Raw genomic sequence first — 57,083 nt, forward strand, 5'->3', positions numbered from 1 at the left:
AAAGTCACGCTCGACCGCCTGCAGATCGCGCAGCTCCAGCGCCGCGCGGGTCGCCCCGGATTTACGCGGCAGAGGCACCTCATCCGGCCAGATAGTGAAAGCCACCGCCGGGCCCTTGATGTCCATCGCCTGCAACACACGCGGATGCAACTCGCCGAAAACGCCCAGTACCTTTTTCGGACCCAGACAAATTTTGCCGTGTCGGCCCGGATGCCACCAGGCGTCGCCCTCGCGTAGGATCTGAACCTTGGCGGGTGCGCCGATGGCGGCCAAAACGGCCTCGGCATCTGCCTTGGCGTCGAACACATCCGCCGGGCGTGTGGCGCTATGCACATCCTTGGGGCCGTCGCGACCGACCAGCAGGCCGGTAATCTGGATTTTCTGATCGCCTGGCTCGCCGTCGTGAAAAACTGGGCCAACTTCAAACAGCGCCACATCCGCATAGCCGCGCGCCTGATTGCGGGCGGCAGCTTGCAGCAGACCAGGCAACAGATCGGGGCGCATATGGCTCATCTCGGACGAAATCGGGTTTTCCAACTGCGTCGCCTCATCGCCACCGCCAAACAGCGCAGCGGCGGCCTGATCAATGAAGGTATAGCTGACGCATTCGTTATAACCCAAGGCGGCACAGGTGCGACGCGCCATCGATTGGCGGCGCTGCGTGGCCGTCATAACCGGTTTCGGAATACCATCGGTCACACGCGGCAGCGGCTTGCCTTGCAGCTTGGTCAGGGACGCAATCCGTGCGACCTCTTCCACCAGATCAGCCTCGCCCATGACATCGGGGCGCCAGCTGGGGACATGGGCCATCTCACCTTCAAGGCGGAAACCCAGACGGGTCAGGGTCTGGCGCTGCTCGCTTTCGGGAATGACCATCCCGACCAGCGATTGCACCCGGGCCGAGTCCAACTTGTAGGATCGCGCATGGTTCGGCGCTTTGCCCGCCTCAACCACTTTAGAGACCTCGCCACCGCAGATATCCAGGATCATCTGCGTCGCTTGTTCCAGCCCTTCCAGCGTATATTCCGGATCAACACCCCGTTCGAACCGGTAGCGCGCATCCGAGTTGATTTTCAACGCCCGGCCTGTCAGTGCAATTTGCACATGATCCCAAAACGCGCTTTCGAGGAAGACGTTCACGGTACCCTCGGTACAGCCGGTTTCTTCGCCGCCCATGATCCCTGCAATGGATTCCGGGCCGTTGTCGTCCGAAATCACCATCATGCCGGGTTGCAGCGTGTATTCCTTTTCGTCCAGCGCCACCAGCTTTTCGCCGCCCTTGGCCCTATGTACGCGCAGGTTGCCCTGAACCTTGTCCGCATCAAAGACATGCAGCGGACGGTTCTGGTCGAAGGTCATATAGTTGGTGATATCCACCAAGGCCGAGATCGGACGCAGGCCGATCGCCTTCAACTGATCCTGCAGCCACTGCGGGCTGGGGCCGTTCTTGACACCCTTGATCAGACGCCCGGTGAAATGAGGTGCTCCGTCCAGCGTGTCATCATCAATCGTCACCTTGATCGGGCTGACGAAATCGCCCGGCACCGGCACATAGTCGCGCTCTTTCAGCGTGCCGACCCCGCGTGCCGCCAGATCGCGCGCGATCCCGGCGACGCCCAGCGCATCGGGACGGTTCGGGGTGATCGCAATCTCGATCATCGGATCGACCTTTGCGGGATCATTCTCGGCCAGCCAGTCAACGAACTGATCGCCGACCTCACCCGAGGGCAGCTCGATGATGCCGTCATGCTCTTCCGACAGCTCCAGCTCGCGCTCCGAGGCCATCATGCCAAAGCTTTCGACACCGCGGATCTTGCCGACGCTGATGGTGATGTCCAGGCCCGGAATATACATGCCCGGTTTGCAGACCACGACAGTGATACCTTCGCGCGCATTGGGCGCGCCGCAGATGATCTGCAGATCACCCTCATCCGTCGCAACCGTACAGACCCGCAGCTTGTCGGCATCAGGGTGCTGTTCGGCATGGGTCACTTTTCCCAGCGTAAAGCCCGCCAGTCGGTCCGCCGGATTGACGATCTCTTCGACTTCGAGCCCCAGATCGGTCAGCGTTTCGGCGATCTCATCGACCGACGCGTCAGTGTCCAGGTGATCCTTGAGCCAGGAAAGGGTGAATTTCATCGGTCGTATTCCGCATAATCTTGGGTCAGCCCGCGTGTAACGGATATTCAGACAAGGGGAAAGAGGCCGTGTGCCACATGATCACCTACTGTTCGGCAACTGTGTTGGCGACGCTATCCGATCCGGCAAACACCGCCAAAATCCGCGCGATGCTTTCGCCTGAATTCGCCCCCACATGCGGGGATCGGAACGCTTCGACAAAGGCATCACCGGTTTTGTAGGTCTTTACCCCCGCCGCGCCGTAATCGACAGTGATTTCCCCTTCCAGCACATAGGCCATCAGCGGAGCATTATGCCGGTGGCTTCCGGTCACCTGACCCGGCTGCATGGTGATGATGGCCATGGTGATCTGCGGCGTGCCGTCCGGGTATTCCAGCGGCTCGCCGATCACCGACTTGTCCGTTTGCAGCAAAACATCGACAGGCGGATAGGCGTCGCGCGCGAGGGCAGAGGTCGCAGTCAGGATCGCGGCGGTCACCAACAGGGGTTTCATCGGAAAGGGCTCCTTGCTCAGATGGCCTGCGCAGATGAACTCGGATGCAAAGGGCTGTCAAACAGCTCAGGGATAGACCGGCGCTCGTCCGGCCAGCTCATCCAACTGCCAGCCGATCCAGCCATGAGGGATGAAATGCCCGCCCGGATGCGTGTCCAACGTAACCTGCCCCTGCGCGCAATCGGTCCATTCCACACGGCTGAGGGTCAGGAAAGGCTTCACGCTCCAATCGCCACGCGGAGTCGCACCGTTGCAGTCGAACTTCGCCTTCCACAACGCCACCGGATAGGTCGTGTCCCCGCCCGAACCCAAGGGAAAATCCATCACCGTGTCGTCCAACCCATGCACATGGCGCACCTGGCGCGGGGCCTGCGGGCAATCTTCGGTCTGGCGAATGCTGCCAGCTACAGCCAGCAGGGCCGCAACGTCATCGCCGGACTGACAGACATAGCGCCACGCCATCGCGCCGCCATAGGAATAGCCCGAGACATAGATGCGATCCGGGTCGATGGGATAGCGCGCCGCCACATCCTCTAGCACCCGATCCGCAAAGGGGACGTCATCAGTGTCGGACGTCCAGAAATCCCAGCTTTTGCCGCGCCCGTTCGGGGCCACCAGCAGCACGCCGCGCAGTTTGGTGGCCCCTGCGATCCTTTCGTGGTTGACCACCACATCCCCCTGCCGCGCCCAACCATGGAAGTGCAGCAATACCGGCAGAAGGGTTTCGCCGTCCCAGCCATCGGGTTCAAGCACATGATAGGAACGGTCGCCCAGCGGGCAGGCTGTGTCGCCGTCGCAGCCATTTGCTACAGCTTGGAGCGGGATCAGGAAAAACAGGCAGGTCAGAATCCGGAACATAACTCGGAGCCTACCCGGCCAGCGCACGAAGTCACGTCACAACCCCGTGGGAGGCTGAAACAAGCCGCGCTATCGCCAGACCGTGGGGTGGCGATCCTTGGGCTGTGGAGGGCAGTTTATCTTAGCCAAATCCGTGCGCTGTTCGAGCGTTGCGCTAGCTGAGACAAATCGCCAGCCCGTGCGGGCGGTCTGGCGATGGCGCGGCGGCCTATCGGCCTTTGCTCCGCACCAGTTTTTTGCAATTCAAAGCCTGAACTAGACAGAGGAGACTACTTCGATTTTTGTTTTGCGTATTCATCAATGAGTTTTTTACCCATATCTTTTTGCCTTTGCGCCTCTTTCATTTGGTTCATTTTATTTGAAAAAATCGAAAAAGACGCCCAAAGGCCGGGCAGTAGAGCAAGCCCTACAATTGGTAATGCCCACGCAAAAACCGATCCGAAGAAACGGATAGCCAAATATTGAAGAAAGTTTCCCGCAACAATTATTCCAACCATCCACAAAAAAGGGAGCATTGGCTACACGGCGGCGCCACCATTCGATGTATCGAGCCAGATATACGCCTAGTGGATACACCTACCGGCTCAAACCACCATGCAGGTTCGGCATATCCAGCGCCGCAAACCCGTAGTGGCGCAGCCACCGAAGATCGCTATCAAAGAACGCCCTCAGATCCGGAATGCCGTATTTCAACATCGCCAGACGGTCGATGCCGATACCAAAGGCAAAGCCCTGATAGACCTCGGGATCAATGCCACCGGCGGCGATCACCTTGGGGTGGACCATGCCCGAGCCCAGAATCTCCATCCAGTCGTCGCCCTCGCCGATCTTCAGCTGGCCGTTATCCCAGGAACAGCGGATATCGACCTCTGCCGACGGTTCGGTAAAGGGGAAGTGCGAGGCGCGGAAACGAAGTTCGACATCGTCGACTTCGAAGAACGCTTTCACGAACTCTTCCAGAACCCATTTCAGGTTCGCCATCGAGATGTCTTTGTCGATGGCCAGCCCTTCGACCTGATGGAACATCGGCGTGTGGGTCTGATCATAATCAGCGCGATAAACGCCGCCCGGACAAATGATGCGGATCGGCGCGCCCTGCAGCTCCATCGAGCGGATCTGGACCGGCGAAGTATGGGTGCGCAGCACATGCGGCGGGCGCTCGTCGCCCTCGGCACGGTGCATATAGAACGTGTCCATCTCGGCCCGCGCGGGGTGGTGGCCGGGGATGTTTAGCGCGTCGAAATTGTGCCAATCGGTCTCAATCCGCGGCCCTTCGGCCACCGAGAATCCCAGTTCGGCAAAGATCGCGGTCAGCTCCTCGGTCGCCTGGCTGACCGGGTGGATCGAGCCTTGGCGGCGCGCGCGCGTCGGCAGGGTAACGTCCAGCCATTCGGTGCGCAGACGTTCATCCAGCGCGGCATCGGCAAGACCGGCTTTCTTGGCGGCCAGCGCCGAGTTGATCTCATCCTTCAGGGCGTTCAGCGCGGGGCCTGCGACCTGACGTTCCTCGGGGGTCATCTTGCCCAGCTCGCGCATCTTCAGCGCGACCTCGCCCTTTTTGCCCACGGCGGCGACGCGGATCGCCTCAAGCGCGTTCTCATCGCCCGCCTCGGCGATCTGCCCCAGATATTTTGCCTTAAGATCGTCCATGACGCCCTCTGAATTTGGTCGCCAACCTGCTATCGGCCCCGCCCCGGGAATGCAAGCGAGACGCGGTGGGTCAATAGCTGTATTCGGGATAAATTCGAGTCAGATCGCCGTTCCAGTCGCCATTGTAGTGTTCCAGCAACTCATCCGCTGGAACCTTGCCGGTATCGAGACTTTCCTTCAGCGCATTCAGGAAATGCGTCTCATCGGGAACCAGACCACCTGCGCCGGGATAGGCCCGGGCCTTGAGACCACTTTCCGAGATCGCAACCACTTCGCGGGCAAGATCATGCATGTTGATGTCGCCAACCTGCGCCTGCAGGCCATTGACGGCCGCCTGAACGCGCAGTTCCTCGCGCGTTTCGGCATCCCAGCCCTTGACCAGATCCCAGGCCGCATCCAGCGCGCCCTGATCATAGGTCAGGCCAACCCAGAAGGCAGGCAGCGCACACAGACGCCGCCAAGGGCCACCATCCGCGCCGCGCATCTCCATGAATTTCTTGATCCGCGCCTCGGGGAAGGCGGTGGTCAGGTGATCGGCCCAATCAGACAGGGTAGGTGTTTCACCAGGCAGCGCGGGCAGTTTGCCCTGCAGGAAATCGCGGAAGGACATGCCCAGCGCGTTGATATACTGGCCATCGCGATAGACAAAGTACATCGGCACATCCAACGCGTATTGCACGTAGCGCTCGAACCCAAAGCCTTCTTCGAACACAAAGGGCAACATACCGGTGCGTGCATCGTCCAGATGCCGCCAGATATGGCTGCGCCAGCTTTTCTGGCCGTTGGGCTTACCCTCAAAAAATGGCGAGTTGGCAAACAGCGCAGTCGCCACAGGCTGCAAAGCCAGCGCCACGCGCAGTTTCTGCACCATGTCTGCCTCGGACCCAAAGTCGATATTGACCTGAACCGTGCAAGTGCGCCGCATCATGGCGCGGCCCATGGAGCCTACTTTTTCCATGTAATCGTTCATCAGCCGATAACGGCCTTTGGGCATCAGAGGCATCTGCTCATGGGTCCAGATCGGGGCCGCGCCCAGACCGATAAAGCCCACGCCGATTTCATCAGCGATATCCTTAACCTCGCGCAGGTGGGTGTTCACCTCGTCGCAGGTCTCGTGGATCGTCTCCAACGGCGCACCAGACAGCTCTAGTGCACCGCCCGGTTCAAGGCTGACATTGGCGCCGTCTTTTTCCAGACCGATCAGGTGGCCCGCTTCGCGCACCTCGGCCCAGCCGTGCCGGTCGCGCAGCCCTTCAAGCACCGCCACAATCGACCGCGTGCCTTCGAATGGCAGCGGTTTCAGTGAGTCTTTACAATAGCCGAACTTTTCATGTTCGGTTCCGATACGCCAATCGGCTTTGGGCTTGCAGCCCGCTTCCAGATATTCGGCAAGTTGCTCGTGGCGTTCGATCGGTCCGCCGCCGGACTGGGGGATGGACATGAACCGTGCTCCGATCCTGATGTGTCTGTCTTGTTGGTCAGTCGTGGTCGCAAACGAGGGCGGTGTCAATGCAACCGCATATGCGCAGGGCGCATCGACTGACGCTCCCAAATTACTACGGGATGTACGGCCCCACCGTTCAATTCCGACAACATATGTTCTGTTTTCAACCCCGGCAGCGCCGAGAACACGTCAAACAGCGCTTCGGCCCCTTCGGCATTCACAGGAATGTGAAGCGTCGGCTGGCCAGGCTGTTCCAACACCCAATGCGCCGGATTCGAGGATGGATCCAACGCCAACCGTTCGATTTCCCGCGTCGCTACCATGCCACCGTCCAGCGGGCCAAAATAGGATATCTGGCCTTCGTCGATGGTCACAACTCCGGGGCCACCGACGCCGGTGCGAAACCTGGCGCGCTGAACCCCGATCACGGCCAGTGCAAGCGACACCGCCACCAAAACCCAGCCCAACCAGCCCAGCAACCCACCCGGGCCGCTGATCCAGCTGAGGCCAACCAACAGAATGACACCGGCAACCAGCACTTCGCGCCAGCGCCACAGGGCCAGTTTCGCTTCGGGTCGGATGAAACTCATGCGGTATCCTCTGGGTTTATGAACAGGATGAGCGAGTACTGCCCCGCGGATTGAAAACCGATACCGATATAAGCACGCGCAGCGGAATCGGAAGCCGCAAACAAAACCGCGCGTTTCGCACCTGTACGGCGCGCCTCCTCCAGATGCAGCGCGACGGCCAGACGCGCATATCCACGGCCGCGCATTTCACGAGGTGTAAAGACCCCACCAATCTGCACGACTTCTTGCAAGCGCGCGTTAAAACCAGTCATGGCGACAGGCTGATCGTCGACCAGCAACACACGATGAGAATCACGTGCGGTATAGGCGTCGCAATCCAAGCCAGCCTGTTTTTGCGCTCGTGACGAATTGAATTCCATTGCTTCGATCAGGTAGTCAGACCGCCACCTTTCGACGATTTCACGATCAAACGCACCCAAAGGCACCAATTCTGCGCTTGTAGCATCCGGAATAGTAAGCTGTTCCAAATCCAGCGTGAAACCCGGTTCATCGCTGTTCAGCGTTGCCGGCCGATCCTCCCACCCCGCAAGACGCATGATCCGGCGGGCCTGTGTTGCCTCAGCCGCCATTCCAAACAAGGCACGCCCCCGGATCAGATCAATCGCAGCGGCCAGTTCTTCATCTGTGCAATCGGGACATTGCGGTAAAACCATGCCCTCATTCGTGATGGAGAACGCCGCACGGGGATCGTCGCCCAACACCCATATATTAACGGCACGTCGGTCCGTGCCCCGCAATCCAAAATCACGCAGATTGGCCAAGGGGAACATCGACGTCTGAATGTGGCGCATTAGAAACTGGTCGATCTTCGGTACATCCGCCTCCTGCGCCAGACGCCAAATCATGACCAGTCCCCCAACGCCTGCTGCCACATGGTCAGAGCCGCAACGGCTGCAGTATCCGCGCGCAGGATACGCGGGCCAAGACTGACGACATGGGCATAGGGTAAGGCGGTCAGCCGGGCACGTTCACGTTGGGAAAAGCCGCCCTCGGGTCCGATAAGGATCGCCCATGGCAACCCCTTTTCATGCGCCGCCAGGCGCAGGGCCGAGCCGACCTCGGCCTCGTTACAAAACATCAGTTGACGCCCCTCGGGCCAGCCATCCAGAACTCGGTCCAGCCGCTGCAGATCGGCGACCTCGGGCACGAATGTACCGCCGCATTGCTCGGCGGCCTCGACCGCATGGGCTTGCAAGCGGTCCTGGCGGATACGTTCGGAATTGGTGAATTCTGTCTGCACCGGCATGATCCGCGCCGCACCCATTTCCGCCGCCTTTTCAACGATGAAATCGGTGCGTGCCTTTTTGATCGGGGCGAACAGGAACCACAGGTCAGGTGGCCGTTGCAGCGGTTTGGTCTGTTCGACACAGGTCAGTACACCGCCACGCTTTCCCGCTTCGGCCACTTCGGCCTGCCATTCTCCGTCCTGTCCGTTAAACAAGGCAACCTGCCCCCCCACAGCCAGGCGCATGACACCGAACAGGTAATGTGCCTGCTCGCGCGTCAATTCTACCGATTGCCCCGGACCCAAAGGGTGCTCTACATACAGTCTGATCTTTGCACTCATGAGACCTTACATATGCAAGGCAATGCGCCAACACCAGACGGTCAGGTCGCTGATGCGGTCAGCGGCAACTGGGTCGACACCTATGCGCCGGAATTCTCGCGCCCTTACCTGCGGCTGAGCCGGGCTGATCGGCCTATCGGCACATGGCTGCTGCTGATCCCCTGCTGGTGGGGACTGACGCTGGCCATCCTCAGCGACGGCACCCCGCGGTGGGAGGACCTCTGGATCGCCATCGGTTGTGCCATCGGTGCCTTTTTGATGCGCGGCGCGGGCTGCACTTGGAATGACATTTCGGACCGCGACTTTGATGCAAAAGTGGAACGGACCCGGTCGCGCCCGATCCCTTCTGGGCAGGTCAGTGTTCGGCAGGCCGCGATCTGGATGGTGCTGCAATGCCTGCTGGCATTGTTAGTTCTGCTGAGCTTCAACCAAGCCGCCATCGCCATGGGCGTGCTGTCCCTGTTGCCCGTCGCTGTCTACCCCTTCGCCAAAAGGTTCACCTGGTGGCCACAGGTATTTCTGGGACTGGCTTTCAACTGGGGCATCCTGCTGACCTGGGCCGCGCATACCGGAACGGTGGGCGGCCCGGCTATCACTCTGTACCTGGCCGGCATCGCCTGGACGCTGTTCTACGACACGATCTATGCGCATCAGGACGCCGAGGATGACGAGTTGATCGGTATCAAATCCACCGCCCGCCTGTTCGGGACAAATACTGCGCATTGGTTAAAGTATTTCCTGGTCGCCACTGTATCCCTAATGGCGCTGGCCATTATAGACGCCATGACGCGGCAGGCCCCAATTACAGCCATGTTCGTTGCACTTGCCGGACCTTGGGCGATGGGATGGCATATGACGTGGCAACTGCGTGGGCTGGACACTGAAGACAACACCAAATTGCTGCAGCTTTTCCGGGCCAACCGGGATACCGGCCTTATTCCGCTGATCTTCCTTTGCATTGCTGGGTTGCTCTGATTGCACCTCGGCGCGGGCCTCTGTAAGAGTCCTGCTCAATAACTTCAGGAGTCGTCTGCCCGCACATGCGCCTGCCCTATTTCCTAGCTGCCTCCCTGATATTCCTCGTTTCGGCCAGCCTATCGCTTGTGGCCGCAGGATATGCGGTAACCAAAGTTGAAGAAGCGTCGGAACTCGCCGTGCGGCGTGCGCTTGACCTAAAAGGGCATGACTGGGCCGAAGTCGAATCCGATGGCCTGCGCGTTGTCCTGACCGGCATAGCCATTGACGAAGCAACGCGGTTCAATGCGCTGACCGCAGCCGGGACCGAGGTTGATACCTCACGCGTTATTGACGACATGCAGGTCGCCCCCACCCGGCAACTGGCAGCACCGCGCTTTTCCGCTGAAATTTTGCGAAACGACAGCGGTATTTCGATTATTGGTCTGATACCCGCAAGCCAAGACCGCAGCGAGCTGATCGAAAGGTTGCGCCGGATGGACGGCGACACCGTTTCGGACCTGATGGAAACGGCGGATTACCCTATACCCGAAGGCTGGGACGACGCGTTGAACTATGCGCTCGAAGCGTTGACCCGCCTGCCGCGTGCCAAAATATCGGCCAGCCCCGGTTTGGTGAAAATCACCGCCATTGCAGACAGCCTGCGGGAAAAAGAACGACTGGAACAGAGCCTGACCCGCGCAGCACCTCCCAGTTTGCGAATCGGGTTGTCGATCTCGGCTCCGCGCCCCGTAATCACCCCCTTTACACTGCGCTACCTGATTGATGCCAACGGCGGCCAGTTCGATGCCTGCTCGGCCCAGAATGAAAAAGCGCGGGATGCCATCGTCGCTGCTGCCAAAGAAGCAGGCCTTGCTGGTCCGTTTAACTGTACAATCGGTTTGGGCGTGCCCTCACCCCGTTGGCCCGAAGCGGCAACGCTCAGCATTCGCGCCCTGTCCAAGATTGGTCAGGGTTCGGTCACGATTTCGGATGCGGATATCACGCTGGTGGCGGCGCAAGGAACAGAGGCTGGGGTCTTTGACCGTGTGGTGGGCGAGCTGGAAAATGCGCTGCCCGAGGTTTTCGCCCTGCACGCCGTCCTGCCCGAACCCGAAACCGCCGAATCCACCGGCCCCCCCGAGTTCTCGACCACGCGCAGCCCCGAAGGGCTGGTCCAAATGCGCGGTCGTCTGAGCAATGAGACATCGCGCGACATGGCCGACAGTTTTGCCCGCGCGGCATTTGGATCGGAACAGGTTTATACCGCCACCCGCATCGCCTCCGACTTACCCGCAGACTGGCCGGTTCGTGTTCTGGCGGGGCTGGAAGCGTTGTCTCTGCTGCATAACGGCGCTCTGACTGTTACCCCTGACGACGTTTCTCTCAGCGGGGTCAGCTACGACCCGGACGCCAAAGCCCGTATCGCCGGATTGCTGTCGGAAAAGCTTGGGGATGCAAAAGGTTTCACCCTTTCGATCACCTATCAAGAGCCGCCGAAACCCGCAGACAGCCTGCCCGACCCAGAGCTGTGCGAAGACCAGCTTGCCGAAGTTCAGGCCAGCAGCAAAATCGCATTCGAACCGGGATCGGCCACGGTTGCCGCGGATTCACGCGATACCGTCAATCAGATCGCCGAGATTCTGCGCGAATGCGGCCCCATCCGGATTGAAATTCAGGGCCATACAGATAGTCAGGGCCGCGAAGAGATGAACCAGCAACTCAGCCAGGCGCGGGCTCAGTCGATCCTGAATGAGTTGCGCGGACGCCGCATCCCAACGTCAAGCTACTCGGCCGTGGGATATGGTGAAACGCAACCGATCGCAGACAACGATACCGAGGCAGGCCGAGAAGAAAACCGTCGCATTGAATTTCGCCTGATCCGGCCTGAACCCATTGCCAATTCCGAGACTGGGCTTGAGGCGCTGGAGGCCGAGACAGAGACGTCAGAAGACGCCGCAGATACCGGCGCAGGGGATCAGTAAGTGAACAGAATCGAATTCATCATTGCCACCGCCATCATCCTGTTCGCAGCCTTCTGCATGGGGTGGTTCGCCAACTGGCTGGCCCATCGTCTGTCTCGTGTTCGCCAAAGCGACGTCGCCGATCTGGATCGCATGAGCCAGGAATTGCATGAGGCCGAAGAAACCCGCGATCAGGCCATCACCTATCTGCAACAGCGCGAGGCCGAGCTAACCAATCAGCTCACCCAGACCGAGGCGGAACTGGGCGCTGCCATGGACGGGTTGCGCGCCGCGCGGCAGGAGGCCGAAGAATTACGCGGCCGGATAAACAACGCGGACTAAGAGAACCAGAGGAATCGGCAACTTGCGACACCCGCAAATATAGGGCGCCGTTGTGTGTTTCAGCCACCTGCCAAACCGAGCCCGAAAATCTACTCAGCTTGATGAAGCTTGGGCACAGCTCAATTCATGATCATGTCTCAGAGGTTGTCTCTGCCTCGTCCAGAACCTTGCGCGCGACACGAAAGCATTCCAGCGCCTGCGGCACGCCACAATAGATGCCGATCACGTGAATAATGGCCCGGATTTCTTCTTTGCTGACGCCGTTGCTGATGGCGCCGCGACAGTGGAGTTCCCATTCGTGCATCTTGCCCAGGGCGCCGATCATGGACAGGTTCATCATTGACCGGGTCTTGGCGTCGATCACATCGTCGCCCCAGCCGAAACCCCAGCACCAAGCGGTCATTGCCTCTTGAAACGGCCGGGTAAAATCGTCGGCGGCGGCCAGGTTTTTCTCAACATATTCCGCGCCCAGGGTGCTTTTGCGTTGCTCCAGCCCTCTGAGGAACAGATCTTCGTCGAAAGTCTCGGCCATCTTGGTCTCCGGTAATCGTCACAATGAAGCGGTGTGCTGAAGCACTCTACGCCTCTTACAGGTACTATCAACGCTTGCACTTTACACCGGATAAGAAAATGCGACGGATTTTCTAGCCCCTTGGCACGAGGATCATTCCACTGCCCCGCGCATCCAGTCTTGAAGACAGGCAATTATATGTACTGACATCGCTTCACCAGCGGGCTGCGATTGTGCAAGCGGTTCAAGACGTCGCGGCTATTTGAGACACCCAAAAGTAAACGGGCCGCCGTCTTAATGAGACAGCGGCCCTTACTGACTGAATGTCGGGGTTTGGTCTCGCCCCCTCGAATACCACTTAAAAATGGACAGACTAACAAAAACTTTCGACTTCTTCGAGACCAACCCGATTTCTCAATCGGTGTGCATCCTTAATGCCTGATCTTTGAGAGCGCGACAGTGAACTAGTTCACATTAAATAAATTTATCTTCAATTCTTCCAATCAAAGAACCCGGGGCCGGCCTTTGTCAGTAGTTTTTCGGCCATTGCGCGCGCCATTTCTGCACCATCACCAATCACGCCAGTGGCGTCTTCGGCGATAGAATCAGACCCGTCCGGGCGCAGGACTTCTCCGCGCAGGCGCAGAATGCCACCGCTGATATCAGCAAGCCCGGCAATCGGAGTCTCGCAGGACCCGTCAAGCGCGGCCAGCAAGGCGCGCTCGGCCAAAAGTCGATACCCGGTTTCGCTATGATGAATTGCCTCCAACATCCCTGCAGCACGGGGATCGTCACTGCGGCGTTCGATACCGATTGTACCTTGTGCAATAGCGGGCAGCATATCCTCGGGCGAGATAGCAGTTGCGGGAACGTCGTCCATATTCAGGCGCCGGATACCTGCCATCGCCAGAAACGTGCAATCCGCTACACCATCGGTCAGTTTCTTCAGGCGCGTTTGCACGTTGCCACGGAACTCAACCACATTCAGGTCAGGGCGCCGGTTCAACAGCTGAGCCCGGCGGCGCAAAGACGAGGTGCCAACCACCGCGCCATTGGGCAGGTCATGAATAGAGTTCAGGCTGGGCGAAATAAAAGCGTCGCGCACATCTTCGCGCGGCAGGAACGTGTCCAACACAAGACCCGCGGGCTGTTCGACCGGCATGTCCTTGGTCGAATGCACAGCGATGTCGATATCACCTCGCAGCATCGCTTCTTCGATTTCCTTGGTGAACAGGCCTTTGTTGCCGATCTCTTTCAGCGGGCGGTCCGCGTCGATCATCGCGCGATTGTCGCCGGTGGTCTTGATCACCACGATTTCGAATGCATCTTCGGGCAGATCAAAGGCTGTGCCTAACCGCTGCCGGGTTTCATAGGCTTGCGCCAGCGCCAGGGGCGAACCACGGGTGCCGATTTTCAGCGGTGAGGCGGGTGAAGGCAGGGTCAATGTCATGGACACAGCTTTAGTCGCGTCACATTGCCCTGACAATGGGGGCAGAGCTTGACAAATTGCCGCCGAAGGAAGACCCGTTGCCACAAACCAGACGATTGGGGGCAGAGATGGCCGAAACAAAGAAACTGCTGCGGGCATTGGCAGGACAGGTGCAGGATGTGCCTCCGATCTGGATGATGCGCCAGGCCGGGCGGTATCTGCCAGAATATCGTGCAACGCGCGCGCAGGCCGGGGATTTCCTGTCGCTGTGCTACAATCCCGAGCTTGCGGCCGAAGTCACATTGCAGCCGATCCGTCGCTATGGGTTCGATGCAGCTATCCTGTTTGCGGATATCCTGCTGGTACCACAGGCGCTGGGTGCGGACCTTTGGTTTGTCACCGGTGAAGGCCCGCGTTTGTCGACTATCACGCAGCAATCCGAGTTTGATGCGCTGAAATCGGTCGAGGATATCCACGAAACACTCTCGCCAGTCTATGAGACAGTGCGCATCCTGTCACAGGAGTTGCCGTCCGAGACAACCTTGATCGGTTTTGCTGGCGCGCCGTGGACAGTGGCGACCTACATGATCGCCGGACGCGGCACCCCGGATCAAGGCCCCGCCCATGCGCTGCGCGAGGGGAATACTGCGCTGTTCGAAGCGCTGCTGGACCGGATCACGCTGGCCACGATCGAATATCTTTCAGCCCAGATCGAGGCAGGCGCCGAGGTAGTCAAGATATTCGACAGCTGGGCCGGATCGCTGAAGGGTGAGGCGTTCCGCAAATATGCGGTCGAGCCGTGCCGCGTAATCACCCAGGCCATCAAGGAACGTCACCCCGGCATCCCGGTGATCGGATTCCCGCGAGAGGCCGGAGATGGCTATATCGGGTTCGCCAAAACCACGGGGGTTGATTGCGTCGCGCTGGACAATTCGGTCTCGCCGGAATGGGGCGCCGAGCATGTCCAGGTGGATGGTTGCGTACAGGGCAATCTGGCGTCGTCGCATATGGTGACCGGCGGTCAAGCGCTGGTGGACGAGACCCGGCGGATTGTCGATGCATTCTCCAAAGGGCCGCATATCTTCAATCTGGGTCATGGCATCACGCCCGATGCCGATCCCGACAACGTTCAGCGTATGATCGACGCAGTGCGCAACCGCTAGGCTTTGGGTCGGGCGTCCAGCTCGGCCAATATGTCTTGTGTATGATCTCCGCGGCGCGGGCTGGGTCTGGGCTTCCACTCCCGCTCGGAAAACCGCGGCGCGGCGGCGGCCTGTAGCATACCGTCGGGGGCAAGCCAGATCTGGCGTGCTGTGTTCATGGCATGGTTCTGCGCTTCGGACGGGTTGAGCACCGGTGCAACACAGGCGTCACTTGCTGCAAACAGCGCCGCCCAATGATCACGTGGTTTGCCAGCAAAGATTTCAGCCAGCCGCCGGGTCAGCGCGGGCCAGGTGGAAGCATCATATTGCTGCCGAAATTCGGGATCGCCAGACAGATCCAATATCTGCAGGAACTCGGCATAGAATTTCGGCTCCAGGCACTGCACCGCCACAAATCCACCATCAGAGCAGGCATAGGTTCGGCTCCAATGGGGACCGTCCAGAAGGCTGTGTCCGCGAGTATCTGACAGGTTTCCGGTTTGGCGCAGGCTCATCAGCAGGTTCATCATATGGGCCGAGCCGTCATAAATAGCGGCGTCCACGACCGTGCCCTTTCCTGTGCGTGCCGCATTCAGCAATCCGGCCAGAATGCCCGCGACCAGATACATGGCACCGCCACCGATATCACCCACCAAAGTGGCCGGGGTTTGCGGCGGTTGGTCCGGTTGCGACGCATACCAAAGCGCCCCGGACAGTGCGATATAGTTCAGATCGTGCCCGGCATTCTTGGACAAGGGGCCGTCCTGTCCCCAACCCGTCATACGGCCATAAATCAGCTTTGGGTTCAGATCGCGACAGATATCAGGGCCAAGGCCCAGCTTTTCCATCACACCGGGTCGAAACCCTTCGATCAGTGCATCAGCCGTGGCGATCAGGCGCCGGGCCACATCCAGATCGGCCGGGTCTTTGAGGTTCAGGCTGATCGAGCGCTTACCCCGATCCAGAACTGACTGTTCGGGCATGCCCGGAGTCGCGGCCTGCCCCGTGCGGTGGATGGTGATCACATCTGCACCGAGATCGGCCAACAGCATGGCGGCAAAGGGACCGGGGCCCAAGCCCTCGATTTCGATGATCCGAATTCCACTTAACATACCAGTCCTCCTGCCCGCGCAGGGTTTCGGGGCCAGCCAGGAAATGCAAGCCCGGACTGGAAAGGCCAATTGGAAAGCTGAGCAAAATGTGTGAATTGGGCCTGTTCTGTGGCTAACTCGCAGGGTAGTGTCGCCGCCAGAACGGGGGAGGCGCATGACAACAATTCTGTCCATCAGGGATTTGCGAAAGTCCTATGCCGGAGGTTTTGAGGCGCTAAAGGGCGTGTCTCTGGACATCGAGCAGGGAGAAATCCTGGCTCTGCTGGGTCCCAACGGTGCAGGCAAGACCACGCTGATTTCGACGGTGTGTGGAATAACGACGCCAACCTCAGGAAGCGTGACCGTCGGCGGCCACGATATCCAGACTGATTTTCGCGCAGCACGCCGGATGATCGGTTTGGTTCCGCAGGAGATCGCGCTCGAACCCTTTGAAAAGGTCTGGAACACTGTGCGATTGTCGCGCGGGCTGTTCGGGCTTGGGCAGAACAACGCACGTATCGAAGAAATTCTGCGCAAATTGTCTTTGTGGGAAAAACGCAAAAACGCGATCAAAGAACTATCGGGCGGTATGAAACGTCGGGTTCTGATCGCAAAAGCGCTGGCACACGAGCCGCGTGTTCTGTTTCTGGACGAGCCGACCGCAGGTGTTGATGTCGAACTGCGCAAAGACATGTGGGAAATCGTGGCCGAGTTGAAGCAGGCCGGTGTCACCATCATTCTAACCACCCACTACATCGAAGAGGCCGAGGCCATTGCCGACCGTGTCGGCGTCATCGACAAGGGTGAACTGCTACTGGTTCAGGACAAGGACACTTTGATGGCGCAGATGGGAAAGAAGCAGATCGAAGTCATGCTGACCCAGCCCATTCAAACCGTCCCCGACAGTCTGGCCACACACAATCTCAAACTGAATGGCAAGGGTGACGCGCTGGTTTATACCTACGACACAAATGCCGACCGCACTGGCATCACCACCCTGTTGAACGATGTGGCCGAGGCCGGATTGATTTTACGCGATGTACAAACGCGTCAGTCCAGCCTTGAAGAGATCTTTGTCAATATGGTGTCGGGAGAAGCCACATGAACTGGTCCGCCATTACTGCCATCTACCGGTTCGAAATGGCCCGGTTCTTCCGCACCCTTGCGCAAAGCTTCATATCTCCGGTCCTGTCGACATCGCTGTATTTCGTTGTCTTTGGCACGGCGATTGGCAGCCGGATACAAGAGGTCGAAGGCGTATCCTATGGCGCGTTCATCGTTCCGGGGCTGGTCATGTTATCTGTTGTGACGCTGTCGATCTCGAACGCCTCTTTCGGGATCTATTTCCCAAAGTTTCTGGGAACGATATATGAGCTTCTTTCGGCGCCGGTGAATTTCATCGAGATCGTCATCGGCTATGTCGGAGCGGCGGCGACAAAATCGCTGTTTGTGGGTGTCGTGATCCTTGTGACCTCTGCATTCTTTGTGGATTTGCGTATTGAACACCCGCTTGCCATGGTGACATTTCTAGTCCTGACCTGCCTCAGCTTTTCCTTGCTGGGCTTCATCATCGGCATCTGGGCCAGCAATTTCGAGCAGATGTCTTTGGTTCCGCAACTCGTGGTGACACCGCTGATCTTTCTGGGCGGTACCTTTTATTCGATTTCGATGTTGCCCCCGCTGTGGCAGACCATCACCCTGTTCAACCCGGTCGTCTATCTGATCTCGGGCTTTCGCTGGTCGTTTTACGGCCTAGCCGATGTGCCGATCATGTTCAGCCTTTTAGCCATACTGGCGTTTACCGGCGTGTGTCTAGGCATCATCGGATGGATCTTCAAAACTGGCTGGCGCATCCGGAGTTAGGCCATGGACGGCGTTGCATTTTTGCCCATCACCTTCAGTAAATACGTCCACGCGACCGATAACGGTCAGCCGCTCCCTTGTTTACCGCGTGGGCGCACTCTACATCGGCACCCATGAAGGTCAGCCTGCCGTTTCTCAAAAAACAGCCAACCGTTTCGGTCGTGCGCTTATCGGGTGCAATCGGCATGTCCGGGCGCGGGTCGATGTCTGACACAACTCTGGCACCGGTTCTCGAAAAAGCATTTCGCAAAGGCAAACCTGCCGCCGTCGCGCTTGAGGTCAACTCGCCCGGCGGATCCCCGGTCCAAAGTTCATTGATCGGTGCGCGCATTCAGCGTCTGTCGAAAGAACTGGATGTTCCCGTCTTCGCATTTGTCGAGGATGTGGCAGCTTCGGGTGGCTATTGGTTGGCAGCGGCAGCTGATGAGATTTACGCCGATGACAGTTCGGTACTGGGTTCGATTGGCGTGATCTCTTCGGGGTTCGGCGCACATCTCTTCCTTGAGAGGCAGGGTTTCGAACGGCGAGTGCACACGGCGGGCCATTCGAAATCCATGTTGGATCCCTTTGCCCCGGAAAAACCTGAAGATGTCGCAAGGCTTGAAGGCCTGCTACGCGATATCCACGAGAACTTCACTGCTCATGTCAAAGCACGACGCGGGGCAAAGCTTGAAACGGGTGCTGATCTGTTCACTGGCGAAGTCTGGCTGGCACGCCGCGCGCATGAACTTGGCCTGATCGACGGCATCGCTCATCTCAAACCCAAAATGCAGGACCGGTTTGGCGATAAAGTAAAATTCCGCCGTTACGGGCTGCGCAAGCCATTCTGGTCACGGTTCGGCGCCTCCTTGGCACAGGACGCGGTTGCCGGACTTGAGGAGCGTGCCGCATACGCACGTTTCGGTTTGTAACGTGATTATCAAGATCGTGACCCTCTTTTTGATTGCCATGGGCGTCCTGGCAATGTTCGGCAAACTGCGGTTCCCGGGGCAGAAAAAACTGCAATCCGCAAGATGCCCGCGCTGTCATCGGTTCAGGATCGGTAAAGGTCCCTGTGCCTGCGAAAAAGGAGGCCGCGCATGACGGCATGGCTGTTATCCGGTCTCGGTTTGTTGATCCTGTTGCTGGCGGGTGATGCGCTGGTACGCGGTGCCGTGAACCTCAGCCTGCGGATTGGAGTACCGGCGTTGATCGTTAGTTTGACGATCGTGGCATTCGGCACCTCGGCGCCAGAACTTCTGATTGCAATCAGCGCAATTAAGGAAAACGCACCGGGCATCGCCCTGGGTAACGTTGTGGGGTCGAACACGGCCAATATCCTGCTGGTGCTGGGCCTGCCTGCGCTGCTTGCCACGCTGCACACCAGCGAATGTGACAGCCGCAAGAACTATGTGTTCATGTTGCTGGCAACCGTTCTGTTCATCGGCCTTGCCTTCTGCGGCGTGTTCAACCTGTTCAGCGGCGCGATTTTGCTGGCTGCTCTCAGCTTTGTTCTATGGACCGCCTTCCGAGAAGCCCATGCCCATCGCAAGGCCTGTGGCAAAGCCTGCGCCGAGGATGACGATTTTGATGGCTTGGAAGAAGCCGATCCAGACATGCCCTATTGGAAGATTTCAGTCTACCTGGTGCTCGGACTGATAGGCCTGCCGATGGGCGCACATCTTCTGGTCGACAACGCTACAATCATTGCCCGCACTTACGGCGTCAGCGAGACTGTAATCGGGCTGACACTTATAGCGGTGGGAACTTCCCTGCCGGAACTGGCGACCACAGTTATGGCAGCACTGCGCCGACAAGCCGATGTCGCATTGGGCAATGTTATCGGGTCCAACATGTTCAATCTGTTGGCCATCGTCGGCATTGCAACCCTGTTTGGGCGCATTCCTGTTGATCCAGAATTCCTGCGATTTGATCTTTGGGTCATGCTGGGCGCATCACTCCTTTTGGTCCCTTTTGTATTTTTCAAACGGGATATCACCCGCGGATGGGGAATTCTGTTGACAAGCCTTTACGCGGTTTACGTTATTTCCTTGTTGGTGTGACACAAAGAGAGGCCGCATGACCCGAGCCCTAGTTACCGGTGCCGGAATTCGCCTTGGTAGGGCAATGGCCCTTTATCTGGCCGGGCGTGGCTACGACGTGGCAGTCCATTACGCCTCCTCTGAACAAGAGGCATCTAAGGTTGTCGCTGAAATCAGGGCCCTGGGCCGCAATGCAGTAGCTCTGCAGGCCGACCTGTTAGAAGAAGCAAGCGTGGCTGCCCTGCTGCCACGCGCATCCGAGGCGCTGGGCGGACCCATTACCTGTCTGGTCAACAACGCTTCGATATTTGAATACGACAACATCCACACGGCCACACGGCAAAGCTGGGACCGCCACATGAACAGCAACCTGCGGGCGCCATTTGTTTTGACTCAGGCGATGGCTGAACAGGGTCTGGAACCTGAAACCGATGATGCAGGAGAGCCGCTGGCAACGGGCCTGATTGTTAATATGGTCGACATGCGGGTCCGCAAACTGACGCCCGAATTCATGTCCTACACCGTCGCCAAAATGGGGCTATGGGCGTTGACCCGTACTGCGGCTCAGGCGCTAACCCCGGCGATCCGCGTCAATGCCATCGGACCGGGACCGACGATGCAGGGTCACAGGCAATCCGAAGATCACTTCAAAGCACAGCGCGCCAACACCATTCTGGAACGTGGGTCAAACCCCTCTGACATCACCGCTGCACTTGGGTATTTCCTGGATGCTCATGCGGTCACCGGCCAGATTCTCTGCGTGGATGGCGGACAGCATTTGGGGTGGCAGACACCGGATGTTCTGGGCGTGGAATAACGTTTGGTGCTGGAAGTTTTGCACCGCTCTCATTTCTGTTATCAATCCGTTACAAAAATTTCTTTTTTTTCATACACTTGCCATGTGTAGAAATTTTTACTGTTTAAATTCAATAGACTACATATGTGCCTATTTTTTAAGCAAATCAAGGAATCCTTAATGAAACAAGGGAAAATTCAAGCCCCACAAAAGTTATCTGCACAGTTATCCACAGAATACGTGGATTTGTTTTCCCTTGATCTGAAGCGCTCAAGATTGCAGCCATGGTCAAAGAATCACATATTTTGGCCATGACCTCTCAAGACGACACCAACAGCTCTCAGAATGACGCCCAGTCGACAGGATACGCCTGCATCCAGCGATATGCGAAAACGCTCGACAGTTCACCTGGCGTGTACAGGATGCTGGATGCGGACAGCCGGGTTCTTTACGTCGGCAAGGCGCGCAATCTGAAGGCACGGGTGTCGAACTATACAAGACCGGGACACTCTGGCCGGATCGAGCGGATGATTGCGGCCACGGCCTCGATGATGTTCCTGACGACCCGGACCGAGACCGAGGCGCTGCTGCTTGAACAGAACCTGATTAAGCAGCTCAAACCGAAATACAACGTGCTGCTGCGCGACGACAAAAGCTTTCCCAATATTCTGGTGGCAAAGGACCATGTCTTTCCACAGATCAAAAAGCATCGGGGAGCAAAAAAGGAAAAGGGCGCGTATTTCGGCCCCTTCGCCAGCGCGGGTGCCGTGAACCGAACCCTGAACCAGCTGCAAAAGGCCTTCCTGCTGCGCAACTGTTCTGACTCGATGTTCGAAAGCCGCACCCGTCCCTGCCTGCTCTATCAGATCAAGCGGTGTTCTGGGCCTTGTGTCGGGTTGATCTCGGATCAGGACTACCGTGAAAGCGTCAAGGATGCGGAACGATTCCTGTCAGGCCGGTCGACCAAAGTGCAAGAGGAACTGGCCGAACAGATGATGGCCGCGTCTGAGGCGATGGAGTTTGAACGCGCCGCTGGCCTGCGCGATCGTATCCGGGCGCTGACGCAGGTGCAGACCTCGCAAGGCATTAACCCGCGCGGTGTGGCCGAGGCGGATGTGATCGGCCTGTATATGGACAGTGGGCAGGCTTGCGTTCAGGTGTTCTTCATCCGCGCCAACCAGAACTGGGGCAACAAGGACTTCTATCCCCGCGTCGGGGCAGATGTGTCAGCCGCCGAGGTGATGGAGGCGTTTCTGGGTCAGTTCTACGACAACAAGGAACCACCCCGTCAGTTGATCCTGTCAGATGCCATTGAAAACGCCGACCTGATGCAAGAGGCGCTGACAGAAAAAGCCGGTCGCAAGGTAGAAATCCTTGTGCCCCAGCGTGGTGAGAAACAAGAACTTGTCGCAGGGGCCATACGCAACGCGCGTGAATCCCTGGCCCGGCGGATGTCGGAAAGTGCCACCCAGGCCAAACTGTTGCGCGGGATCGCCGAGGCATTTGATCTGGATGCCCCGCCAAGCCGGATCGAAGTCTACGACAACTCGCATATTCAAGGAACAAATGCCGTGGGCGGCATGATCGTGGCCGGCCCCGAAGGTTTCATGAAAAATGCCTATCGCAAGTTCAACATTCGTGGAGATGACCTGACCCCCGGTGACGACTTTGGCATGATGAAAGAGGTGCTGACCCGCCGCTTTACCCGCCTGCAAAAAGAAGATCCCGACCGTGACAAGGGAATGTGGCCCGATCTGTTGCTGATTGACGGTGGCGCCGGGCAAGTGAGCGCCGTCCATGAGATTATGGCGCAGCACGGGGTCGAGGAGATCCCCATGATCGGTGTCGCCAAAGGCGTTGACCGCGACCATGGTAAGGAAGAATTTCACCGCACCGGCCAAAGGCCCTTTGCGCTGAAACGCAACGACCCGGTGCTCTATTTCATTCAGCGCCTAAGAGACGAGGCCCACCGGTTTGCCATCGGCACCCATCGAGCCAAGCGTGCCAAGGCCGTGGGGGCCACACCGCTGGATGAAATCCCAGGCGTGGGGGCCGCGCGCAAACGTGCCCTGTTGGCTCATTTCGGCAGCGCCAAAGCAGTTGGCCGGGCCAACCTGGCCGATCTGAAAGCGGTCGAAGGGATTTCGGCCGGCTTGGCGCAAAAGGTCTATGATTTCTTCCACGACAAGGGCTAGGCCCGCCGCCCGCGCCAAAGGATGTACAGCCCCGAGGCCACAATCAGCGCGCTGCCGATCCACATGGTCTGGTCTAGTTGCTCGCCGAACAGGAACACGCCCAGACCGATACCGAACAGCAGACGCGTATAGCGGAACGGCGTCACGGCCGAGACCTCTCCGATCCGCATCGCCTTCATAAGCGAGGCATAGGCCATCACACCCATAAGCACCGCACCGGTCAGAAACAGACCGTTGTACAGATCGAGCGGGACGATTGGCACGTCCTCCCACAGGCGATAGGCCAAACCGGCAACGATGATGCTGAGGAAGCCGTAAAAGCCCAAAACCTCGGTCCCCAGTGTCGCCGGGGCTGCGCGGCTGGCCAGATCGCGACCGGCAAAGCCCAACATGCCCAGCACCGCCAGAATGGACAGCGCCGAAAAGCTGTCTCCGGTCGGTTGCAGGATGACTACAACGCCAATCAGACCGATCAGAATCGCGCTCCACCGTCGCCAGCCAACTGTCTCGCCAAAGATCAGCGCAGCGCCTGCGACAACGACCAACGGAGTGGCCTGCAAAATCACAGTAGCTGAGGACAAAGGCGTCAACACAATGGCTAAGACATAGAATAACCGTCCGAATACCTCGAAGACCACGCGCACTTTCATCGGGCGCGACAGGACATCCGGCTGAAACAGTTGCGTGCCGCGCGCCAGTGCAACCGCCGCAAAGACCAGCGCCCCACCCACCCCGAACAGAACCATCACCTGCCAGATCGGTACGGCACCCGAAGCCGCTTTCAACAGCGCGTCTTCCAGCGCAAACCCCGCCATTGCGGCGATCATCCACAGGCTGCCGGTCAGATTTGACCGGGCATCGGTTTGTATATGAGCTGTCATGAGGTGCCTTCTGTCCCGGATACGTGCGGTGAACCTGACCGCAAAAAGAACAAACTCCAAGGGGCATGGACACACCACGCGCTGCCTGCGGCGCTTTGACCAAGTTCATGGGACAAGTACGGTTTTTTGACTGTCTATCTTTTCTGTTGGATTTTAGCGATGTAGGGTCCGCTGCATGAAGTGGAACCTGCCCAATATTCTGACCGTCCTGCGTCTGCTGGCAGCCCCGGGGCTGGCCGTGATGTTTTTGTATTTCACCCGGCCCTATGCCGACTGGTTCGCGTTGATCCTGTTTCTGACAGCCGCCTTAACCGACTGGTTCGATGGCTATCTGGCACGAGCGTGGAAGCAGGAAACAAAAATTGGCGCCATGCTGGACCCGATTGCCGATAAGGCGATGGTGGTGATCGCGCTGATGATCTTGGTCGGGTATTCGGCCGAACACTGGACGCCGTGGCTGGTCCTGCCTGCCACTGTGATCCTGTTCCGAGAGGTCTTTGTGTCAGGCCTGCGCGAATATCTGGGTGATACGGCTGGGACGCTGAAAGTTACCAAACTTGCCAAATGGAAAACCACGGCCCAGATGGTGGCGATAGCCGTCTTGTTTTCTCAGGGCATCTTCGAGCATTACTTTGTGATGGCCAGCTTCGGCATGGACCCAACGCTGATCGACCAGATTCTGACCGGGCAGGAAGACGACCTGAACGGCCTGCGCTGGCATCTTGAAGGGATGTTCTGGTCCAGTCGGATCGGCCTGTGGCTGCTGTGGATCGCAGCAGCGCTGACATTGATCACCGGCTATGACTACCTACGTAAAGCCATGCCACACCTGAAGGAGAACTAAGGGATGGATGTGCTGTATTTCGCATGGGTCCGCGAACGGATCGGCCTGCCGAAAGAACGGGTTGAAACCGAGGCCGCCACCGTATCCGATCTGGTTGCAGAACTTAGCGCGCGCGAGGATCGCTATGCAGCGGCCTTTGCGGATCTGTCGGCCTTACGTGTTGCGCTGGATCAGGAATTGTCGGATTTTGGCGCCCCGTTGGCGGGCGTTCGTGAGGTTGCCTTTTTCCCACCAATGACAGGTGGCTGAGGTCATGCGCATCGTGGTGCAGGAAGACCCGTTTGACCTAGGTACCGAGGCAAATGACTTTGCGGCGGGCGATGCTGCAAATGGCGCAATCGTGACCTTTACCGGTGTTGTGCGTGATCTGGCCACGGGCGATTTGGACGTGATGGAGATTGAGCATTATCCGGGCATGACCGAACGGGCCTTGACCCAGATTGCGCAAGAAGCAATAGACCGCTGGTCGCTGGGCAATGTGCTGGTGATCCATCGGCATGGCAGGCTCGCTCCGGGGGATCGGATCATGATGGTGGCCACTGCCGCACCGCATCGCAAGGATGCGTTCGAGGCGGCCGAATATCTGATGGACTACCTAAAATCCCGCGCCCCCTTCTGGAAGAAAGAAATCACCACCGCTGGTGCGGAGTGGGTTTCGGCCAAGGACGAAGACGAAGATGCACTGACCCGGTGGTAAACACGGGTCCCTGCATATAAGCCTTTGCAACATGCTGTCCGTATCCGGTGCTCACATGCTTATCATCGTGTGCTACAGGATCCGCCAAAACTATGCTGGATAAATGTGTAGGTTTCAGGCAGCCGCTCAGCTTCGGTCAACTCTAGAACCGTAAGCAAAACATCCCGCATGTGGGCAAAGATGTTGAGACAATCTTCCTCCGCCGAAGCCGCAAAAAAAATGACTATCGACAGGAAAGCGGTAATCAACTCTGTCAGAATGCCGGTTCCAATTAGATAGTCGTTGAACGGATTTTTGACATCGTAGAAGCCCCTAAAGGTTAGAGTTTCCCATTCGATTTCGACCCTAAGAACAGACGGAAGATGCCGACTGGAACTTGACGGCATATCACCTCAGCTGCATGGACCCAGCAAGCACCAAAACCAGCTTGTTTTGGAGTTCTGGATTACCTGACGTTGCACAAGGCCCTTATCCGGAAACAGGGAATCGTGTTCACGGGATCGATGCGCATGTCCTAGCCTGAATAAAGAAGCACGTTCTCGGGGCTCTTTGGCGCACCCGGCAAACACCGGCCAATAAATTCGGTCACTTTTCGGAGGGGTCACTCTCTGCATAGTCTCGCAGTACTTGAATGTCCGAGAGCAGGGCATGTGTCCGGTCAATTTTAACGCCAAACGGCTTTAGCCGGGAAAAGGCGCGGCTCAGGCTTTCGGGCTTCATGCCCAGGCGCCCGGCAATCAACATCTTGTCATAGGGCAGCTCGACAACACAGTCCCCCATCTCGGCTTCGCAGAGAGTCAGAAGAAATTCTGCCACCCGCTGTGCGCCGGTCTGGGCCTTAAGCTGCTCAAGCTGGGCGACCAGAGAATGCAGATGGGTAAAGGTAGCTGCCAGAATTGACACCCCAATTTCCGGGTCCTCTCGCATAAGGGACAAAAGGACCGGACTTGGAATGTGCATGATCTCACAGGCCGAAACTGCCTCGGCCGAAACCGGATAGGGAACGTTACGCAAGGCGACCGCCTCGCCAAAGCTTTCGCCGCGGGTGAAAACGCTGACAACTGCTTCGGCACCGGTAGGGGACATGCGAAACAGCTTTACCCAGCCCGACAGAACCACATGAATGGCCTGGGCTTTTTCTTCCTGTAGAAAAATCGTCTCTCCGCGATCATATTTCCGCCAAATCGCGTGGCTTAACAGCGTGTCGATATGATGCTCGGGAAAGCTTTTGAGCAATAGTGACTGCTTGGCGATCGCTTTTAGTGCCTCATGCGCCACGAAGCTTTCCCCTCTTTTCTAGTTGCGTACCCGATCAGTACGTCCGTCCTCTCAAGGCTATGCCAAACCTTCGGCTTCCAAGCCAGCCTTTCCTTTCTGCGGCTTGACATTTGTCATGTTCCGTAGCGGGTCCGGCACATATTCTTGCTGGAAAGCCAGTATTCCCAGGAGTGTTCGAGATGGACTACGAGCGTTTTTTTGGCGAAAGCCTTGAGCATCTGCGCGACGAAGGCAACTACCGCATCTTCATTGATCTACAGCGCCGCTGTGGCGCGTTCCCGAATGCACGCCAGACGGACGGCGCTTTACAGCGCGACGTACGAATTTGGTGTTCCAACGACTATCTGGGAATGGGCCAGCATCCTGACGTAGTCGGGGCAATGCACGATGCACTCGACCGTTGCGGCGCGGGCGCAGGGGGCACACGCAATATCTCGGGCACGACACATGACCACGTTTTGCTGGAACAGGAACTGGCCGACCTCCACGGGAAAGAAGCCGCCCTTCTGTTCACCTCTGGCTATGTGTCGAACTGGGCGGCACTTGGGACGCTGGCTGCGAAGATCCCAGGTCTGATCGTATTCTCGGACGCTTTGAACCATGCCTCCATGATTGAAGGCATCCGCCATTCGCGGGCACAAAAAGTGATCTGGAAGCACAATGATCTGGCGGACCTCGAGGCAAAGCTGGCCGCAGCCGATTCAGATGCGCCCAAGATGATCGCCTTCGAATCTGTCTATTCGATGGATGGGGATATCGCTCCGATCAAAGAGATTTGCGACCTGGCGGATAGATATGGTGCGATGACCTATCTGGACGAGGTCCACGCCGTTGGCCTTTATGGCTCGCGCGGTGGTGGCATCGCCGAACGCGAAGGGTTGATGGATCGCCTGACCGTCATAGAAGGGACGCTGGGCAAGGCCTTCGGCGTGGTTGGTGGTTACATCGCGGCATCCGCTGCCTTGTGTGACTTTGTCCGCAGCTTTGCCAGCGGGTTCATATTTACCACCGCCCTCCCACCCGCAATAGCAGCTGGCGCTGCCGCCTCGATCCGCCACCTCAAGCAATCCAATACCGAGCGCGATCTGCAGAAAACCCGCGTTGCGCAGGTGCGCGCCAAACTGGACGCCGAAGGCATCCCGCATTTGCCCAATCCCAGCCACATCATCCCGGTGATGGTAGGTGACCCGGTGAAATGCAAATTCATCTCGGATACGCTGCTGGAAGAATTCGGGATCTATATTCAGCCGATCAACTATCCGACCGTTCCCAAAGGCACCGAACGCCTGAGAATTACCCCCTCTCCGGTTCATACGAACGAAGATATCGACCATCTGGTCGGTGCCTTATCGGCCCTGTGGCAACGGTGTCAGATCGCGCGAATGCCGATGGCCGCACAATAACTGAGGCGTCCCCGCACTTGGAGAACTGCCGCCCCACGGGGGCGGCTTTTTTCATGTCAAAACAGTGAGAGGCCGAAGATCACCATCGCAAATCCGGTCAGTACATTGGTGAAACCGCTCAGCCAGGCCGGGCTGTGCGTCAGGTCCAGATATCGTGCAAGGATAATGCGGGCTTTGGACAAGGCCAGTATCAAAATGCCTGCGCTCAACACCGGTGAGGACAGGGGGAGTATCGTCAGCAGGGCCGAAGCGGTGCTCAGAACCAACAGGCTGAGCCATGCGCGGGTGAGTGGGTTTGGGAGCATCCAGCGGGAGCTTTTTGGATCCGATGAGGTTTGGGTCATGTCCGTCATCCCAACAGGTAGATCACGGGGAACAGCATGATCCAGACGAGATCGACCATGTGCCAAAACTGGGCGCCGGCCTCGATGTTGCGGGGATTGTCCCGCCAGGCGACCAACAGCAGGATAACAACCCCAGCCAACACATGTGCCGCGTGGAAGCCGGTGAGCAGATAGTAGAACAGGAAGAACGGATGGGTCTCGTAGGTAATTCCTTGTGCAGCCTTGTCCGCGTATTCCACGCCTTTGATAATCAGGAATACAACGCCCAGCGCGGCAGCTGCGATTAACGCCAGGCGGGCAGCAGTCCGACGCGCAATCTGCCGCCAATGCAAGGCTTGCGCGGCCAGATAGCCGGAGGTGACCAGAACCGCAGTGTTCAGCGCGGCTCCGGTGCGGTGCAGATGCGATTGCGCCTCGGCAAAGCCCGCCGGATCGGTCAGGCGCACGCCCATGAAAGCGATCAGGCCCGCACCAAAGACCAGCAGTTCCGAAATGATCAGAACCCACATCAGTAATTCGCCGGGCAACTCGTCGATAAGGGACGCGTCGCTCATGCGCCGACCAGTTGGCGGTAGATTTGCGGCAGCGCCATGGTCAGGCGATGCGGGTCCGGGATGACGGCAAAGCCGCCCTGCCCGAACATCCGCGGGAACCAGCTTTTACCTGTCTTGTCGATGGTGACGCCAAAGACCGATTGCCCGGCTCGGCGCGCCTCGCGCACGGCCATGTGGGTGTCTTCGATTCCGTGGCGGCCTTCGTAGTGGTCAAGATCATTGGGTTTGCCATCGGTGATCACCAGTAACAATCGGCGCTTACGCGTTTGGGTGGCCAGATCGGCCGAGCAATGGCGGATCGCGGCACCCAGCCTTGTATAGTGCCCCGGGCGTAACGATGCGATGCGCTGTTCAACCTGGCTGCCCATCACCTCATCAAACCGTTTGCAGCGTTGCACATAGACCCGCTGTCGTTTCAGTGAACTGAAGGCGTGAATGGCGAAATCGTCACCACAGGCGTTCAGTCCCCAGGCCAGCGCTGCCAGCGCCTCGCGTTCGATGTCGATCACGGCGCGGCCAGTCACGGCACTTTCGGTCGAGCGGCTGACATCCAGCAGGATAGATACCGCCAGATCGCGTGCCTCGGGGCGGGATTGTTGCCAGATGCGTTCGGTACCTTCACCGTTTGCACAGCGGTCAACCTGCGCCCGAACGGCGGCCTCGATATCCAGCTGATCGCCGTCCAGATGGCCTCGGGTCATCACGCGGCCCGGGCGCAGCGCTTCGAACTGGCGTTTGACGGCGCGGATACGGCGGGCGGTGGCGGGGTCTTTTCCAAACTCGGCGGCATCCTCACGAATATCGGCGTCCGAGGTTAGAACGTTGACGTGATCAGGCAGATATTGCCCGGTGCGCACGTCCCATTCCGGATAGAGAATACGGCCCGACAGACGTTCGCGATTCACATCCTCGGGTGCCAGGTCCAGATGCAATTTCAGCTTGGTCGGTGGCGCCTTGGAAATCTGGCCCAAACCGATCTCATCCTGATCATCGGCGGCCTTTTTGGCATTGTCGGGATCATCGTCATCAATGCGACGGTTGATGTTCAGAAACTCGGCCCAGCTGAGGATCGCCTCGAATTTATGAAGGATAAAACTGTCACTGCGTTCAGCCTGGTCGGATTTGCGCCGCCGGGCACGGTGGGTTTTCTCACCCGATTCCTCGGGCGGGCCTTCGGTATCGGGGTTTTCGACATCGTTATGCTCTGAAAAACCAACAGCGCGTAATTCCGGCCACAGAGGGACAGGGCGGAAATGTTGATATCCGCGTGGGGCAGTCAGGTCATCGTCAAATGACATGAATTGCCTGGCCTTCGGGGATAAAGGCGCGGGGTCGCCCAGCCGATGGCGGATCAGTTCTTCAACCGCTGTTTCCACAGGCGGGAGGCCGAATTTGTTGCGGTCATGCAGAACACCTTTGCAAAGCTCAGTGTAAAGCGGTCGCAAGCCGGGGGCGTTGTCCAAGGTTGCATTAACCATCGTTTGTGCAGCGCTCAGCGCGTGCAGATCGGCGCGCAACGGATCACCTTCGACGATCCGGGTTCCCGCATGGGCCGCTGCGGCGGCCAGCCAAACATACAGCGCTCCGTTCGCCTCGCGCGCGGGAAACACCGCCAGACGGTCCGGGAGGCGCAGCACTTCGCCATCGAACGAAGCGCGCGGCATCAGTTCAACTTCGGTACCCAACCGACGGCGCCAGCTTAGGCGATGGTGTGAAACCTCGTGCGAGACCGGGCGCAATTCAACGCCCGGGCTGCCCCCAAGCCCGCGAAAAAGGACTGCCAGCCGCCCCGCGACCTCAGAAAGGTCGACCGCGGCTCCAACATGCACCTGGGGTGCATCGAGACGGCTGGCAAGGGAGTGCCACAGTTTCCCGATCGTTTCTTCGGGTTCCCATGGCTCAAAATCGATCCTGACCATCGGCCGGCCTCACCCAAAGACAGCCGTGACAAGATCGAGGAGCCCGCGTTTGATGTCCTCGTCATCTGTCAGAGGTTCGATCATGGCGGCAAGGATCGCGCGGTCGGTGGACATGCCCTGCGCAATCAGCGTGGCGGCATAGACGACCAGACGGGTGGAAACGCCCTCTTCAAGATCCTGCCCCCTGAGCCCGCGCAGTTTACCTGCCAAGCGGATCAGCGGCTTGCAGCGTTCCAGCGCCAGCCCGCTTTCCTTAGCGACGACCTTTGCCTCCATCTCGGGCGACGGAAAGTCGAACTCCAGTGAGATGAACCGCTGCCGGGTTGAGGGTTTCAGGGTTTTCAGGATATTCTGATATCCCGGGTTATATGAGGCGACCAGCATGAAACCAGACGCGGCCACAAGCTCCTCACCGGTGCGGTCGATCGGCAGGATGCGCCTGTCGTCAGTCAGCGGGTGCAGCACGACGGTCACGTCCTTGCGCGCCTCGACCACTTCATCCAGATAGCAGATCGCGCCTTCGCGCACCGCGCGAGTCAGTGGCCCATCGACCCAGATCGTTTCCCCGCCTTTCAGCAGGTAGCGCCCGATCAGGTCCGCAGCGGCAAGGTCATCGTGACAGGCCACTGTGTAAAGCGGGCGGCCAAGGCTGGCGGCCATATGCGCCACAAACCGGGTCTTGCCGCAACCTGTCGGGCCTTTCAGCAGGACCGGCAGGTTGTTGGTATAGGCAGCAGCGAACACGTCACATTCATCACCCTGTGGCAGGTAGAAGGGGGCGTCAGCCGCCCCCGTTCTCAGTTTCATGGAGCCATCCATATCCATCACTCCGCTGGGGTTTCGGCCGCGCCGGATTCAATGATCTCTTTCCGGGGAACCCAGATCGAGTAGATGAACAGCAGCGCACCCAAGACCACGACGATGCCAGAACCAAGGCGCATCCAATAGAAGATCGCGACCTGATCCTGCACATCCATGAAGTAGTCTCCGACCACCCGCTGCATGTGCGTCTGCACTGTTCCAGCAAAGGTCAGCACAAAGGTCATGAAAACCATACCGCTGGACATCAGCCAGAAGCTGCCCATGTTCAGAACCTGATTATAAGGATCGCGGTTCTTCAGGATCGGCATTGCATAGCTGAAGATTGCCAGGTTGAGGCAGACATACGCACCATAGAACGCCAAGTGACCGTGAGCCGCAGTGATCTGCGTACCGTGGGTATAGTAGTTCACCCCGTGCAGCGTGTGCAGGAAGCCCCAGACACCGGCACCGAAGAAGGCCAATGTGGCACAGCCCAGCGACCACAGCAGCGCCGCTTTGTTCGGGTGGTCCCGACGGCCCTTCCAGACCATCACAAAGGCAAAGGCCATCATCGCAAAGAAGGGGATCACTTCGAGGCTTGAGAAGATCGAGCCGATCCACTGCCAGTACCCTGGTGTGCCTATCCAATAGTAATGGTGACCTGTACCAAGGATACCCGAAAACAACGCGGCGGCAACAATGACATAGAGCCATTTCTCGACAACCTCACGGTCTACCCCAGTCAGCTTCAGCATCAGATAGGCCAGGATCGAGGCCATGATCAGTTCCCAGACACCTTCGACCCACAGGTGGACAACATACCACCAGTATTGCTTGTCCAAGGACAGGTTGCCCGGGTTGTAGAAGGCAAACAGGAACAGCAGCGCCAGACCCCAAAGACCCAGCAACAAGATGTTGGTGATCGCGGTCTTCTTGCCCTTCAGAACGGTCATCGACACGTTGTACAGGAAGATCAGTGCGGCCACGACGATGCCGGCCTTGACCCATTTGGGTTGCTCAAGGAACTCGCGCCCTTCTTTGCCCAGCAGCCAGTTGCCTTCAAACAGGTTGAACGTATAGGTCAAGACCACGCCCAGTGTACCGACCACCAGAATGATCAGCTGCAGATAGGCCAGCATGGGCGAATGGATCTCACGCTCGGCCTCTTCCGGGATCAGAAAATAGGCCGCACCAAAGAACCCGAGGATCAGCCACACGATCAGAGAGTTGGTGTGCAGCATCCGCACGATGTTGAACGGCAAAAGCTCGCTCAGGAAATTGGGTGATACATAGATAAAGCCGGCCAGAAGGCCGCCCAGAACCTGTATCGCGAATAGGGCCATTGCCACCGCAAAGTAGGCATAGGCGATTTTTTGGGATTCGTATTTCATTGCTCCGTTCCCTTCTCAGCCCGCCTCGTTGGGCGGCCAGTCCTGAGCGTCGATATTGTCCGTCCAGATCAAAAAGTTGGTCAGATCACGGATGTCTTCGTCGCTGAGGTTGAAATTGGGCATCTGACGACGACCGGGAATGTCTGTCGGCTGCGCCTCCATCCAGCCTTTGAGGGCTTCAAAGGCCGATTCCGGGTCGTCCAGCACGCCCCAACGTGTCATCACATTGCCAACCTCGGGTGCAAAGTATGCACCTTCGCCAAGGATGGTATGACAGTTGATGCAGGCGTGTTTTTCCCAGACGTGCTTGCCCCTGATCACACTTTCATCGAGCTTCGCTGCGTTCTCAGAGTTCACGATATACCAGTGAGAATGGGCCGACAGAGCCAGAAAGATGAGGATAAAGAACAGTGACCCGCCATAGAATATATTGCGTGCCATGCTCTTGGTCATGACTTCTCGCATTGCGCTCTCCTTTGCGCAGATTAGCTAGTCTGGCTAAAATGACGGGATGGGCACGGTATATCCTTAACGAAAGTCAAGACTTGCAAAAGGAAATGAAATCACGCTGACCGTTGCACCTTCGGACCCGTCAGCGCCGGCCACATCGCGATCAGGAAAAGCGCAAAGGCGCTGACCCACAACCCGTCCGACAGCAGCATCGCAACCATGTAACCTGCATTCAGATCTGCACCAATCCACCGCGACAGGGCCGCCACCGCCATCAGACCATAGGCCACCGCCATTGGGCCGGGTGCCACCAGCGCGCGACCACTGTGGCCAAGCGCGGCGCGGCTCATGACCGCCAGGGTCATGCCCCCGACGCATCCGATGCCCAGGATGTGAAGGGCAGCGATCTCGTTTCCGAAACCCAGCACTGACAGCCCCCAGAGGATCAGTCCCAGCGCCAGCATTGCAAGCCCAAGATACAGTGCCAATAGGATCGGCTCCCGCGCAGCCCAGCCCGCGCGCCAGCGGGCCATGCGCGAAACCTGCGCCACCCCTAGAACCAGCGCCATCGATCCAGCCACAGCATCTGACCCCAGCACCAGAACGATTGGCGGCAGGGTCAGGGCAACCGCCATCGCTGATTTATCCAGAATTGGCACAGATTTTGGCCAGTTCGCCTCGGGAACGCCCGCGCGTCTCATGGCGTTTCGGGTAAAGGCCGGGGTGATCCGTCCGCCAAGAATGGCAATCATCGCGCAGAGCGCCAGCAACCCCGCGCGCAGCCCGGTATGCAGTGTGTCATCTGTTATCCCCGTCCATTCAAGATGCGTGAACAGATCAGCAATCCAGATAAAGCTGAGCAACAGCAGAAAGAGCATGTTCTGAGGTTTCGGCCTCCGGATGAGCTGGGTTGCAATCTTGGCCGCCAGAATCGGTACAAAGGCCAGGTCGACCACCGCCACAAGCGCCGCAGGCAGCATCCCCGAAAACCACATCGCCATCCGACCAGCCAACCACAATCCGGCGGCCAACGTTATGAACTGCGCACGCGCATCTGGTGCGCCGGTCCAATTTGGCACTGCGGTCAGAAAGAACCCGCCCAGCGCGGCTGTTGCATAGCCGAAGATCATCTCATGCGCGTGCCACATGGGCGGGGCCATGCCATAATCCGGCACTGCATATGGCACCGTCAGCCACAGCCCCCAAACCACTCCGACAAAGAGGCCATAGAGGCCGGCGGACAGAAAGAATACACGAAACCCTTCACCAAACACGCGGGTGATGATTGCGGGCATGGCTGCTCTCCTTGGTGTTTTCCAAGCCCTAGCAAGCCGCCCGGCTGCGCGACTTAACAAAAATCAAACCGGCCGAAAAAGTGTGCCAAAGATACAGATTTTCCCAGCCGGAATTGACGTTTTTCCCTGCCCGCCACCTGAATTGCGTGGCTGGTGTTGACTTTCGTCAAGGAGCACCCTTGCGCGATGCCCCACGCTTGGACCGCCTCACCAGCAAATGGAGAGTGATCATGTCACTTGGAATCAGCTATACCAAAACGGGCCGCGTCTTCGGGGTCGGTTTGGCGATGTTGCTGGGCAGTGTCGCTGCACCAGCTTTCGCCGAAGAGCCAACTTTGAACGAAGAAGCGTTTGAAGCGTCCAAACAACTTTACTTTGAACAATGCGCGGGGTGCCACGGTGTCTTGCGTAAAGGCGCCACTGGCAAGAATCTTGAACCGCATTGGAAGAAAACCGCAGCTGACGGCGCCGTGACCGAAGGCGGCACACTTGCGCTTGGGCAAGAGCGGCTTGAGAAGATCATCGCCTGGGGCACCGAAGGCGGGATGAACAACTTCTCGGACATCATGTCCGAGCAGGAAATCAAAGACATGGCGACTTACATCATGATGGAGCCGCCCAAACCACCTGAAATGTCGCTGGACCAGATGATGGCGACCCGCAAGGTATATGTTGAAGAAGAGGACTACCCAACCGAGCCGATGCATGGTCGCAACTGGGAAAACTTCTTTGTTGTTATCGAGCGCGACGTCGGCAAAGTCGCTGTTATCGATGGCGACACCAAAGAGGTGCTGACACATATTCCGACCGGCTATGCGGTGCACGTTCTGAAAGCATCCGAACACCATTCGCTGGAAGAGCCGGAACAGCCCGGTCGCTTCTGGTACACCATGGGCCGCGACGGCAAGATGACCAAGATCGACCTCTGGCAGACGCCGGACAAGATGTTGGTTTCCGAAGTCAAGATCGCGTATGACGCGCGCGACGTTGCTGTTTCCGGCGATGGCAAATACGTCATCGGCGGGGGCTATTGGCCGCCGCACTTTGCAATCGTTGACGCCCAAACGATGGAGCCGGTCAAGGTTGTATCGACCCGCGGCGTGAACGTGGACGGGGACTATGTGGAAGAGGCTCGCGTGGCCGCTATCTACACAACTCCGAATGAGCCAACCTGGATCGTTGCCGTCAAAGAGCTGGGGCAACTGTGGCAAGTAGATTATACTGATCTAGACAATCTGCGGATCGACAAAATCGACAGCGCCAAGTTCCTGCATGACGGGTTCTTCGATCCGACGGGCCGGTATTTCCAGATCGCTGCAAACGCATCGAACAAGATGGTGGTTGTAGATACCGAGACCCACAAGCTTGAGGCGATGATCGACACGGCCGCGTTGCCGCATCCCGGTCCGGGCGCTAACTGGATTGACCCGAATTGCGGGCCGGTAGCTGGCACAACCCACCTTGGTGTCGGCACAGTGACGGTCTGGGGCAACGACCCCGAGAACCGCCCCGATGATGCCTGGAAGATCTGCTACGAAGTGGAAACAGACGGCCCGGGCCTGTTCGTCCGTACACATCCGGAATCGGACTATATTTGGGCTGACCAGACCAAACACCCGGAACCGGAAGTGCAGCAATCTGTGCAGGTCATCTCGAAAGAGACCGGCGAGATCGTGAAAACCATCCAGATCACCGAAGACGAAGGCAGCGCCGCTGTTCACTTTGAATTCAACGCGGATGGAACCGAGGTCTGGGTGTCCAAGTGGAACCTGTCGGATTCAAAAGAACCCAACGGTCAGATCGTGATCTTTGACGCCAAGACATTGGAAGAGATCGGTCGCATCGAAGGGCTGTACGCCCCGACCGGCAAGTTCAACGTCTACAACCGGTCGAACCACGTCACCTGACGGGTTTCGATCAACTCGGAGCAGGGCGGGCCCCTCGCCCGCCCTGTCCTTGTTTCATCCATCAGCCGAATGCGCAGGCCTGACACGCCGCGCCAGTCAACACAGCCAAAACGGAGCCCGGACATGACCTCCGATCCAGATAAGAAACCACCGATCTGGCGTCGGTATTTCCTGTGGGGAATGCCTGTGGCCGGTATTGCCGCTGCCTTTGCCGCCGGGATCGTCTTTTGGGGTGGGTTCAACACCGCCATGGAAGCAACCAACACCAAAGAGTTCTGTATCTCGTGCCATGAGATGCGCGATTTCGTCTATGAAGAATACACCGGGACCATCCACGATGTGAACCGATCGGGGGTCGGGGCGGTCTGTTCCGACTGTCACGTACCCAAGGACTGGACCCACAAGATGATCCGCAAGATCAAGGCGTCCAAAGAACTGTATGGCAAGGTGGTTGGCTCGATCAGTACACCCGAGAAGTTCGAAGCTAAGCGTATCCATCTGGCGATGAATGAATGGGAAAGGATGAAGGCCACAGATTCGCGCGAGTGCCGCAACTGCCACGACTTTGAATCGATGATGCCCGAGTTCCAGCGCCCCCGCGCGCGCCAGCAACATTTGAACGCAATGGAGACAGGCCAGACCTGTATCGACTGCCACAAAGGGATTGCGCATTCGAACATCCGCGACAGGGCCACAGATGAATATCTGGAACAGATTGAAGCCCCGAATCCTGATTTCATCCGTGCAATTCCGCCAGAATACCTGGCCAGTCTCGACCGTGTAGAAGCCAAGGAGGCGGCTGAGGCCGAAGCCGAAAAATCGGCCAAGACAGCACAACAAGAGGCGGTGCAAGCCCAGATCGCAGCCGCTGTGGACGCTGCAGTCGCCGAAGAACGCGCCAAATCAAGCGGTGAAGAATCTACAGCCCCGGCAGGCGGTGGCAGCGATATCGGAGGCGATATCGACTGGACCAGCATCGCAAGCGCGGATCTGAAGCTGTTTTATCCCGGTCAGGCTTCGTTTGAATGGGTTCAGAATGGCAAGTTCCACGGCGGCGCCCGGCCACTGACAAAAGGTGGCGACCAATGTTCGACTTGTCATGCCAAGGAATTGGACATGATTGGAAACAAGATCGTCGCAGGCGGCGAGCTGGAACCAACCCCGATCCCTGGAAAACGTGGTGTGATCGACGCAACTGTTCAGGCGGCCCATGATGCCGAAAACCTCTATATCCGCCTGCAATGGCCGGATGCAGGTCACAATCCTGCACCATTTGTGGATGGCGGGAAGATGGACCCGGACAACCAGATCAAGGTCGCCATGATGATCACCGGAACCGGGATCGAAATGGGGGAACAGGTGGGCTGCTGGGCCTCGTGCCACGCGGACAACACCTATATGCCGTTTGATCCGGGTGCAGATGCGATTGTCGCCAATGGCGATGTTGCAGGCCGCCTGGCCGCTCAGGACACTGTGACCAAATATATCAGCGAAAGCCGCACCGAGGTCGAAGTCAAAGGCCGGCGCGGGAAAGCTCTGGGTGGCTGGGACAAATTGCAGGCCGAAGCGCAGATCGCGCAATATCTGGATGACGGCACCTATCTGGATCTGATGCGCGTCTATGCTGATGGCAGCGCCAGCAACGGCTATCTTCTGGAACAGCGCATAGTCAATGATGGCGAAATCGCCGCCTCGGCCAACTTGTCGGGTGGTATTTGGACCGTCACGTTCTCGCGGCCCTTAAACTCGGGCGCACCGGGTGATGTGCCATTGGAACCGGGCAAGACCTATACGGTCGGCTTTGCAATCCACGATGACTTTGCCGCGGCACGATTCCACCACGTGACGCTGAACACAAGCTTCGCGCTGGACGACGACAGTGCCAATATCAACGTGGTCGGACAATGACTGATGGGGCCGGGTAAACCGGCCCCAATGTATTAGGTATGGAGACTTGGACGATGAAGATCCGCCTACTTCTTCCTGCATTTCTGGCTTTGGCGTCACCTGCGTTGGCCGCTGACGAAGACACAGCTGAGATCTGCGCCGAGGCAGAAACCCGCTACGTGGATCTGTTCGGTCAGCCGTCTTCAGATGTGGAAGATGCAGAGGTTGTGCTGATGTACAAATACAATTTCTGCCCAGCCCAACTGACGGTCAAAGCGGGGACCACAGTGCGTTGGGTGAACGTAGACAAACGCACCAGCCATAGCGTCCTGCTGAAAGATGGCAGCAAAGCCGAGAGTGACCGCCTGTTCCCCGAGGAATTTGTTGATCTGACATTTCTTGTTCCCGGCGCCCAGGATTACCTGTGCGGACCACATTGGGAGACACAGAACATGTTCGGAATGGTCACCGTAGAGCCCTGATAAGCGGCAGGCTGAAAGATGCGCGGGCGCAATTTCCGTGCTCCTTAACTTAAGTCAAGGAGGTCGGTTTACCTGTGCGCCAACTTGTTTCCATGACACGCCCGGTTCCCCCAGCAACGTCCCATATTCGCGCATGGAAACGACCAAAACACCGGGTTCCGAAGACATTCAGAACAAGCGAGTTTGCACATGAGCGGTAAGGTTTTTCTGATTGGTGCCGGCCCTGGTGATCCCGAACTGATCACCATGCGCGCCCTGCGTATGCTGCAGGAGGCGGACGTGGTGGTCTATGACCGCCTTGTTTCGGATGAAATTCTGGCCATGCACACCGAGGGCGCGCGGCTGATCGCCGTCGGCAAGGCCCCCAAGTGCCACACTGTTCCTCAGGATCGCATCAACGAAATCCTGCTGGAACACGCACGCGCAGGTCACGTTGTGGCCCGGCTGAAAGGCGGGGATCCGATGATCTTTGGTCGCGGCTCGGAAGAGGCCGCTTTTCTGATGGCACACGGTGTTACGGTCGAATACGCACCGGGCATCACGGCGGCACAAGGCGCATCCTGTTCGACCGGCGTGCCCCTGACCCATCGCGGACTGGCGACCTCGGTTCAATATGTCACCGGGCACAGGCAGTCCGACAAGGTTCTTGATCTGGATTGGAAACGGCTGGCGGACCCGGATACGACGCTGGTCGTCTATATGGGCGTGGCCAATATCGGCCAGATCGCCATCGGCTTGATGGCCGAGAACCTACCCGGATCCACCCCGGTCCTGGCTGTTGGGCAGGCCACCAGTGCCTCTGAACGCCGCCTTGTATCCCGACTGAACCAGATTGCCGCGGATGTGCGCAAGGCGGATCTGAAGGCCCCTACCTTATTCATTATCGGAAAGGTCGTTTCGCTTTATGCCAATCAGGCCCTGACCGAGATTTTGGAGCGGGCGCATGGGTAGCCTGGCGCATATGGACCGCAAGCAGCCGGGCTGGGCCGCGCATACTGTTCTGACTGCCGTCGTTCTGGTTGCCACTTCCGCACTGGCCGCTGACGCCATCGACCCAACCGCCCTGAAACGGTTGGTCCACCAGGATTGCGGCTCGTGCCACGGATTGTCCCTGAAAGGCGGGCTTGGTCCTGATCTGCGACCGGGAACTCTGGAACATTACGAGGCGGACGTCCTGACGGGGGTCATACTAGACGGCATCCCCGACACGGCTATGCCCCCCTGGCGCCCCCTGATCAGCGAAGAAGAGGCCGAATGGATCGCCCGATACCTGCTGGAACAGGAGGCAAAATGAAACAACTTGCCCTTGGCATCGTTGCCCTAATGATGATGACACCTGCCAATGCAGACCCCACCGCCACCGGAGATCTGGGCCTTGTGATCGAACGGGCAAAAGGGTCGGTCTTATTGGTGGACCAGTCGGACCGGGCCGCATTGGCACGGATCGAAGGGTTGGGCGATCTGTCCCACGCCTCCCTGGTCTATTCACCCGACGAACGCTTTGCCTATGTTTTTGGCCGCGATGGCGGGCTGACCAAGGTTGATATAGTGACCCGTCAGATTGCAAATCGGGTCGTGCAGGCTGGCAATGCCATTGGCGGCGCGATTTCGGATGACGGCCAACTGGTTGCGGTGTCGAACTATGAGCCGGGTGGCGTACGCGTGTTCGACGCGGATACGCTGGAACTGGTTGCCGACATTCCCACCGACAGCAAAACCATAGGTCTTGTCGATGCGCCGGGCCGTCGGTTCGTGTTTTCCATGTGGGACACGGGCGAGACCTGGATTGCTGATTTCGCAAATGGCGCGCCCGAGATCACCAAGATCACCGATATGGGTAAGAACCCCTATGACGCGCTGATCACCGCCAATGGTCGCACTTATATCACCGGTCTGTTTGGCGAGGACGGGCTGACCGCGCTGGACCTATGGGCAGACAATCCAAAACCGATCCGCGTGCTTCCGGGCTATGGGCGCGGACAGGAAGAGATGCCGGTATACAAGATGCCTCATCTTGAGGGCTGGGCACTGACGGATCGCGAATTTGTCCTGCCCGCGGTCGGCCACCATGAGGTTCTTTGGATTGACGCCGAAACCTTGACAGAAACAGGCCGCACCCAAACCCATGGTCAGCCGGTCTTTGCCATGGCGCGCCCGGATGGGCGACAGGTCTGGGTGAATTTTGCCCATCCATTGAACGATACAATTCAGGTCATCGACAGCGTCAGCAAACAGGTCATCCACGAATTCTCTCCGGGCCCTGCCGTCCTGCATATGGAGTTCACGGCACGCGGGCATGAGGTCTGGATCAGTGTCCGCGACGCCAACAAGGTCGTGGTCTACGACACGCATAGCTTTGAAAAGCTGCGCGAGATCGCGGCGGACAGCCCCTCGGGTATCTTTTTCACCGCCCGCGCGCACAGAACAGGGTTGTAACCCATGCAACATATCACTGACCCGATCGACCGTCGCCTGCTGGACGATTTTCAGCGCGAATTTCCGATTATCGACCGCCCGTTTCAGCCAGTGGCCAAGGCGCTGGGGCTGGACGAAGCTGAAGTGCTGAACCGTCTGGCGCGAATGCGTTCGACCGGCCGGATCACCCGGGTCGGGGCCACGATCACTCCGGGCGCGGTGACGGCCAGCACTCTGGCCGCGGTGGCCGCACCCGAGGAGCATCTGGAGGACATTGCCGCCCTGATCGACGCAGAGCCCGGTGTGAACCACAATTATCAACGTGAGGACAAATGGAACCTCTGGTTTGTAGCGACCGGCCCTGATCGCGCGCATGTGGACGCCACTCTGGCCCGGATTGGCCTGCAAACCGGTTTGCAGGTTTTGGACTTGCGTCTGGTTCGGCCGTTCAATGTTGATTTGGGCTTTCGAATGACAGGCAAGCAACGCAACGTACCGGCACCGCGCAAGGTGGACTGTTCCGTTCTGCAAAAGGGTGATCGCTCATTGATGCAGGCGCTTAGTTCCGGCTTACCGCTGGTTTGCGAACCTTACGCAGCACTGGCCGCCTCTTTGGACCGTAAACCAGAGGACGCCAAGACGCGGATCCGGATCTTACACGAGGCTGGAATTGTCTCGCGTCTTGGCGTGATCGTAAGACACCGGGCACTGGGCTGGTCGGCCAATGCGATGGTGGTCTGGGATATGCCAACTGATCAGGTCGATCGTGCCGGGCCTGCGCTGGCAAAATACCCTGGCGTGACACTGTGTTATGAGCGTCGACCCGTTGAAAACATCTGGCCCTACCGCCTGTATTCCATGATCCACGCCCGCTCGCGCAGCGAAGCGCGAAACGTCCTGGCCGGGGCTGCGGCATTGCCTGAGCTGTTTGGCGCGCAGCACAAGGTGTTGTTTTCGACGCGCTGTTTCAAACAGACCGGCGCGCTGATCCAACCCAAGGAGACGGCGGCATGACCCTGGACGAAACTGATCGGGCAATCCTGAACCGAATGCAGGACGACTTACCTCTGACCTCACAACCCTATGCGATGGTGGCCCAAGAACTGGGGATTTCGGAACAGGATCTGTTGGTTCGCCTATCACGGATGAAGGATGATCGGGTCATCACGCGCTTTGGCCCGTTCTTTGACGCAGCCGCGATGGGCGGGGCTTTTTGCCTATGTGCCATGGCCATACCGACAGAGGCATTTGAATCCGTCCTGACCAAAGTCAATGCGCATCCCGAAGTTGCCCATAATTATGAACGTACGCACCGGCTGAACATGTGGTTCGTGTTGGCCACCGAAACGCCCCAAGGGATTGAGGCCTGCGCCGATGCGATCGAACAAGAGACGGGGATCGAAGTTCTCAGATTTCCCAAGTTGCAGGAATTCTTCATTGGCTTCCGGGTGGCGGCATGATCGACGCAAAAGACAGACTGATTATCGAGGTTCTGCAGGGCGGATTGCCCCTGGTGCCTTCGCCCTACGCTCGGGTTGCTGAAAGCCTTGGGATGGACGAACAAGCGCTGCGGTGTCGCCTCGCAGAACTTAAGGCGCGCGGCGTTATACGTCGTATCGCCGCAGCCCCGAACCACTACAAACTGGGCATGACTTCGAACGGCATGACAGTCTGGGACGTCGATGACAGTCAAATCGCTGATTTGGGGGCACATATTGGCGGTCTGCCTTTTGTCACCCATTGCTATGAACGTCCACGTGCCCTGCCCGACTGGCCTTACAACCTGTTCGCCATGGTCCATGGCAAAGACAGGGGTGAAGTCGAAGAAAAACGGGCCGAGATTGCCGGTATTCTGGGCAGTGCCTGCCGGGCCAAGGACATCCTGTATTCAACGCGCATCCTGAAAAAGACCGGGCTGCGCCTGAAACCGAAAGGCCAAACGCCATGTTCCGCCTGACTGAATACATACAGCAACTGGTCACCCCGACCCCCGTGCGCAAGCGCCGCCCCGGCCCGGTTAAGCCGGTGGTCATCTGGAATCTGACACGGCGCTGCAACCTGAAATGCCGCCATTGCTATACTGTTTCGGCGGATGTCGCGTTCCCGGGTGAGCTCAACCACGAGCAAGCCATGGTAACCCTTGAGGATCTCGGCCAATTTCGCGTCCCGGCCCTGATCCTCTCGGGGGGGGAACCGCTGGATCGGTTCGATTTCTTTGATATCGCCAACCGGGCGCGCAAGTTGGTGCCGATGCTGGCGCTGTCGACGAATGGCACGCGGATTTACGATGAAACCGCCGATATGATCGCTGATGTCGGCTTTAACTATGTCGGCATATCACTTGACGGGATCGGGGCCACAAACGACTGGTTCCGAGGTGTCGAAGGCGCCTTTTCAGATGCCCTGCGCGGCGTGCGCGAGTGCAAGAAACGCGGCATCAAGGTCGGTTTGCGATTCTGTTTGACCGAGGGCACACAGCACCATCTGCCCGATCTTCTGCAGTTGTGTGATGATGAGGGGGTCGACAAATTCTACCTGTCTCATCTGGTTTACGCCGGTCGCGGCGATAAGAACAGGGGCGAGGATGCCGAGCATCTGCGCACGCGCAAAGGTCTGGATCTGTTATTGGACCGTGCGTGGGAGGCTGCCTCGGGCGGGCGCCCGCTGGATATCGTCACCGGCAATAACGATGCCGACGCCGGATATTTTCTGAACTGGGTCAGGACGCATTTTGATGCCGAAAAGACCTCGCATATACGTGCGCATTTGGCGGCCTGGGGCGGGAACTCCAGCGGGTTGGGGGTGGCCAATATCGACAATCTTGGTCGGGTCCATCCCGACACCTACTGGTCAGATTACACGGTCGGGAATGTGAAAACGACGCCGTTTTCCGAGTTGTGGACCGGGGACGACAAGATGCTGGCCATGCTGCGCACTCGCCCGCGTCCGCTGAAAGGGCGCTGTGGAGTTTGTCAGCTCAGGGATGTTTGCGGTGGCAACACGCGCATCCGGGCCCTGCAACTGACGGGCGATCCCTGGGCCGAGGACCCGGCCTGTTACCTGTCAAACGATGAAATTGGCGTGGATAAAGCGGGCAAACGCCTGCAGGTCACACCTTTCCGGGGGAAAAGCCATGATCCGGCGCATCAGTTCTTTTAGGGCTCGCACGCTTGGAACACTGTGCGCGCTTCTGCTGACCAGCGCCGCATGGGCCGACGCCCAGTCCGACTATGCCGAACATTGTGCGTCCTGCCATGGTGACACCCGGCTGGGCGGAGTTGGTCCGGCCTTGATACCCGAAACGCTAAAACGCATGCGCGGGCCGCGAGTTGCCGCCGTGATCGCCGAAGGGCGCACCGCCACACAGATGCCAGCCTTTGCGCATAATCTGAACGCCCTGCAGATCGAGGAGTTGGCAGGTTGGCTGAAATCCCCGCTCGAGACCGCCCCGGACTGGGCCGAGGCGGACATTATGGCCAGCCGTACGCTGGACGCAGACTATGTCGAGATCGATGCGCCCGTCTGGTCCAGTGATCCGATGAACATCACGTTGGTGGTGGAAACCGGAGACCACAATGTCAGCGTTCTGGACGGTGACACATTTGAGGTTTTGGACAGATTTGAAACTCCTTTTGCCGTTCATGGCGGCCCAAAGTTCAGCCCCGATGGACGTTATGTGTTCATCATGTCCCGCGATGGTTGGGTCCAGAAATATGACATCTGGGCGTTGCAACAGGTGGGTCGCGTACGGGCGGGACTAAACAGCCGCAACATTGCCATGTCAGGCGATGGCAAATGGCTGGCGGTGGCGAATTACCTACCCAACAGCCTGACCCTTTTGTCCACCCGGGATCTTTCGGTGGCAAAAGTGATCGAGATTAAAAGCAGGAAAGGTAATCCCAGCCGCGTTTCGGCCGTTTATCAAGCTCCGCCACGGGAAAGCTTTGTGCTGGCCTTGAAGGATGTGCCAGAGATTTGGGAGGTCTTCTATGGCGCCAATCCACCCCAATCCGGGCTGGGACACGATTTTCGTATCGAAGGGCAGTTCAAGAACCCGAACCCTTTCCCAGTACGCAAGATCACTACGCCCGACTATCTGGACGATTTCTTTTTCGACCAGACTTATGAATACGTCATGGGCGCATCTCGCGACGGGAACGGCGGTCAGGTGATTGATCTGGTCATTGGCCAAAAAGTGGCTGACCTGGATCTGCCCGGCATGCCGCATCTGGGTTCCGGGATTACCTGGCGGCGCGGCGATACAACTGTGATGGCAACGCCGCACCTGACTGATGGCACCGTCTCGGTGATCAACATGGAGACATGGGAAACGGTCAAGCGGATCAAGACCGAAGGGCCGGGGTTTTTCATGCGCAGCCATGAAAACTCGCCATATGTCTGGGCCGATGTTTTCTTTGGGTCCAACAAGGATGTGATGCATGTGATCGACAAGCAAACCCTTGAGATCGTACGGACCCTGCGCCCAGCGCCGGGCAAAACCGTGGCCCATGTGGAATTCACCAAGGACGGAAGCCATGCGTTGGTTTCGATCTGGGAAGATGACGGCGCGGTGATCATCTATGATGCAAAAACACTGGAAGAGGTCCGCCGTCTGCCGATGCGCAAACCTTCGGGAAAGTACAATGTCTGGAACAAAATCACATTCTCGGAAGGAACCAGCCACTGAGGGCAAATGGCCGCTGTGGAAACTGGCCATATTGCTGTATCCAGCGTCTGCGCTGACCGTGGCCATAAACCTTTTTCTGGCTGGCCTGATCGCCAACAGAGCCGGATTCGGAGTGATTGAGCCTGTCACAGCCATCCTGTGGTCAATCCCATTGGGTGTACCTGCCTGCTGGTTTGCAGGGCGCTGGGTACGCAGTTTGATGGACGAAGCAGACGGCTAGGTCGGATTCTCCAAAGGCCTAACCGAAGTCAAGTATCTGCTTTCGGGAATCTCTTAGGACTTGGGAAAGATCACCGAGTTGGATTCTCCATGCCCGCCCAAAATCCTTTGCACATTTCAGCTGTTTGCGCGTCCCGCGCAGCTTGTGCGGTGGCAGGTATAATCCTTCTGCTTTTGCAGCTGCTTAGCCCGGCGCTGGCGAGTCCCGGGCAAAGCATGTGGGTTGAGATCTGCTCGGAGGGCGGCGCGGTCTGGGTCGAGGTTGATCTTGAAAAAGGCGATGCAGACCCGACCGCACCTTGCCCCAAATGCGCCGATTGCGCGCTGTGCGCCGTGACCGGTGCCGCACCTCTGCCCATGCCGCTGGAAGTGACGCAACTAGGAAGGGTTCAATTCTTATCTTGCCAAAACAACAGGTCCTTCGAGCTAATTGGCTCTGACCGGCTGTGGCCAGAAACCCGGGGTCCCCCCCCTGCACCAGAATTTAAAACCGAACGCGCCCCGCGCACGTCCATGGCGTCCACCCCAATCATCGGAGGTGCGCCGTGGTCGTAAGTCGCGCAATCCATTTCCTGCTGGCCTTTTTTCTGTCCTGCCTGATGGCGATTAGCGCACATGCCGACAGCCTAGCCAGTTTTCTGCCAGAACTTGAGCCCGCGGACCTGATCCCCGGCGCCGAGGCATTTGGCCCGATCAGAAAAGACATTCCGGTTGCGCCTATCCTGAAAGGGGGCAAAACGATTGCCTGGGCCTTTCTGACCTCGGATTTCGTGGGCACCACAGGCTATTCCGGCAAACCCATTCACGTCGTTGCAGCGATCGACAATGATGCGGTGCTTACTGGCGTTAAGCTGGTCAAGCATTCGGAACCCATCGTACTGATCGGGATTCCGAACGCACGCATGGTCGAACTGACCGAAGGCTACGCCGGCCTGGACCTTAGGGTTGAGGCTGAAACAGGCGGTGAGGGCCATGACCTCGACATTATCTCGGGCGCGACTGTCACAATCATGGTGATCGACGACAGTCTCGTGCGTGGCGGCATCAAGGTAGCGCGGGCGTTGGGGTTGGGTGGCTTGTCACCGCTGCAGGCCGACGGGCCAAAGCGCGAAGTCGATATGGCACAAGACGCCACTTATGACTGGACAACGCTTTCGGGTGACGGCTCGGTCCGACGCCTGACACTGGATGTCGGTCAGGTCAACGCTGCGTTCGAGGCAACCGGCGACCAGCGCGCCATCAGGCGCCGTGAACGGGGCACGCCCGACGACACCTTCATCGACATGCATCTGGCGTTGGTTTCGGTCCCGTCGATCGGCAAGTCACTGCTGGGCGAGGCCGAGTATCAAAACCTGACCGAGTGGCTGGGCGAGGGCGAGCAAGCCATCCTGGTGCTGGGTCGTGGCGCCTATAGCTTCAAGGGGTCAGGCTATGTACGTGGCGGGATTTTCGACCGTATTCAGCTGATTCAAGGTGATAATTCGGTACGCTTCTTTGATAAACAGCAAGAGCGTCTGGGCAGAGTTGCGGCCGCCGATGCGCCCAGTTTCACCGAGCTGGATATCTTCAAAATCCCCGCTGAGGCAGAGTTTGATCCGGCCGAACCGTTCCGCCTGCAACTGTTGGTGCAACGCGCCGTCGGTGCGGTTGAAAAGACGTTCCTGACCTTCGATTTGGGCTACAAACTGCCTGAGCAGTACCTGTTGCCAGTCGTAGCCCCCACCGTTGTGGATGACGCCACAGGTGAAGCCGCCGCCAAAGCCGCTCTTTGGAAACGTATCTGGAAGGATCGCACAGTCGAGATTGCCGGTCTGGGCGTCATGCTGCTGATACTGACGGCGACCTTCTTTTTCCAGTTCCATGCCACGATGAACGCGCGGGTCTTTTACTGGTTCCGCATCGGCTATCTGACAATGACCCTGTTCTTCATCGGCTGGTACGCGAATGCCCAGTTGAGCGTGGTGAACCTGATGGCGCTGGCGGGCAGTTTGCGCACGGGTTTCTCATGGGATGCCTTCCTACTGGACCCGCTGGTGTTCATCCAATGGTTCGCCGTGGCAGCCGCCCTGTTGTTCTGGGGACGCGGTGCCTATTGCGGCTGGCTGTGCCCGTTTGGTGCGCTGCAAGAACTGACCAACAAGATCGCGCGGGCTTTTCGCATGCCGCAATGGACCCTGCCCTGGGGCCTGAATGAACGGCTGTGGCCCGCGAAATACATGATCTTCCTGGGTCTCTTCGGCCTCAGCTTTGTCTCCATCCCGCTGGCCGAGAAGTATGCCGAGATCGAACCTTTCAAGACCGCGATCATTCTGAAATTCATGCGCGACTGGCCGTTTGTGGTTTTTGCGCTGGCCCTGTTGGGGATCGGCCTGTTCGTTGAGCGGTTCTACTGCCGCTATCTCTGCCCGTTGGGCGGAGCACTGGCGATCCCGGCCCGCATGCGCATGTTCGACTGGCTACGCCGTTACAAGGACTGCGGCACCCCCTGTCAGACCTGTGCCAATGAATGCCCCGTTCAGGCGATCCACCCCACAGGTGAGATCAATCCGAACGAGTGCGTCACCTGCCTGCATTGTCAGGTGCTCTACCAGTCCGAGGACAAATGTCCCGTCGTTATCCGCCAACTGAAACGGCGGGCCAAGACAGGGTCGGTCGATCTCAAGACCCCACTCGGACAACCACCGGCGAACCATCCAAACGCCAAACCGAAAACCGTTTCCTAAAAGGAGGAACGATCATGTCGGAACATGACAACAAACTAACCGTCACACGCCGCGGTATGCTGGGGGCGACCGCCACTGGCGCCGTGCTAGCCGGAACCGGTCTGGGATCAACCCTGATGACCGCAAAACAGGCCAGCGCCGCGGCCAATGCCAATCTCGAACCTGGTGAGTTGGACGAATACTACGGTTTCTGGTCCTCGGGTCAGACCGGTGAGCTGCGCATTCTGGGCTTCCCGTCCATGCGCGAGCTGATGCGGGTGCCGGTGTTCAACCGCTGTTCGGCTACCGGTTGGGGTCAGACCAATGAATCGCTGAAGATCATGACCGATGGCCTGCTGCCGGAAACCAAGGAATTCCTCGCCAAGCGCGGCATGAAAACCTACGATAACGGTGACCTGCACCACCCGCATATGTCGTTCACCGACGGCACATATGATGGCCGTTACCTGTTCATGAACGACAAGGCCAACACCCGCGTCGCCCGCGTACGTTGCGACGTGATGAAATGCGACAAGATCACCGAAATCCCGAACGCCAAGGCGATCCACGGTCTGCGTCCGCAGAAATTCCCGCGCACTGGTTATGTCTTTGCCAATGGCGAAGATGAAACTCCATTGGTCAATGACGGCACTGTGCTGGACGATCCGTCGCAATACGTGAACATCTTCACCGCGCTGGACGGCGACACTATGGAAGTGGCATGGCAGGTGATCGTGTCGGGCAACCTCGATAACACTGACTGCGACTATCAGGGCAAATACGCCTATTCGACCTCGTACAACTCGGAAATGGGGATGAACCTGGCCGAGATGACCGAGAACGAGATGGACCATGTTGTTGTCTTCAACCTCGCGGAAATCGAAGCGGGTATTGAGGCGGGCGACTATCAGGAACTGAAAGGCGTCAAGGTTCTGGACGGCCGTAAGGGTCAGAACAAGAAATACACCCGTTACATCCCGATCCCGAACTCACCGCACGGCATCAACACTGCGCCTGACGGCAAGCATGTCTGCATCAACGGTAAACTGTCGCCGACCGTATCGATCATGGATGTCACCAAACTGGACGCCCTGTTCGAAAGTGATGCCGATCCACGGTCCTGCATCGTGGGTGAGCCGCAGCTGGGTCTTGGCCCGCTTCACACTGCTTATGACGGCCAGGGCAACGCGTTCACCACGCTATTCCTGGACAGTCAGATCGTGAAGTGGAACCTCGACAAGGCAATCGAGGCTTACGGCGGCGCCGATGTTGACCCGATTATCTCGAAGGTCGATGTGCATTATCAGCCGGGCCATAACTCGACCACCATGGGTGAAACCAAGGAGGCTGATGGCAAGTGGCTGATTTCGATGAACAAGTTCTCGAAAGACAGGTTCTTGAACACGGGTCCACTTAAGCCTGAGAACGAGCAGCTGATCGATATCTCAACCAACGAGATGAAGGTGGTTCACGACGGGCCGACCTTTGCCGAGCCGCATGACTCGATCATGGTGCGCGCTGACATCGTCAACCCGGTCAACGTCTGGGACCGTAACGACATAACCTGGGAAGACGCCCGCAAACAGGCCGAGGCCGATGGCATCGATCTGGAAGACGGCGCCGAAGAACCCATCCGGGACGGCAACAAGGTGCGGGTCTATATGACCTCGCAGGCCCCGACCTTCAGCCTTGAGAAGTTCACCGTCAAACAGGGTGATGAGGTGACGGTTTACATCACCAACCTGGATGACGTGGACGACGTGACCCACGGCTTCTGCCTGGGCAACTACGGCATCGCGATGGAAGTTGCGCCGATGGCGACCGCTTCGGTCACCTTCACCGCCGACCGTCCGGGCGTGCACTGGTTCTATTGCCAGTGGTTCTGCCACGCGCTGCACATGGAAATGCGCGGCCGGATGCTGGTCGAGCCGCAGGGAGCATAACTCATGCGTTGGCCCCTGCTCATACCGCTCCTGCTCGGCTCGCCCCTTTGGGCGGCGGATTGGGATGTGCCCAACCGGGCGGGGGCCATCAATGAAACACTGGCGCAGGCGGCGGATGGAGACACCCTTCGCCTGAGCCCCGGTGTCTACTCTGAGACATTGGTTCTGGACCGGCCTGTCATTATTGACGGGCAGGGGCAGGCCACCATTGACGGACAAGGCGTCGGCAGCGTCATCACCGTGACCGGACCGGGCGTGACCGTGCGCGGTCTGACAGTGATTGGTTCGGGCTCGAGCCATGATGGGATCGACAGTGGCATTCAGCTGGTCAAAACGGCCCATGCGCCGGTGATCGAAGGCAATGTGTTGCTGGGCAATCTCTATGGCATCGACATCCACGGCGCCAAGGACAGCGTCGTGCGCGGCAACCGGATCGAAGGGCGTCAGGACAAGCGGATGAATGACCGCGGCAACGGCGTCTATGTCTGGAACGCACCGGGTGCGCGGGTCGAAGACAATGATATCCGGTACGGGCGCGATGGGATCTTTGTGAACTCGTCCAAGAAGAACACCTTTACTGGAAACCTGTTCCGCGACCTGCGGTTCGCGGTGCACTACATGTATGCCGACGACTCGGTGGTCAGCGATAACGTCTCGATCGGCAATGATTTGGGCTATGCGGTGATGTTCACGACCAATGTCAAAGTCACCGGCAATGTGTCGATTGATGATCGCGAACATGGTGTGATGCTGAACTATGCCAACAAGAGCGTGATTTCCGGGAACGTCGTTAAGGGTGCAAAGGAGAAATGCACCTTCCTGTATAACTCGAACAAGAACGAATTCACCGACAACTGGTTCGAGGGTTGCGGCATCGGCATTCACTTCACTGCTGGGTCAGAACGTAACCGTATCGTCGGCAACGCCTTTGTCGGAAACCGGACTCAGGTGAAATACGTTTCGACCAAGTGGGTCGAGTGGTCTGAAGACGGGCGCGGCAATTACTGGTCCGATTTCGCCGCCTATGATGTGGATGGCAACGGCGTCGCTGATGCCCCTTATCGCCCCAATGACTCGATGGACCATGTGCTGTGGACCCAACCCGCAGCCAAGCTGCTGCTCGGCTCCCCTGCCGTGCAGCTGGTACGCTGGTCGCAATCAGCCTTCCCGGCACTATTGCCGGGGGGTGTGATGGACAGCAATCCATTGATGCGAGCCCCTGAACCCTCAGCTATGAAAAAGGTGCCTCATGACGGATAAGGCCCTGACGATAAACAACGTCTGTAAGGACCGAGGCAAAACCCGCGTTCTTGACGACATCACCCTGTCTCTTGCCCCTGGTCAGCGCGTGGCGCTACTGGGCCATAACGGCGCTGGCAAATCGACCCTGATCAAATCCATCCTTGGCCTGATCCCGATTGAGGGCGGAGCCATTCGGATCGGAGACGCCACACCCGGCAGCGCGCAGGCGCGGCGGGATACGGCGTACTTGCCCGAGGCGGTGTCCTTCCACCCGGCGCTTACGGGCCGGGAACAGCTGACTCTTTTCGCGCAGCTCTCGGGGTCCAAGGCCGATGTGCCCGGTTTGCTGGATCGCGTCGGCCTCAGCGACGCACTGGACCGACGGATCGGGACCTACTCCAAGGGGATGCGGCAACGTCTGGGATTGGCGCAAGTGCTGCTGGGCCAGCCGAAAGTGGCATTGCTGGACGAGCCGACGAGCGGACTGGACCCGATTTCTCGGCAGGATCTGTACGCCATCATCGACGAACTGGCCGCAAAAGGCACCGCCGTCCTGATCGCATCGCATGCCCTGACTGAGGTCGAGGCCCGCACAGACCGGATCGCAATCATGCGCGGGGGCCGGATGGTGGCCGATGACACGTTAAACAACCTTTCGGCGCTGGCGGGTCTGCCAATCCGCCTGAAGGTGCGCGCCAGCTCTAACCCTGACGCCTTGGCCGCCAAACTGGGCGGCAGCCGGATCAATGGCGCGTCCGTTGAGTTGCTCTGCACCGTCGACGACAAGATGGAGGCCTTGCGCCGGATCGCCGGATTGGGCGATGCGGTGGCAGATGTGGAAATGACACCTCCCAAGCTGGAAGATCTCTATCGCTACTATGCACAGGAGAAGAGGCCATGACCCGCTTCCTCGCCATCACCCGCACTGAAATGTTGATCTTGCGCCGCAACCGCTGGCTGCTGATGGCAACACTGATCATGGTGTTATTCGCGCTGGCACTTACCTTTGCAGGCAGTGCACCCACAGGCACGCTTGGCGTTGATATGCTGACTGTCTCGGTTGCCTCGATGACGACGTTGTCGGTCTATCTTGCCCCGCTACTGGCACTGATGATTGCCTTTGACGCCATCGCAGGCGATGTGGACCGGGGCAGCTTATCGCTGCTCTTGTCCTATCCCGCCGGGCGCGGAGAAATCCTGTTGGGAAAATTCACCGCCCATTTGTCGGCGCTTGCCTTTGCGATGACCATCGGTTTTGGCACAGCTGGCGCGGTGGCAGCATGGTTCGGTGGTGCCGGTCCAGAAAGCCTGTTGGCTCTGGTCCGTCTTATCCTCACTTCGATCGTGCTGGGCGCCGTGTTTCTGGCATTGGGATACTTGCTGTCCGCCCTGGCAAAGGGGGCCACGGCGGCAGCAGGTCTGTCGGCCGGGCTCTGGCTGGTTTTTGTCGTCCTCTATGATCTGGGCCTGTTGGGGGCCGTCGTCATGGACAAGGGCGGCACCTTCACTCAATCCGTCTTTCCATGGGTGATGGTGGCCAACCCGGCCGACGCTTTCCGTCTGTGGAATATCGCCGCGGCCGAGGGCGTCGCGATGGCATCCGGCATGACCGGCGCTGCGCAGGCTCTGCCCGTTTGGGCCGCCCCGTTGTCTTTGCTGATCTGGCCCCTGCTAGGCCTTGCACTTGCCCGGCTCGCGTTCCGAAGGGTCGAGCCATGAAGCGTCTTTTCCTGATTGCTCTACTCGCCCTGACTGCCTGTAAGGAAGAACAGATTGCCGCGCCTGACCCGGTCGATCTGACGCCAGACGCACTCAGCTTTTTTTGCCAGATGAATATTGCTGAACATGGTGGTCCAAAAGGACAGATTCATCTCGACGGCTATCCCACACCACTGTTTTTTGCGCAGGTTCGCGACATGGTTGCCTATCTCAAAAGCCCCGAACGCGAGGCAGCCATTGTTGCAATCTATGTCAGCGATATGGGAACCGCCCCAAGCTGGCATCAACCAGGTCAATCCAACTGGATCAATGCCGAAGGTGCGACTTTCGTCGTCGGGGCCAATGTCGCCGGCGGCATGGGCGCGCGCGAGGTCGTGCCCTTTGCAGACCCGACCGATGCGGACAGCTTCATCATCCTGTACGGAGGGTCCGCTTTGCCCCTGACTGACATACCCGACGCCGAAGTGCTTGGCCCCGTCGATCTGGACCTGAAACTGGAGACACCAGCATGAGCCGTTTGTCCCGACGTCGTTTTCTGATCATGTCTGCGGCATGCGCCGCGCTACCGGCGGCCGCTTCTGGCGCACCAGTTGCGCATTGGCGTGGCATCGCGCTGGGGGCCAGAGCCAGCCTTGACCTTGTTGGCCTTTCTGAGGCAGAGGCGGCGCCCCTGCTGTCATCAATCGAAGCTGAGCTGAACCGGCTGGAAGATATCTTTAGTCTGTACCGATCGCGATCACAGATTTCAGAGCTGAACCGAAGCGGGTTGCTGCAGCAACCGGCCCCCGAGCTGTTGAATGTACTGAGCCTGTGTTCGACCCTTCACAGTGCATCAGACGGGGCTTTTGACCCCACAATACAACCCGTCTGGAGGGCGATGGCCGCGCGCGCCAGCGCATCTGAATTGACTGCCGCCCAAGAAACTGTCGGCTGGCACCGCGTCCGATATGACGCTGATGCGATCCAGCTGCCGGTGCCCGGTGTCTCAGCCTTGACATTGAACGGTATCGCACAAGGCGCAATCACCGATCGCATTGCGGCGCTGTTACGGTCCTTTGGCTTACGCGATGTTCTGGTTAACATGGGAGAAATCGCGGCAATGGGTCAGCGAGGTGACGGGCAAGACTGGCGGGTCGGCCTTGCGGGTCACAATAATACAGTCCACAAGAAGATCACTTTACGAGAACGCTCAGTAGCCACATCATCGGTTGCAGGCACGCTCTTGCCTGGCGACCACGGCCATATTCTGAACCCATTCGGCCCAAGCCCAAGCAACCACACTGTTTCCATTTCCGCACCCAATGCAGCCTTAGCTGACGGTCTGTCCACAGCTCTTTGCGCCGTCCCAAAGGAATGGACCGGTAGAATTCTGCAGAGTTTTCCATTGGCCAGTTTGGAGTTGAGCGGATAATCCGCAGTCTGTTCCAAGGCAGTCAAATCGGCAAATAGGACCTGTCCGCTGAATCAACTTTACCGGCGGTCACCCTTTCGAGCGCCAGCAGCCTCATACCGAACAGTCATCCGAATTCAGAAGCAACCCCGGTAGTGCCGGCTCTTGCAACACCAACGGTACCGGTTTCGGTGGTATAAGCGGATTTGCCGACAATCCAGGCACCAATGGTCGATCACGAGAGCAAGCTTCGCACCCACCGCGTCCCGCGAGGATTTCGAAGGGCCGGGTCATTGGGTGCTGGAAACGGAACACCCGACCTTCCGATCACGATATTTCTTGGTGGATGTGGCGGGTAAAGCCTTCAAAACGTGTAAGCCATCACAAAAAAACATCATATGAAGATTTGGTGGCGGAGACGAAGGGATTCGAACCCTCGAGACCCTTCCGGGCCTACTCCCTTAGCAGGGGAGCGCCTTCGACCACTCGGCCACGTCTCCGCTGGCCGGTGTATTCGATAAGCGCCAAGAAATACAAGGGACCTCGTGAAAAAATCTTCAAAAAGTCAAATCCATGATGTCTATGGCTTTCGGGCTTGATCAAAGGCAGCCGCGAAACGTCACCCGCAATGCGTGTCTGCCGGGCCTTCCATAAGGCGATCAGACCCAAGAGACATCGGCTGGGAAAGCGAGCGACGGCCCAACGAAACACTGATTTGAAAAGGGCCCTGTCCGAAACACCGGCAATGTACAAACAGAGAGTTTCCGAAGCTCCGGGTCAGCCCAATTAGGTGGGAATTTTCTCCAGCTTCATAGAAAACTTGCCAAACACATAGGCATTAAGGCATATTTGCTTAGATTTTTTACAAATAATACAAAGAAATAAATTCCACGAGGCACAGACCGGGCAGCGGGCGCATTGCGCTCTGGAATAACCTTGGGGAAGGGATAATTAGTTTGGTCTGGTTAAGAGTGTTGTGTGTTTCCTGTTGTGTTTTGATACTGCCGTCGCAGATCCTGGCCAACATTGGTACTGTCGTAAGCGTCAAACAAGGCGCAGAAATTACCCGAGCCGGGAATTCCCGGCCACTGCTTGAAGGCATGGAAGTTGCCTCGGGTGATTCCATATCCACAGACAGCAGAGGGGTAGTTCAGCTGATCTTTGTTGACGAAACGAAGATCGCGATAGGGCCTAATGCAAAGATGGCGCTGGATGTGACCATGTTGCGAAACAAGAAGAAGGCCAAGAATTTTGCCGTTCAGGCCTTGGGTGGAAGCTTTCGTTTCATCTCGGGCAACAGCAGAAAACGTGCCTATTCCATCCAGACCCCCACTGCGACAATGGCTGTGCGTGGGACCATATTCGACATGTGGGTTGTGCCTGGCACCCAAAGCTCGATGCTGGTGCTGGAAGGCACCGTGCAGATGTGCGGCCTGAAAGGCGGCTGCAGATCAACTGGACGTCAATGCAGCCTGTTTGCCACCAGTCAAAAAGGCAAGGTGGGCCGCCCGGCCGATCAGGCACAGTACGACGAAGCAGTGAAAAATGGATTTCCGTTCATTCAGTCTCAGGAACGGCTTCTCA

56 protein-coding genes and 1 tRNA gene (2 of these 57 only partly in view) are annotated in these 57,083 nt (G+C 58.2%); 35 read left to right on the plus strand and 22 right to left on the minus strand.

The window, feature by feature from the left end; all coding sequences use genetic code 11:
- From pheT to AC2FFF_RS06730, 9 genes are all read right to left on the minus strand, one after another.
- Positions 1-2,139, minus strand: the 5' portion of a protein-coding gene (gene pheT, locus AC2FFF_RS06690; RefSeq protein WP_496882896.1) for a phenylalanine--tRNA ligase subunit beta. Its footprint begins 258 nt before the window's first position; 2,139 of the gene's 2,397 nt are visible here — the first part of the coding sequence; it begins with the start codon at positions 2,137-2,139; the stop codon falls past the left edge of the window.
- A gap of 85 nt (positions 2,140-2,224) precedes the next feature.
- A complete protein-coding gene (locus tag AC2FFF_RS06695; RefSeq protein WP_281972598.1) occupies positions 2,225-2,632 on the minus strand; it encodes a cupin domain-containing protein in 408 nt (135 codons plus the stop codon).
- A gap of 66 nt (positions 2,633-2,698) precedes the next feature.
- Positions 2,699-3,490 carry a CE1 family esterase gene (locus AC2FFF_RS06700; RefSeq protein ID WP_281972599.1) on the minus strand — a complete coding sequence of 264 codons (792 nt, stop codon included), beginning with the start codon at positions 3,488-3,490 and terminating at the stop codon, positions 2,699-2,701.
- Positions 3,491-3,759: 269 nt separating this feature from the next.
- On the minus strand, positions 3,760-3,987 hold the full coding sequence (locus tag AC2FFF_RS06705; RefSeq protein WP_496693533.1) for a hypothetical protein: 228 nt from the start codon (positions 3,985-3,987) through the stop codon (positions 3,760-3,762).
- 79 nt (positions 3,988-4,066) lie between these two features.
- Positions 4,067-5,140 carry a phenylalanine--tRNA ligase subunit alpha gene (pheS, locus tag AC2FFF_RS06710; protein WP_281972601.1) on the minus strand — a complete coding sequence of 358 codons (1,074 nt, stop codon included), beginning with the start codon at positions 5,138-5,140 and terminating at the stop codon, positions 4,067-4,069.
- 70 nt (positions 5,141-5,210) lie between these two features.
- Positions 5,211-6,581 (minus strand): glutamate--cysteine ligase, encoded by a 1,371-nt coding sequence (locus tag AC2FFF_RS06715; RefSeq protein WP_281995270.1) that lies wholly within the window; start codon positions 6,579-6,581, stop codon positions 5,211-5,213.
- A gap of 65 nt (positions 6,582-6,646) precedes the next feature.
- Positions 6,647-7,174 (minus strand): hypothetical protein, encoded by a 528-nt coding sequence (locus AC2FFF_RS06720; RefSeq protein ID WP_281972603.1) that lies wholly within the window; start codon positions 7,172-7,174, stop codon positions 6,647-6,649.
- The gene (locus AC2FFF_RS06725; protein WP_281972604.1) at positions 7,171-8,019 is read right to left on the minus strand and encodes a GNAT family N-acetyltransferase; all 849 of its coding nucleotides are present in this window, start codon (positions 8,017-8,019) and stop codon (positions 7,171-7,173) included. The genes AC2FFF_RS06720 and AC2FFF_RS06725 overlap by 4 nt, the downstream gene beginning before the upstream one ends.
- Positions 8,016-8,741 carry a 16S rRNA (uracil(1498)-N(3))-methyltransferase gene (locus tag AC2FFF_RS06730; RefSeq protein ID WP_271948572.1) on the minus strand — a complete coding sequence of 242 codons (726 nt, stop codon included), beginning with the start codon at positions 8,739-8,741 and terminating at the stop codon, positions 8,016-8,018. Before AC2FFF_RS06730 ends, AC2FFF_RS06725 begins: the two co-directional genes overlap by 4 nt.
- Positions 8,742-8,753: 12 nt before the next feature.
- Here AC2FFF_RS06730 and ubiA point away from each other — a divergent pair, with 12 nt between their 5' ends.
- From ubiA to AC2FFF_RS06745, 3 genes are all read left to right on the plus strand, one after another.
- Positions 8,754-9,716, plus strand: coding sequence for a 4-hydroxybenzoate octaprenyltransferase (gene ubiA, locus AC2FFF_RS06735; RefSeq protein ID WP_496882897.1), 963 nt, complete (start codon positions 8,754-8,756; stop codon positions 9,714-9,716).
- Positions 9,717-9,781: 65 nt separating this feature from the next.
- Positions 9,782-11,680, plus strand: coding sequence for an OmpA family protein (locus AC2FFF_RS06740; RefSeq protein WP_142635292.1), 1,899 nt, complete (start codon positions 9,782-9,784; stop codon positions 11,678-11,680).
- Entirely contained in the window at positions 11,681-12,001 is a 321-nt protein-coding gene (locus AC2FFF_RS06745) for a hypothetical protein (protein WP_142635291.1), read from the plus strand. It abuts the gene before it with no gap.
- Between the two features lie 130 nt (positions 12,002-12,131).
- On the opposite strand, the gene AC2FFF_RS06750 is transcribed toward AC2FFF_RS06745, so the two are convergent.
- Complete coding sequence (locus AC2FFF_RS06750) at positions 12,132-12,533, minus strand: carboxymuconolactone decarboxylase family protein (protein WP_142635290.1); 402 nt, start codon at positions 12,531-12,533, stop codon at positions 12,132-12,134.
- 469 nt (positions 12,534-13,002) lie between these two features.
- Complete coding sequence (gene hemC, locus AC2FFF_RS06755; protein ID WP_271948580.1) at positions 13,003-13,962, minus strand: hydroxymethylbilane synthase; 960 nt, start codon at positions 13,960-13,962, stop codon at positions 13,003-13,005.
- A gap of 107 nt (positions 13,963-14,069) precedes the next feature.
- On the opposite strand from hemC, the gene hemE reads away from it, so the two are divergent.
- Positions 14,070-15,104, plus strand: a complete 1,035-nt coding sequence (gene hemE, locus AC2FFF_RS06760) for a uroporphyrinogen decarboxylase (protein WP_271948582.1) — start codon at positions 14,070-14,072, stop codon at positions 15,102-15,104.
- Here the strand turns inward: hemE and AC2FFF_RS06765 are convergent.
- Positions 15,101-16,195, minus strand: coding sequence for a CaiB/BaiF CoA transferase family protein (locus tag AC2FFF_RS06765; RefSeq protein ID WP_281972607.1), 1,095 nt, complete (start codon positions 16,193-16,195; stop codon positions 15,101-15,103). The two genes, hemE and AC2FFF_RS06765, sit on opposite strands and share 4 nt — an antisense overlap.
- A gap of 154 nt (positions 16,196-16,349) precedes the next feature.
- Between AC2FFF_RS06765 and AC2FFF_RS06770 the strand changes: the two genes are divergently transcribed.
- The 6 genes from AC2FFF_RS06770 to uvrC all read left to right on the plus strand — a co-directional run bounded on the left by AC2FFF_RS06770 (position 16,350) and on the right by uvrC (position 23,049).
- On the plus strand, positions 16,350-17,279 hold the full coding sequence (locus AC2FFF_RS06770; RefSeq protein ID WP_271948586.1) for an ABC transporter ATP-binding protein: 930 nt from the start codon (positions 16,350-16,352) through the stop codon (positions 17,277-17,279).
- Positions 17,276-18,037 (plus strand): ABC transporter permease, encoded by a 762-nt coding sequence (locus tag AC2FFF_RS06775; RefSeq protein ID WP_271948588.1) that lies wholly within the window; start codon positions 17,276-17,278, stop codon positions 18,035-18,037. Before AC2FFF_RS06770 ends, AC2FFF_RS06775 begins: the two co-directional genes overlap by 4 nt.
- A 113-nt stretch (positions 18,038-18,150) precedes the next feature.
- A complete protein-coding gene (locus tag AC2FFF_RS06780; protein ID WP_142635281.1) occupies positions 18,151-18,948 on the plus strand; it encodes a S49 family peptidase in 798 nt (265 codons plus the stop codon).
- A gap of 168 nt (positions 18,949-19,116) precedes the next feature.
- Complete coding sequence (locus AC2FFF_RS06785; RefSeq protein ID WP_142635277.1) at positions 19,117-20,079, plus strand: calcium/sodium antiporter; 963 nt, start codon at positions 19,117-19,119, stop codon at positions 20,077-20,079.
- Positions 20,080-20,095: 16 nt separating this feature from the next.
- Positions 20,096-20,875 carry an SDR family oxidoreductase gene (locus AC2FFF_RS06790; protein ID WP_271948592.1) on the plus strand — a complete coding sequence of 260 codons (780 nt, stop codon included), beginning with the start codon at positions 20,096-20,098 and terminating at the stop codon, positions 20,873-20,875.
- Positions 20,876-21,165: 290 nt separating this feature from the next.
- Positions 21,166-23,049, plus strand: coding sequence for an excinuclease ABC subunit UvrC (uvrC, locus tag AC2FFF_RS06795; RefSeq protein ID WP_496676729.1), 1,884 nt, complete (start codon positions 21,166-21,168; stop codon positions 23,047-23,049).
- Here uvrC and AC2FFF_RS06800 read toward each other — a convergent pair.
- Positions 23,046-23,930 carry a DMT family transporter gene (locus tag AC2FFF_RS06800; protein ID WP_142635271.1) on the minus strand — a complete coding sequence of 295 codons (885 nt, stop codon included), beginning with the start codon at positions 23,928-23,930 and terminating at the stop codon, positions 23,046-23,048. The two genes, uvrC and AC2FFF_RS06800, sit on opposite strands and share 4 nt — an antisense overlap.
- A 175-nt stretch (positions 23,931-24,105) precedes the next feature.
- On the opposite strand from AC2FFF_RS06800, the gene pgsA reads away from it, so the two are divergent.
- From pgsA to AC2FFF_RS06815, 3 genes are read left to right on the plus strand one after another with little or no spacing between them, the layout of a single operon-like run.
- Complete coding sequence (pgsA, locus tag AC2FFF_RS06805; protein WP_142635269.1) at positions 24,106-24,774, plus strand: CDP-diacylglycerol--glycerol-3-phosphate 3-phosphatidyltransferase; 669 nt, start codon at positions 24,106-24,108, stop codon at positions 24,772-24,774.
- A gap of 3 nt (positions 24,775-24,777) precedes the next feature.
- Positions 24,778-25,023: a molybdopterin converting factor subunit 1 gene (moaD, locus tag AC2FFF_RS06810; RefSeq protein ID WP_281972611.1), complete on the plus strand. Its 246-nt coding sequence runs from the start codon at positions 24,778-24,780 to the stop codon at positions 25,021-25,023.
- Positions 25,024-25,027: 4 nt separating this feature from the next.
- Positions 25,028-25,471 (plus strand): molybdenum cofactor biosynthesis protein MoaE, encoded by a 444-nt coding sequence (locus AC2FFF_RS06815; RefSeq protein ID WP_142635265.1) that lies wholly within the window; start codon positions 25,028-25,030, stop codon positions 25,469-25,471.
- A gap of 585 nt (positions 25,472-26,056) precedes the next feature.
- Here the strand turns inward: AC2FFF_RS06815 and AC2FFF_RS06820 are convergent.
- Entirely contained in the window at positions 26,057-26,749 is a 693-nt protein-coding gene (locus AC2FFF_RS06820) for a Crp/Fnr family transcriptional regulator (RefSeq protein ID WP_142635263.1), read from the minus strand.
- Positions 26,750-26,928: 179 nt separating this feature from the next.
- On the opposite strand from AC2FFF_RS06820, the gene hemA reads away from it, so the two are divergent.
- Positions 26,929-28,152 (plus strand): 5-aminolevulinate synthase, encoded by a 1,224-nt coding sequence (hemA, locus tag AC2FFF_RS06825; RefSeq protein ID WP_281972612.1) that lies wholly within the window; start codon positions 26,929-26,931, stop codon positions 28,150-28,152.
- 56 nt (positions 28,153-28,208) lie between these two features.
- On the opposite strand, the gene AC2FFF_RS06830 is transcribed toward hemA, so the two are convergent.
- From AC2FFF_RS06830 to AC2FFF_RS06860, 7 genes are all read right to left on the minus strand, one after another.
- Entirely contained in the window at positions 28,209-28,496 is a 288-nt protein-coding gene (locus AC2FFF_RS06830) for a cytochrome C oxidase subunit IV family protein (protein WP_281972613.1), read from the minus strand.
- A gap of 5 nt (positions 28,497-28,501) precedes the next feature.
- Positions 28,502-29,050 (minus strand): cytochrome c oxidase subunit 3, encoded by a 549-nt coding sequence (locus AC2FFF_RS06835; protein ID WP_281972614.1) that lies wholly within the window; start codon positions 29,048-29,050, stop codon positions 28,502-28,504.
- Positions 29,047-30,969 carry a nitric oxide reductase activation protein NorD gene (locus AC2FFF_RS06840; RefSeq protein ID WP_281972615.1) on the minus strand — a complete coding sequence of 641 codons (1,923 nt, stop codon included), beginning with the start codon at positions 30,967-30,969 and terminating at the stop codon, positions 29,047-29,049. Before AC2FFF_RS06840 ends, AC2FFF_RS06835 begins: the two co-directional genes overlap by 4 nt.
- A 9-nt stretch (positions 30,970-30,978) precedes the next feature.
- Positions 30,979-31,794, minus strand: a complete 816-nt coding sequence (locus tag AC2FFF_RS06845; protein ID WP_142635255.1) for a CbbQ/NirQ/NorQ/GpvN family protein — start codon at positions 31,792-31,794, stop codon at positions 30,979-30,981.
- On the minus strand, positions 31,794-33,161 hold the full coding sequence (locus AC2FFF_RS06850; protein ID WP_142635253.1) for a cbb3-type cytochrome c oxidase subunit I: 1,368 nt from the start codon (positions 33,159-33,161) through the stop codon (positions 31,794-31,796). The genes AC2FFF_RS06845 and AC2FFF_RS06850 overlap by 1 nt, the downstream gene beginning before the upstream one ends.
- A 15-nt stretch (positions 33,162-33,176) precedes the next feature.
- Entirely contained in the window at positions 33,177-33,626 is a 450-nt protein-coding gene (locus tag AC2FFF_RS06855) for a c-type cytochrome (RefSeq protein ID WP_142635251.1), read from the minus strand.
- A gap of 98 nt (positions 33,627-33,724) precedes the next feature.
- Entirely contained in the window at positions 33,725-34,906 is a 1,182-nt protein-coding gene (locus AC2FFF_RS06860) for an NnrS family protein (protein WP_281972616.1), read from the minus strand.
- Positions 34,907-35,136: 230 nt separating this feature from the next.
- Between AC2FFF_RS06860 and AC2FFF_RS06865 the strand changes: the two genes are divergently transcribed.
- The 20 genes from AC2FFF_RS06865 (at position 35,137) to AC2FFF_RS06960 (ending at position 55,520) form a co-directional block, all read left to right on the plus strand.
- The gene (locus AC2FFF_RS06865; protein WP_271948614.1) at positions 35,137-36,813 is read left to right on the plus strand and encodes a cytochrome D1 domain-containing protein; all 1,677 of its coding nucleotides are present in this window, start codon (positions 35,137-35,139) and stop codon (positions 36,811-36,813) included.
- 123 nt (positions 36,814-36,936) lie between these two features.
- A complete protein-coding gene (locus tag AC2FFF_RS06870) occupies positions 36,937-38,721 on the plus strand; it encodes a NapC/NirT family cytochrome c (RefSeq protein WP_496882898.1) in 1,785 nt (594 codons plus the stop codon).
- A 53-nt stretch (positions 38,722-38,774) separates the two neighbouring features.
- On the plus strand, positions 38,775-39,182 hold the full coding sequence (locus tag AC2FFF_RS06875) for a cupredoxin domain-containing protein (RefSeq protein ID WP_496706112.1): 408 nt from the start codon (positions 38,775-38,777) through the stop codon (positions 39,180-39,182).
- 189 nt (positions 39,183-39,371) lie between these two features.
- On the plus strand, positions 39,372-40,133 hold the full coding sequence (cobA, locus tag AC2FFF_RS06880) for a uroporphyrinogen-III C-methyltransferase (protein ID WP_496882899.1): 762 nt from the start codon (positions 39,372-39,374) through the stop codon (positions 40,131-40,133).
- A complete protein-coding gene (locus AC2FFF_RS06885; protein WP_246097173.1) occupies positions 40,126-40,476 on the plus strand; it encodes a c-type cytochrome in 351 nt (116 codons plus the stop codon). The genes cobA and AC2FFF_RS06885 overlap by 8 nt, the downstream gene beginning before the upstream one ends.
- Complete coding sequence (locus AC2FFF_RS06890) at positions 40,473-41,618, plus strand: cytochrome D1 domain-containing protein (RefSeq protein WP_142635237.1); 1,146 nt, start codon at positions 40,473-40,475, stop codon at positions 41,616-41,618. Before AC2FFF_RS06885 ends, AC2FFF_RS06890 begins: the two co-directional genes overlap by 4 nt.
- 3 nt (positions 41,619-41,621) lie before the next feature.
- Complete coding sequence (gene ahbB, locus AC2FFF_RS06895; protein ID WP_281972620.1) at positions 41,622-42,611, plus strand: siroheme decarboxylase subunit beta; 990 nt, start codon at positions 41,622-41,624, stop codon at positions 42,609-42,611.
- A complete protein-coding gene (locus AC2FFF_RS06900) occupies positions 42,608-43,057 on the plus strand; it encodes an Lrp/AsnC family transcriptional regulator (protein WP_142635234.1) in 450 nt (149 codons plus the stop codon). The genes ahbB (AC2FFF_RS06895) and AC2FFF_RS06900 overlap by 4 nt, the downstream gene beginning before the upstream one ends.
- Complete coding sequence (gene ahbB, locus AC2FFF_RS06905; RefSeq protein WP_281972621.1) at positions 43,054-43,554, plus strand: siroheme decarboxylase subunit beta; 501 nt, start codon at positions 43,054-43,056, stop codon at positions 43,552-43,554. The genes AC2FFF_RS06900 and ahbB (AC2FFF_RS06905) overlap by 4 nt, the downstream gene beginning before the upstream one ends.
- Entirely contained in the window at positions 43,542-44,756 is a 1,215-nt protein-coding gene (nirJ, locus tag AC2FFF_RS06910; RefSeq protein WP_496790852.1) for a heme d1 biosynthesis radical SAM protein NirJ, read from the plus strand. The genes ahbB (AC2FFF_RS06905) and nirJ overlap by 13 nt, the downstream gene beginning before the upstream one ends.
- Positions 44,731-46,284, plus strand: coding sequence for a nitrite reductase (locus tag AC2FFF_RS06915; protein ID WP_281972623.1), 1,554 nt, complete (start codon positions 44,731-44,733; stop codon positions 46,282-46,284). The genes nirJ and AC2FFF_RS06915 overlap by 26 nt, the downstream gene beginning before the upstream one ends.
- A 58-nt stretch (positions 46,285-46,342) precedes the next feature.
- Positions 46,343-46,504, plus strand: coding sequence for a hypothetical protein (locus AC2FFF_RS06920; protein ID WP_345741807.1), 162 nt, complete (start codon positions 46,343-46,345; stop codon positions 46,502-46,504).
- An 89-nt stretch (positions 46,505-46,593) separates the two neighbouring features.
- A complete protein-coding gene (locus tag AC2FFF_RS06925) occupies positions 46,594-47,058 on the plus strand; it encodes a DUF2946 family protein (RefSeq protein ID WP_345741808.1) in 465 nt (154 codons plus the stop codon).
- A gap of 44 nt (positions 47,059-47,102) precedes the next feature.
- Positions 47,103-49,226, plus strand: coding sequence for a NosR/NirI family protein (locus AC2FFF_RS06930; RefSeq protein WP_281972642.1), 2,124 nt, complete (start codon positions 47,103-47,105; stop codon positions 49,224-49,226).
- 14 nt (positions 49,227-49,240) lie between these two features.
- The gene (gene nosZ / locus AC2FFF_RS06935; RefSeq protein WP_281972625.1) at positions 49,241-51,148 is read left to right on the plus strand and encodes a TAT-dependent nitrous-oxide reductase; all 1,908 of its coding nucleotides are present in this window, start codon (positions 49,241-49,243) and stop codon (positions 51,146-51,148) included.
- A gap of 3 nt (positions 51,149-51,151) precedes the next feature.
- Positions 51,152-52,408 (plus strand): nitrous oxide reductase family maturation protein NosD, encoded by a 1,257-nt coding sequence (locus AC2FFF_RS06940; RefSeq protein ID WP_281995284.1) that lies wholly within the window; start codon positions 51,152-51,154, stop codon positions 52,406-52,408.
- The gene (locus tag AC2FFF_RS06945; RefSeq protein ID WP_281972627.1) at positions 52,398-53,291 is read left to right on the plus strand and encodes an ABC transporter ATP-binding protein; all 894 of its coding nucleotides are present in this window, start codon (positions 52,398-52,400) and stop codon (positions 53,289-53,291) included. Before AC2FFF_RS06940 ends, AC2FFF_RS06945 begins: the two co-directional genes overlap by 11 nt.
- Positions 53,288-54,109 carry an ABC transporter permease gene (locus AC2FFF_RS06950; RefSeq protein ID WP_281972628.1) on the plus strand — a complete coding sequence of 274 codons (822 nt, stop codon included), beginning with the start codon at positions 53,288-53,290 and terminating at the stop codon, positions 54,107-54,109. Before AC2FFF_RS06945 ends, AC2FFF_RS06950 begins: the two co-directional genes overlap by 4 nt.
- Positions 54,106-54,621, plus strand: a complete 516-nt coding sequence (locus tag AC2FFF_RS06955) for a nitrous oxide reductase accessory protein NosL (protein WP_142635212.1) — start codon at positions 54,106-54,108, stop codon at positions 54,619-54,621. The genes AC2FFF_RS06950 and AC2FFF_RS06955 overlap by 4 nt, the downstream gene beginning before the upstream one ends.
- On the plus strand, positions 54,618-55,520 hold the full coding sequence (locus AC2FFF_RS06960; protein ID WP_281972629.1) for an FAD:protein FMN transferase: 903 nt from the start codon (positions 54,618-54,620) through the stop codon (positions 55,518-55,520). Before AC2FFF_RS06955 ends, AC2FFF_RS06960 begins: the two co-directional genes overlap by 4 nt.
- Positions 55,521-55,909: 389 nt before the next feature.
- Here AC2FFF_RS06960 and AC2FFF_RS06965 read toward each other — a convergent pair.
- Positions 55,910-55,999 (minus strand) — tRNA-Ser (locus AC2FFF_RS06965).
- 600 nt (positions 56,000-56,599) lie between these two features.
- Between AC2FFF_RS06965 and AC2FFF_RS06970 the strand changes: the two genes are divergently transcribed.
- Positions 56,600-57,083, plus strand: the 5' portion of a protein-coding gene (locus AC2FFF_RS06970) for a FecR family protein (RefSeq protein WP_281972630.1). Its footprint extends 203 nt past the window's final position; only the first 484 of its 687 coding nucleotides appear in the window; it begins with the start codon at positions 56,600-56,602; its stop codon lies off the right edge, out of view.

Source organism: Ruegeria sp. YTSA226, assembly GCF_059609905.1.

Bases quoted from the DNA above. Each gene is read 5' to 3' on its own strand.
- AC2FFF_RS06695 (WP_281972598.1), bottom strand. From the start codon at position 2,632: ATGAAACCCCTGTTGGTGACCGCCGCGATCCTGACTGCGACCTCTGCC.
- AC2FFF_RS06700 (WP_281972599.1), bottom strand. From the start codon at position 3,490: ATGTTCCGGATTCTGACCTGCCTGTTTTTCCTGATCCCGCTCCAAGCT.
- AC2FFF_RS06705 (WP_496693533.1), bottom strand. From the start codon at position 3,987: ATGGTTGGAATAATTGTTGCGGGAAACTTTCTTCAATATTTGGCTATC.
- pheS (WP_281972601.1), bottom strand. From the start codon at position 5,140: ATGGACGATCTTAAGGCAAAATATCTGGGGCAGATCGCCGAGGCGGGC.
- AC2FFF_RS06715 (WP_281995270.1), bottom strand. From the start codon at position 6,581: ATGTCCATCCCCCAGTCCGGCGGCGGACCGATCGAACGCCACGAGCAA.
- AC2FFF_RS06720 (WP_281972603.1), bottom strand. From the start codon at position 7,174: ATGAGTTTCATCCGACCCGAAGCGAAACTGGCCCTGTGGCGCTGGCGC.
- AC2FFF_RS06725 (WP_281972604.1), bottom strand. From the start codon at position 8,019: ATGATTTGGCGTCTGGCGCAGGAGGCGGATGTACCGAAGATCGACCAG.
- AC2FFF_RS06730 (WP_271948572.1), bottom strand. From the start codon at position 8,741: ATGAGTGCAAAGATCAGACTGTATGTAGAGCACCCTTTGGGTCCGGGG.
- ubiA (WP_496882897.1), top strand. From the start codon at position 8,754: ATGCAAGGCAATGCGCCAACACCAGACGGTCAGGTCGCTGATGCGGTC.
- AC2FFF_RS06740 (WP_142635292.1), top strand. From the start codon at position 9,782: ATGCGCCTGCCCTATTTCCTAGCTGCCTCCCTGATATTCCTCGTTTCG.
- AC2FFF_RS06750 (WP_142635290.1), bottom strand. From the start codon at position 12,533: ATGGCCGAGACTTTCGACGAAGATCTGTTCCTCAGAGGGCTGGAGCAA.
- hemC (WP_271948580.1), bottom strand. From the start codon at position 13,962: ATGACATTGACCCTGCCTTCACCCGCCTCACCGCTGAAAATCGGCACC.
- hemE (WP_271948582.1), top strand. From the start codon at position 14,070: ATGGCCGAAACAAAGAAACTGCTGCGGGCATTGGCAGGACAGGTGCAG.
- AC2FFF_RS06765 (WP_281972607.1), bottom strand. From the start codon at position 16,195: ATGTTAAGTGGAATTCGGATCATCGAAATCGAGGGCTTGGGCCCCGGT.
- AC2FFF_RS06770 (WP_271948586.1), top strand. From the start codon at position 16,350: ATGACAACAATTCTGTCCATCAGGGATTTGCGAAAGTCCTATGCCGGA.
- AC2FFF_RS06775 (WP_271948588.1), top strand. From the start codon at position 17,276: ATGAACTGGTCCGCCATTACTGCCATCTACCGGTTCGAAATGGCCCGG.
- AC2FFF_RS06780 (WP_142635281.1), top strand. From the start codon at position 18,151: ATGAAGGTCAGCCTGCCGTTTCTCAAAAAACAGCCAACCGTTTCGGTC.
- AC2FFF_RS06785 (WP_142635277.1), top strand. From the start codon at position 19,117: ATGACGGCATGGCTGTTATCCGGTCTCGGTTTGTTGATCCTGTTGCTG.
- AC2FFF_RS06790 (WP_271948592.1), top strand. From the start codon at position 20,096: ATGACCCGAGCCCTAGTTACCGGTGCCGGAATTCGCCTTGGTAGGGCA.
- uvrC (WP_496676729.1), top strand. From the start codon at position 21,166: ATGACCTCTCAAGACGACACCAACAGCTCTCAGAATGACGCCCAGTCG.
- AC2FFF_RS06800 (WP_142635271.1), bottom strand. From the start codon at position 23,930: ATGACAGCTCATATACAAACCGATGCCCGGTCAAATCTGACCGGCAGC.
- pgsA (WP_142635269.1), top strand. From the start codon at position 24,106: ATGAAGTGGAACCTGCCCAATATTCTGACCGTCCTGCGTCTGCTGGCA.
- moaD (WP_281972611.1), top strand. From the start codon at position 24,778: ATGGATGTGCTGTATTTCGCATGGGTCCGCGAACGGATCGGCCTGCCG.
- AC2FFF_RS06815 (WP_142635265.1), top strand. From the start codon at position 25,028: ATGCGCATCGTGGTGCAGGAAGACCCGTTTGACCTAGGTACCGAGGCA.
- hemA (WP_281972612.1), top strand. From the start codon at position 26,929: ATGGACTACGAGCGTTTTTTTGGCGAAAGCCTTGAGCATCTGCGCGAC.
- AC2FFF_RS06830 (WP_281972613.1), bottom strand. From the start codon at position 28,496: ATGACCCAAACCTCATCGGATCCAAAAAGCTCCCGCTGGATGCTCCCA.
- AC2FFF_RS06835 (WP_281972614.1), bottom strand. From the start codon at position 29,050: ATGAGCGACGCGTCCCTTATCGACGAGTTGCCCGGCGAATTACTGATG.
- AC2FFF_RS06840 (WP_281972615.1), bottom strand. From the start codon at position 30,969: ATGGTCAGGATCGATTTTGAGCCATGGGAACCCGAAGAAACGATCGGG.
- AC2FFF_RS06845 (WP_142635255.1), bottom strand. From the start codon at position 31,794: ATGGATATGGATGGCTCCATGAAACTGAGAACGGGGGCGGCTGACGCC.
- AC2FFF_RS06850 (WP_142635253.1), bottom strand. From the start codon at position 33,161: ATGAAATACGAATCCCAAAAAATCGCCTATGCCTACTTTGCGGTGGCA.
- AC2FFF_RS06855 (WP_142635251.1), bottom strand. From the start codon at position 33,626: ATGCGAGAAGTCATGACCAAGAGCATGGCACGCAATATATTCTATGGC.
- AC2FFF_RS06860 (WP_281972616.1), bottom strand. From the start codon at position 34,906: ATGCCCGCAATCATCACCCGCGTGTTTGGTGAAGGGTTTCGTGTATTC.
- AC2FFF_RS06865 (WP_271948614.1), top strand. From the start codon at position 35,137: ATGTCACTTGGAATCAGCTATACCAAAACGGGCCGCGTCTTCGGGGTC.
- AC2FFF_RS06870 (WP_496882898.1), top strand. From the start codon at position 36,937: ATGACCTCCGATCCAGATAAGAAACCACCGATCTGGCGTCGGTATTTC.
- AC2FFF_RS06875 (WP_496706112.1), top strand. From the start codon at position 38,775: ATGAAGATCCGCCTACTTCTTCCTGCATTTCTGGCTTTGGCGTCACCT.
- cobA (WP_496882899.1), top strand. From the start codon at position 39,372: ATGAGCGGTAAGGTTTTTCTGATTGGTGCCGGCCCTGGTGATCCCGAA.
- AC2FFF_RS06885 (WP_246097173.1), top strand. From the start codon at position 40,126: ATGGGTAGCCTGGCGCATATGGACCGCAAGCAGCCGGGCTGGGCCGCG.
- AC2FFF_RS06890 (WP_142635237.1), top strand. From the start codon at position 40,473: ATGAAACAACTTGCCCTTGGCATCGTTGCCCTAATGATGATGACACCT.
- ahbB (WP_281972620.1), top strand. From the start codon at position 41,622: ATGCAACATATCACTGACCCGATCGACCGTCGCCTGCTGGACGATTTT.
- AC2FFF_RS06900 (WP_142635234.1), top strand. From the start codon at position 42,608: ATGACCCTGGACGAAACTGATCGGGCAATCCTGAACCGAATGCAGGAC.
- ahbB (WP_281972621.1), top strand. From the start codon at position 43,054: ATGATCGACGCAAAAGACAGACTGATTATCGAGGTTCTGCAGGGCGGA.
- nirJ (WP_496790852.1), top strand. From the start codon at position 43,542: ATGTTCCGCCTGACTGAATACATACAGCAACTGGTCACCCCGACCCCC.
- AC2FFF_RS06915 (WP_281972623.1), top strand. From the start codon at position 44,731: ATGATCCGGCGCATCAGTTCTTTTAGGGCTCGCACGCTTGGAACACTG.
- AC2FFF_RS06925 (WP_345741808.1), top strand. From the start codon at position 46,594: ATGCCCGCCCAAAATCCTTTGCACATTTCAGCTGTTTGCGCGTCCCGC.
- AC2FFF_RS06930 (WP_281972642.1), top strand. From the start codon at position 47,103: ATGGCGATTAGCGCACATGCCGACAGCCTAGCCAGTTTTCTGCCAGAA.
- nosZ (WP_281972625.1), top strand. From the start codon at position 49,241: ATGTCGGAACATGACAACAAACTAACCGTCACACGCCGCGGTATGCTG.
- AC2FFF_RS06940 (WP_281995284.1), top strand. From the start codon at position 51,152: ATGCGTTGGCCCCTGCTCATACCGCTCCTGCTCGGCTCGCCCCTTTGG.
- AC2FFF_RS06945 (WP_281972627.1), top strand. From the start codon at position 52,398: ATGACGGATAAGGCCCTGACGATAAACAACGTCTGTAAGGACCGAGGC.
- AC2FFF_RS06950 (WP_281972628.1), top strand. From the start codon at position 53,288: ATGACCCGCTTCCTCGCCATCACCCGCACTGAAATGTTGATCTTGCGC.
- AC2FFF_RS06955 (WP_142635212.1), top strand. From the start codon at position 54,106: ATGAAGCGTCTTTTCCTGATTGCTCTACTCGCCCTGACTGCCTGTAAG.
- AC2FFF_RS06960 (WP_281972629.1), top strand. From the start codon at position 54,618: ATGAGCCGTTTGTCCCGACGTCGTTTTCTGATCATGTCTGCGGCATGC.